The following is a 57,671-nucleotide window of genomic DNA, read 5'->3' as shown; positions in this document are numbered from 1 at the left end:
CCGGACAGTCCGGGGGCCGCGGCCCGTGCCACGTGCAAGGTCCTGACCGACATCCCGCACCTCCCTCTCTCGTCCACCCAGTATCGAACACCTGTTCGAATCGGTCAACACGTACCGTGGAATCCGTGGCCCACCGCGATCGCCGACGAACGTCAGCTTCCCACCGGGCACCCACACGCCCGGCCGACCGCTGGCCGCGCGGTCCGGTGCCGATCGGCTCGGGCACCGCGGAGCTGGTGGTCGCCCCGGACGACCCGACCGCGGTGACCCTGATGGTGAACGGTGTGCCGAGCTCGCACCTGGACCTGGCCGACCCGCTGCGCCTGGACTTCGAGTACATGCAGCAGATGGCCGCCGTGCTGGACGCGATCCCGGCCGGCCCGGACCCGTTCCGCGCCGTGCACCTGGGGGCGGCCGGCTGCGCGATGGCCCGCTGGGTGGATGCGCGGCGACCGGGCGCCCGGCAGATCGCGATCGACCTGGACCCGGTGCTGGTCGAGCGGGTGCGGGACTGGTTCGACCTGCCGCGCTCCCCCGCCCTGCGCCTGCGCGCCGGGGACGCCCGCGACCAGCTCGCCACGCTGCCGACCGCCGGTGCGGATGCGGTGCTGCGGGACGTCTTCGCCGGGGACCGCACCCCGGAGCACGTGACCACGGTCGAGTTCACCGAGCAGGTGCACCGGGTGCTGCGCCCCGGCGGGGTCTACCTGGCCAACTGCGCGGACCGGCCGCCGCTCGGGCTGGCCAAGGACGAGGTGGCGACGGTGGCCGCCGTGTTCGAGCAGGTGGCGCTGGTGGCCGAGCCGGGGGTGCTGCGCGGTCGCCGCTACGGCAACCTGCTGCTGATCGGCACCGACGACCCGGAGCTGCTCACCGGACCCGGCCTGGCCCGGACGCTGCGGTCGCTGCCGGTGCCGGCCCGGCTGTTGCTGGGCGAGGAACTACGGGAGTTCGCCCGGCGCGGTGTCCCGCTGCGGGACGCGGCCCCGGTCCGTGCGGAGGGCGACTGACCGGGCGGCCCCGGCACGCACGCACCCGGACATGCAACGAGGGCCGCATCCCGGAGGATGCGGCCCTCGTCGAACGCTCAGTCGTCAGCGACGACCGCTCGCGTCAGGAGCGAGATCAGAGCGGGCGAACCTGCTCGGCCTGCGGGCCCTTCGGGCCCTGGGTGATCTCGAACTCGACGCGCTGGCCCTCTTCGAGGGAGCGGTAGCCCGAGGAGTCGATCGCGGAGTAGTGCACGAAGACGTCGGCGCCGCCGCCGTCCTGGGCGATGAAGCCATAGCCCTTCTCAGCGTTGAACCACTTGACAGCACCCTGTGCCATGTTCTTGTCCTTCTTGTCCATCCGGTGACGGCGCGTGACCCGTGTGGTCTCGCCCCGTGCCGCAATGCCAAAACCACGTCCTGCACCGGAGGACCAGCCAAGGCTGGCGGTGCCCGATCGGGTAACCCGTCCGGACGCCGGTCAAGCGTCAGTACGTCACTGCAACGTCGCCGATCCTCTCACGGGCGCTGACCGGGCGCTACGGCCTTACCCGCCCCGAACTGGCATTTCGGGCAACGGTTTGGTCACATCGGGGTCACAGAACGGCACAGTGGTCCCAGGACTGCGCTTACAACTCGATGCCCGGGTGCCGCCGCCGCACCACCCGCGCCCCGTGCAGCATCCCGGCCATGCCGACCACCCAGGGCACCGCCACACAGGCGAAGGCCACCCGGAACGCGTCCAGATCGCGGACCCCGCCGCCGACCCGGTCCAGCAGCAGCCCGATCACCAGCATCGTGACGAAGGCGCCGATGAAGCCGCCGGTGTTGACGAACCCGGTCGCGGTGCCGAGCCGGGACACCGGGTTGCTGGACCGCGCCACGTCGAAGGAGACCAGCGAGATCGGCCCGCCCACCGCGACCACCACCACGAACAGGGCCAGCACCGGCCAGGGCACCGGCACCGCGGGCACCAGCACCGCCAGCCAGACCGCCCCGATCGCCAGCAGCGTGCCCACCGCCAGCGGCATCCGCAGCCGCGGGCGCCGGCCGACCAGCGCGCCGATCACCGGCCCGGCCACCACGCCGGCCACCACGTTGAGGGTCAGCAGTGCGCTGGCCTCGCCGGCCGAGAGCCCTTCGCCCTCGACGAAGAACGCATACCCCCACAGCAGCACCACCACGTGGTTGCTGAACTGGCCGGAGAAGTGCATCCAGAACGCCAGCCGGGTGCCCGGTTCGGCCAGCACCGCCCGTAGCGCCCCCGGGTCGCGGGGTGCCGCCGAGGCCGCCCGCAGCCGGGCCAGGAAGCCCACCCGGTCGCCGGGCGGCGCGTCCGGGTCGATCTCCACCGCCGGGGGCTCGTCCCGGATCACCGCGAGCGCCAACGCGGTCGCCAGCACGCCGAGTGCGGCCACGGACAGGAAGGTGGTGCGCCAGCCCTGGGCGTGCAGCAGCGCGACCACCGGGATCGCGGACAGCACCTGGCCGAGCTGGCCGATCGACCCGGTGAGCTGGGTGAGCACCGGGACCTGGCGCGGGGCGAACCAGGCCGGAACCAGCCGCACCACCGACACGAAGGTCAGGGCGTCACCGGCGCCGACCAGCACCCGCCCGGCGAGCACCCAGCCCGCCGCCGGTGCCAGCGCCAGCACCGCCTGGCCGATCGCCATCACCAGCGCGCCGGTGGCGATCAGCACCCGGGGTCCGTACCGGTCCAGCAGCACCCCGACCGGGACCTGCAACGCCGCGTAGACCACCAGCTGGGCCACCGCCATCGACGCGATCAGCGCCGAGGACACCCCGAACAGCTCGCGGACCTCGATCGTGGCCACGCCGAAGGAGGACCGATTGAGGATGGCCACCACGTAGGCCGCCACCGCGACGCCCCAGACCAGCAGGGCGCGGCGGGGATGCGGGACGTGGCTCACGTGGGGTCATTCTGCCGTGTGCCGGACATGACCAGGCCCCGGCCCCCGGTGATCCGGGTGCCGGGGCCTGATGGCCGGGTCAGCGGTCGGTGTCCGGGCCCTGCTCGGCCAGGAAGCGCTCGAACTCCGCGCCGAGCTCGTCGGCGGTGGGGATGTCGCTGGTGTCGGCCAGCAGGTTCGGCCGGCCGATGTTCTTGCTGAACGCGTCGTACTGCTGCTCCAGCGCGTGCACGACGGCGGCGACCTCCGGCGACTCGCTCACCTGGCGCTCGACCTCGAGCATCGCCTCCTGCGCCGACTCGGTGAGCTCGGCCAGGTCGAGGTCCAGGCCGGTGGTCCGCCGCACGTGCTCCAGCGCCAGGATGCCGGCCTGCGGGAAGGAGGACTGCGCGAGGTAGTGCGGGACGTGCACCGCGAAGCCGACCGCGTCGTGGCCGGACTCCCCCAGCCGGATCTCCAGCAGGGTGCTGGCGTCGGCGGGGACCTCGACGGTGCCGAACCAGGGCATGTGGTCGGCGACCAGCTCGGGCCGGTTGGCGTGGGCGGTGACCGACAGCGGGCGGGTGTGCGGGATGCCCATCGGGATGCCGTGGATGCCGACGGTCAGCGGGACGTCGAACCGCTCGACGATCTGCCGGACGGCGGCCACGTACCGCTCCCACTGCACATCGGGCTCCATGCCGTGCAGCAGCAGGAACGGCACCCCGGCGGAGTCGCGGACCAGGTCGACCACGAGCTCGGGCTGGTCGTAGCCGGACCAGCGGTTGGCGTCGAAGGTCGCGGTCGGGCGCCGGGAGCGGTAGTCCATCAGCTGGTCGGTGTCGAAGGTGGCCAGCCGCGCGGTGTCGTAGGTGTCGACCAGGTGCTCGGCGGCCAGCCGTCCGGCACCACCGGCGTCGACGAAGCCGCGGACCGCGTGCACCAGCACCGGGCCGCTGCCGCCCGCGCTCCGCGCCTCCACCTCGGCCGCCACGGCCGGGTCGACGGCGTAGATCTCGCTCGGATCGAGCATCGGTCCTCCTGTCGAACCTGTTCGGGTACTGCGTCGTCAACGCCGGGCGCCCGCCGATCCTTCCCGCTCGGGTGTTCGCCGCCAGCGGAGCGGACCGGCGACCGGAATGGCGGGGACGGACCGGGCCCGGACACGGCATAATGGACGGCCGCTCGACGCGATCGGGCGAGGTGAGGGCGACAGACGGAGCACGGGTGAATTCCATCGACAAGCAGCTGCGTGCCGAGCAGGACGTGGTGGACGGTCTCTACCGCCGGCTCGACGAGCTGCGCCGCCAGACCCGGGACCGGTTGGCGCAGGTGCGCCGGGCCGGGCCGTCCGGGTCGCCGCAGAACCGCTCGGAGCGGGACGCCTTTGCCACGCTCTACGAGGATCGGGTCGCCCGGCTGGAGGCGGTCGAGGACCGGCTGGCCTTCGGGCGGCTGGACCTGACCGACGGCGAGCGCCGCTACATCGGCCGGATCGGCCTGAACGACGAGGAGCACGCCCCGCTGCTCACCGACTGGCGGGCCCCGGCGGCACAGGCGTTCTACCGGGCGACCGCCGCGCACCCGGACGGGGTGGTGCTGCGCCGGCACCTGGTCACCCGCGGCCGCTCGGTCACCGGCGTCGAGGACGAGCTGCTGGACCTGTCCGCCGTCGCGGAGGGCGCGGGCCTGCCCGGCGGTGAGCAGCTGTCCGGCGAGGGCGCGCTGCTGGCCGCGCTGGCCGCGCGCCGGACCGGCCGGATGGGCGACATCGTCGCGACCATCCAGGCCGAGCAGGACGCCGTCATCCGGTCGGCGCTCCAGGGCGCGCTGGTGGTCCAGGGTGGCCCCGGCACCGGCAAGACCGCGGTGGCGCTGCACCGGGCCGCCTACCTGCTGTACAACCACCGCCGGGTGCTGGAGCGCTCCGGGGTGCTGCTGGTCGGGCCGAGCCGGACCTTCCTGCGCTACATCGACCAGGTGCTGCCGTCGCTGGGCGAGACCGGCGTGGTCTCGACCACGGTGGCGGAGCTGTTCCCCGGGGTGGTCGCCACCGGCGCCGAGGACGACGCGGTGGCCGAGCTCAAGGGCCGGGCGGTCTGGCGCGAGGTGATCGAGCGCGCGGTCAAGCAGCGCCAGCGGGTGCCGGCCGAACCGGTGCGGGTCACCATCGACGGCCAGACGGTGGTGGTCAAGCCCTCCGACGTGCGCGCCGCGATCAACCACGCCCGGCGTGGGCACCGGCCGCACAACCAAGCCCGGGTCACCTTCGTGCGGGACATGCTCGGCCGGCTGGCGGAGCAGTACGTCGGCCAGCTGGCGTTCTCGGTGGCACCCGAGGACCGGTCGGAGATCCTGGAGGAGCTGCGCACCACCCGGGAGATCCGGATCGCGCTGAACCTGGCCTGGATGCCGCTGACCCCGCAGGGCCTGGTGTCCGCGCTGTTCGCCAAGCCGCAGCGGCTGGCCGACGCCGCCGCCGGGGTGTTCAGCCGGGCCGAGCGGCGGCTGCTGGAGCGCCCGGCCGACGCCCCGTGGACCCCCGCGGACGTCCCGCTGCTGGACGAGGCGGCCGAGCTGCTCGGTGAGGACGACCAGGCCGCCAAGGCCCAGGCCCGCCGGGACGCCGAACAGCGCAACCAGGAGCTCGACTACGCCCGCCAGGTGCTGGAGCAGTCCGGCAACGCGCTGGTGTCCGCCGATGTGCTGGCCGACCGGTTCGCCGCCGGTGGCCCGGTGCTGACCACCGCGGAGCGGGCCGCCGCCGACCGGGCCTGGGCCTACGGTCACGTGGTGGTCGACGAGGCGCAGGAACTGTCGGCGATGGCGTGGCGGATGATCCTGCGCCGGGTGCCGACCCGGTCGCTGACCGTGGTGGGCGACGTGGCCCAGACCTCCACCGCCGCGGGGACCCGGGACTGGGCGGAGGTCTTCGACCGGCTGCTGCCCGGCCAGTGGCGGCAGGAGACCCTGACGATCAACTACCGCACCCCGGCCACCGTGACCACCGCCGCGGAGGGAGTGGGCCGGGCCGCCGGGCTGCCGCTGACCACCACCGAAGCCGCCCGGGACGTGCCGGACGCGCTGGTCGCCGAGCGGGTCGCCGCCACCGAGCTGGTCGCGGCGACGGCGCGCCGGGCGGTGGCCGAGGCCGAGGCGGTGCGGGACGCCTCCGGGGCGGGCCGGGTCGCGGTCATCGCCACCGCCGAACTGATCGAGCCGGTCCGGGCGGCGATCGCCGGCGCCGGGCACGCGGAGCTGCTGGGCGGCACCCGGTCGGGGGCGCCGGATCTGGACGCCGCGGTCACCCCGCTCACCGCCGAACAGTCCAAGGGGCTGGAGTTCGACGCCGTGGTGCTGGTGGAGCCGTCGGCGGTGCTGGCCGAGGGCGGCCCCGGCGACCTCTACGTGGCGATGACCCGGCCGACCACGGCCCTGCGGGTGGTGCACAGCCGGGACCTGCCGGCCGGCTGGCCGTCCACCTGACGGGACCGGTTTGGCCGCAGCGCCGGACGGGCGGACCATATGCCCGTGCTGCGCGCCCTGTTGCTGGAGAATCTGCACCCCCAGGCCCGGACGATCCTGGAGGCCGCCGGATACGAGGTCACGACCCGATCCGGTGCACTCGACGAGTCCGAGCTGGCCGAGGCCCTGCAGGGGGTGCATCTGCTCGGCATCCGGTCCAAGACCCAGGTGACCGAGGCGGTGCTGGAGTCCGCCCGGGACCTGATCGCGGTCGGCGCGTACTGCATCGGCACCAACCAGATCGACCTCCCCGCGGCGGCCTCGCGCGGGGTGGCGGTGTTCAACGCGCCGTTCTCCAACACCCGCTCGGTGGTGGAGATCGCGCTGGCCGACATCATCGCGCTGACCCGCCGGCTGACCGTGCTGGACAAGTCGATGCACGACGGGGTCTGGAACAAGTCGGCGGACGGCTCGCACGAGGTGCGCGGCCGGACGCTCGGCATCGTCGGCTACGGCAACATCGGCACCCAGCTGTCGGTGCTGGCCGAGAACCTCGGCATGTCGGTGATCTTCTACGACACCCAGGAGAAGCTGGCACTGGGCAACGCCCGGCGGGCGCAGACCCTGGACGAGCTGCTGGACGTGGCCGACGTGGTCACCCTGCACGTGGACGGACGCAGCGGGAACGCCGGGATGTTCGGCGCCAAGCAGTTCGCCCGGATGAAGCCGGGGGCGATCTTCCTCAACCTGTCCCGCGGCTTCGTGGTGGACTACGCCGCGCTGCGGGACGCGGTGCTGGCCGGCCAGGTCGCGGGTGCGGCGGTGGACGTGTTCCCGGTGGAGCCCAAGCGCAAGGGCGACCCGTTCGAGTCCGAGCTGCGCGGCCTGCCGAATGTCATCCTCACCCCGCACACCGGGGGTTCCACCGAGGAGGCGCAAGAGGCGATCGGGCAGTTCGTGTCGAACAAGCTGCGCGACTACCTGAACACCGGCACCACCACGCTGTCGGTCAACCTGCCGAACCTCACCCTGGAGCCGCGCCCGGGCGTGCAGCGGCTGGCCTACCTGCACCGCAACGTGCCCGGTGTGCTGGCCGCGGTGAACCAGACCCTGGCCGAGCACGGCGCGAACATCGAGGCCCAGCTGCTGGCCACCCGCGGCGAGGTCGGCTACGTGGTGACGGACGCCGGTTCGGTGGAGCGCGAGGTGGTCGAGGCGCTGCGGGCCCGGCCGGAGAGCATCCGGCTGCGCGTGGTGTCCTGACCGCCGATCGCGGCTAGTTTGGCAGGGTGAACCGAGCCGCTGCCGACCCTCTCCCCCTGCGCCGGGCCGGGCGCACCGGACTGCAGCTCCCGGCGGTGACGCTCGGGCTGTGGCAGAACTTCGGCGAGGCGACCCCGTTCGCCGACCAGCGCGCGCTGGTGCTGGCGGCGGTCGACGCCGGCGTGGTGCACCTGGACCTGGCGAACAACTACGGGCCGCCGCCCGGGGCCGCCGAGGAGTCGGTGGGCCGGCTGCTGGCCACCGACCTGCGCGCGCACCGCGACGAACTGCTGATCGCCACCAAGGCCGGGTACCGGCAGTGGCCGGGGCCCTACGGCGAGTTCGGGTCGCGCAAGTACCTGCTCGCCTCCCTCGACCAGTCGCTGCGCCGCCTGGGCACCGACTACGTGGACGTGTTCTACAGCCACCGTTACGACCCGGACACCCCGCTGGAGGAGACACTCGGCGCGCTGAAGACCGCCGTCGACTCGGGCCGGGCGCTGTACGCCGGCATCTCGTCCTACTCCGCCGAGCGCACCGCCGAGGCGCTGGCGGTCGCGGAGCGGATCGGGCTGACCCTGAGCCTGCACCAGCCGTCGTACTCGCTGCTGAACCGGTGGATCGAGCGGCCGGGCCCGGACGGCCGCTCGCTGCTGGACGTGGCCGGCGAGGCCGGGCTCGGGGTGGTCGCCTTCTCCCCGCTGGCCCAGGGGATGCTCACCACCAAGTACCTCGACGGCGTGCCGGCCGACTCCCGCGCGGCCCGGGGCGGCCCGCTGCGTGCCGAGTACCTATCCCCGGAGAACCTGGACCACGTGCGGGCCCTGAACGACATCGCCCAGGACCTCGGCCTGACGCTGCCGCAGCTCGCGATCGCCTGGGTGCTTCGCGATCAGCGGATCTCCTCGGTGACCCTCGGCGCCCGCACCCCGCGCCAACTCCGGGAGAATCTGGCGTCGGCACAGGTCAGCGAGCTGTCGCCGGAGGACCTGGCCCGGATCGACCAGCACGCGGTGGACGCCGGGATCAACCTCTGGGGCGCCCGCTCCAGCGATCTCTGAGGGGTCCCACAGCTAAACCTACGGTTCCGTAGGTTACTGTGAGTAGGTGACCACACTTCAGCGTTTCTGGCACCGGTCCTACGCCGACGGCGTGCCCGGTGACATCGCGGTGCCCGACGAGCCGGTCGGTGCCGCCGTGGCCCGCGCGGCCGTCGCCTTCCCCGACCGGGTCGCCGTCGACTTCCAGGGCGCGACCCTGAGCTACGCGGAGCTGGACGACGCCGTCGCCCGCGGCGCCGCCGCCCTGCACGACCTGGGGGTGCGCGCCGGTGACCGGGTCGCGATCGCCCTGCCGAACTGCACCTCGCACGTGGTGGCCTTCTGGGCCGTGCTGCGACTGGGCGCCGTCGTGGTCGAGCACAACCCGACCTACTCCCCCGCCGAGCTCGCCCACCAGCTGGCCGACTCCGGCGCCACCGCCGCCCTGGTCTGGCAGAAGGCGGTGCCCGCGGTCCTGGAGCACCGGGAGCACACCCAGCTGCGCAGCGTCGTCGCCGTGGACGTCGCCGCCGACCTGCCCGCGTTCAAGCGGATCGCGCTGCGCCTGCCGGTGCGCGCCGCCCGCGAGACCCGTGCCGCCCTGTGCGGTCCGGTGCCGGCCGACATCCCGTCCTGGCACCGGCTGATCGCCCGGGCCACCCCGCTGCCCGCCGACCACCCGTGGCCGGTCGCCGACGACGTGGCGCTGCTGCAGTACACCGGCGGCACCACCGGCACCCCGAAGGGCGCAGTGCTCACCCACCGCAACCTGGTGGCGAACACCGTGCAGGGCCAGGCCTGGACCCAGCACGAGCAGGGCGCCGAGACCGTCTACGCCGTGCTGCCGTTCTTCCATGCCTTCGGCCTCACGCTCTGCCTGACCTACGCCGCGCGGATCGCCGCCACCCTGGTCGCCTTCCCCAAGTTCGACGCCGAGTCGGTGCTGGCCACCCAGCGCCGCCGCCCGGGCACCTTCCTGCCCGCGGTGCCGCCGATCCTGGACCGGCTGTCCCTGGCGGCGGAGAAGTCCGGCGCCGACCTGACCTCGTTCCGGTTCGCGTTCTCCGGCGCGATGGCGCTGCCCGCCACCACCGCCGCGCGCTGGGAGCGAGTCACCGGCGGCCTGGCGATCGAGGGCTACGGCATGACCGAGACCAGCCCGGTCGCCCTGGGCAACCCGCTGTCCGGCGCCCGGATCCCCGGCGCGCTCGGCCTGCCGTTCCCCGGCACCGACGTCCGGATCGTCGACCAGGAGGACCCGACCCGCGAGGTGGGCCTCGGCGAGTCCGGTGAGCTGCTGATCCGCGGCCCCCAGGTGTTCCAGGGCTACTGGAACCGCCCGGAGGAGACCGCCGGCCAGCTGCTGCCCGACGGCTGGCTGCGTACCGGCGACGTGGTGCGGATGTCCGAGTCCGGCTCGCTGGTCCTGGTCGACCGGATCAAGGAGATGATCGTCACCGGCGGCTTCAAGGTCTACCCGTCGCAGGTCGAGGAGCACCTGCGCACCATGCCCGGCGTGCGGGACGTGGCAGTGATCGGGATGCCCGGCGGCGACCTGGGCGAGAAGGTGGTGGCCGCCGTGGTGATGGACCACGACTGCCCGCAGATCGACCTGCAGGCGGTGCGCGACTGGTGCCAGCAGAAGCTGGCCCGCTATGCCGTGCCCCGCGACCTGGTCATCCTGCCGGACCTGCCGCGGTCGCAGATCGGCAAGGTGCTGCGCCGGGTGGTGCGGGACAACCTGATGGGCAGCGCCGCCTGAGCGAGGGCTCCCCAGAACGCAGCCGAGCCCGGCCGATCCGCATGGATCGGCCGGGCTCGTGTCATGCCGGAGTCAGACCGGCAGGCGCTCGGCCCACCAGCGCAGCACGTGGTCGAACCGGACCTTGCGGTGCTGCGGCCGCCCGGAGCGGGTCAGCTCGTGCCCCTCGCCCGGGAACAGCAGCAGCTCGGCCGGCACGCCACGCCGCTTGAGCTCGACGAACCAGCGCTGGCCCTGCTCCACCGGGCAGCGCCAGTCCTGCTCGGAGTGGATCACCAGGGTCGGGGTGACCACCTGGTGCACGTGCGCCATCGGCGACTGCGCGGCCACGGCGGCCCGGTCCTGGTCGGTCTCACCGTCGCCCAGGTACTCCAGGCCGAAGAACCAGCCGATGTCGCTGGACCCGACGAAGCTGACCGGGTCCAGGAAGCCACGCTCGACGATGGCGGCGCGGAACCGGTCGGTCCGGGTGGTCAGCCAGGCGGTCATGTAGCCGCCGTAGGAACCGCCCATCACGCCGACCCGCTCACCGTCCAGTGCCGGGTCGGTCAGGGCGTGGTCCAGCAGCGCGAGCACGTCGTCGGCGTCCACGGTGCCGAACGCCCGGTGGATGCTGCGCCCGTGCGCCCGGCCGTAGCCCGCCGAGCCGCGCGGGTTGCCGTAGACCACCGCATAGCCTGCCTCGGCCAGGGTCTGCACCTCGTCGAACAGGCCGACGGTGTACTGGGCGTAGGGCCCGCCGTGGATCATCAGGATCGTCGGGTGCGGGCCGGCGAACCGCTCCGGGTCCGGGGTGACCACCCAGCCGTGCACCGGGTAACCGTCCGGCGCGCTGCCGGTCAGCTCCCGCGGCTGGCGCAACCGCCCGGTGGCCCGCAGCGCGGCGGACCAGTCGGTCAGTGTGCGGCCGATCCCGGTGCTCAGCTCGATCGCGTGCACCTCACCACTGGTCAGCGGCCCGGCCGCCGAGGTGAGCACGACACCCCGGGCGTAGGCCGCCGACTGGGCCACCAGGCCGGTCAGCAGGTCCCGGCCGGACCCGTCCCGGCGCAGTTCGCGCAGCCGGATCGTGCCCCGGTCCAGCTCCCCGACGATCACCCCGTCCTCGGTCGGAGCCAGGCTGCCCGGGTCCAGGTCCACCGCCTCGGCGTCGGTGATCCGCACCGGCGCACCCGCGGCGCGGGGACCGTCCGGACCGTCCGCCAGCGGCAGGTGGAACAGCCCGGTCTGCGCCGCCACGAAGTCGCGCCCCTGCGGCCCCATGTCCTGGGCCAGCAGCCACAGCCCACTGCCGTCGGTCGCCTCGGCCACCGTGGACACCGCCAGGGTGCTGCCCTGGTCGGCGTCGGTCAGCGGGTGCAGCGTGTGGTCGTGATCCGCCCGGACGTCCACGGCGGACACGTCGGTGCGCAGGTCGGTGTCGGCGGTGGCGTGCCGGGCGGCGACCACCGCGACATGGGCGGAGTCGGCGAGCCAGGCGATGCCGTCCACCTCGATGCCGGCGGTGATCTGCCGCGCGGTGGGCAGGTCGCCGGTGCCGGGCTCGGTGGGCAGCTCCAGGACGAACAGTTGCGGCTTCTTGTCCAGCGTGAAGCCGGCGCCGTCGTGGCGGTACTGGAACTCGGTGATGTGCCGGGGCGGCTCGGCGGCGGGGTCGCCCTCGGGCAGGTAGCGCCCCTCCTCCGGCACCGCGGCGACGAAGGCGAGCAGCCGGCCGTCCGGGGAGATCCGCGGCGACCCGGCACCCAGCGGCGCGTCGGTCAGCTTCACCGGCTCACCACCGGTGGCCTCGACCAGGTACAACTGCGGGCGGCCCTTGGGCTCGGACCGCTGGAACACCAGCCACCGGCCGTCCGGGCTGAACCGGGGCGATGCGTCCCGGTGACCGCGGGTCAGCGGGACCGGGTCGGCGCTGCCGTCGGTGGGGATCCGCCACAGGCGACCGACGTACTCGTCGGCCGTCAGGTCGGGGGCGGTGCGGGCCACCACGGCCCAGCGTCCGTCCGGGCTGAGCGCGGGCGCACCCGGCGTGTGCAGGAGGGAGAGGTCAGCAGGAATCACGTGACCGACCGTAGTCCCACCGGCCGACAGCCGGTGGCGCCGCTCACTCCGCGGCGGCGGTCCCCTGGTCGGCGGGCTCGTCCTGCCCGGCGGCGCGACGGGCCTCGGCCTCCTCGTTCTCGGCGCGCAACGCGGTGATCGCCGCCTCGAAGTCCTCCAGCGAGTTGTACGCCTGGTAGACGCTGGCGAAGCGCAGGTAGGCGACCTCGTCCAGCTCGCGCAGCGGACCGAGGATGGCCAGCCCGATCTCGTAGGCGTCCAGTTCCGCGGAGCCGGAGGCGCGCAGGGTCTCCTCCACCCGCTGGGCGAGGACGGCCAGGTCGTCGTCGGAGACCGGGCGGCCCTGGCAGGCCTTGCGCACGCCGTTGACGATCTTCTCCCGGCTGAACGGCTCGGTGGCGCCGGAGCGCTTCACCACCGACAGGCTGGCGGTCTCGATCGTGGTGAACCGGCGGTTGCACTGCGGGCACTGCCGGCGGCGCCGGATGGACAGCCCGTCGTCGGAAGTCCGGGAGTCGACCACCCGGGAGTCCGGGTGCCGGCAGAACGGACAGTGCATGGGTGCCTCCTCCTCGCCACGGCCCACACCGTCGACCAGCGGGCGGGACCGGGTCACTGTACCGGGCGAACCGCCGTCTCCGGCGTCCGGGTGCCGAGGGTGGAGACGGCACCTGGGTGGCGGCGGTGGCAGCGCGGCGGTGGTGGTCCGGCGGCAGCGGTCCGGCGGTAGCGGTGCGGCGGTGGCGGCGCGGCGAGCGGGCGGCGGACAGACGACGAGGGTGGCCGCGCAATCGCGGCCACCCTCGTGGGGACGCCCCCGTCCCGTCTCGCCGGGGCGACTCGCCTCGCCTCAGCGGTGTAGATCACGCGCGGCGGCCACTGTGTCCAGCGCCGATTCGCGTCCCTCGTGGCGAGCCCCCCAGCCAGCCGTCGAGGTGAGACCCACAGTAGAGGGCGGCGACAGAATTACGCAAGCACCAGGTTTCGTAATCTTCCCGTGATGATCCGGGGAACCTCAGGAGTCGGCCGGCAGCATCAGCACCTGGCCCGCCATTAGCGAGCCGCCGCTCAGGTCGTTGAGTCGCTGCAACTGCAGCACCACGTCCCGCACGTCCTCGCCGGGCTGCGCCACCCCCTGCGCGATGCTCCACAGGGTGTCGCCGGACTGCACGGCGTAGGTCTGGACCTCCACCGCCTGCTGCGGCCCGTCGGCCACCGCACGACCGCCCATCACCCCGGCCACCGCCAGCAGCAGGCCGAGCACGATCACCACCGCGCGACCACGGCGGGTCAGCTGCAGCCGCGCCGGGGCGGACGCGGCGGAACCGTCCCGGACGGCGACCGAGGGGCGCTGGGCACCGGCCATGGCGGGGCGCCGGGCACCGGCCACGAACGGGCGCTGTGCACCGGCGACCGAGGGGCGCCGGGCGCCTGCGGGGCGGGGACGGCGCACGGGTGCGACCTGTCCGGCGATCCGCGGCTGCGCTGCGATGGTGCTCATGTCACCACTTCCCTCCTGTCACCCCGGCGGGGCGACCGTCCGTCCGGTCGAGTCGAACATCTGTTCGTCGAACGCTTGTACGAAGACTGCCACGGATCCCGGGGCAATGTCGAGACACGGTCGAACATGTGTTTGATCGGGCGTGTCGCGACCCCTAGGCTCGGGGCACTGGGAACACCCGATCACGAGGCACTGACATCGCCGCCGGACAGCCCGTCACCAGGGCGGACGGCAGTGGGCCGGAGCCGGGTCGGGCCGGGCGGTCGGCACAGGCGGGACGGACGGGAGAGACGCATGGCACCGAAGGTGAGCGAGGACGAGGCCGAGATCGGCCTGGGCGACGGCCTGACCCCGCGGCAGCGGCTGGTGCTGGAGACGGTCCGGGCGTCGGTGGAGAGCCGGGGTTACCCGCCGAGCATGCGGGAGATCGGCGACGCGGTCGGCCTGACCTCACCGTCCAGCGTCAAGCACCAGCTCACCGCCCTGGAGCGCAAGGGCTATCTGCGCCGCGACCCGAACCGCCCGCGCGCGATCGAGGTGGTCCAGCCGGACGACTCACGGCCGGTGGGCGCGCTGGCCGGATCGGTGGCCGCGATGATCGGCGACGAGGACTCCGCCGCCCGGGACGGGGCACCTGCCGCCGCCTACGTGCCGGTGGTCGGCCGGATCGCCGCCGGTGGGCCGATCCTGGCCGAGCAGCTGGTCGAGGACGTCTTCCCGCTCCCCCGCCAGCTGGTCGGCGAGGGCGAGCTGTTCCTGCTCAAGGTGGTCGGCGACTCGATGGTGGACGCCGCGATCTGCGACGGCGACTGGGTGGTGGTGCGCCGCCAGCCGGTGGCCGAGAACGGGGAGATCGTCGCGGCGATGCTGGACGGCGAGGCCACGGTCAAGACGCTCAAGCGCACCGACGGTCACGTCTGGCTGCTGCCGCAGAACCCCGCCTACTCCCCGATCGACGGCGACCACGCGCAGATCCTCGGCCGGGTGGTCTCGGTGCTGCGCAGCCTGTAGTCCCGCACCCGCGAAGGGCCCCGGCGACCGACGTCGCCGGGGCCCTTCGCCGTACTCAGCTGGTCAGAAGCCGAACCGCCGGGCCACCGCGCGCAGCGACTCCGCGGAGCGGCGCAGGCCGGCCAGTTCGTCGGCGCTCATCGGCACCTCCAGCCGCTCGCCCACCCCCTCGCGGCCGACCACGGTGGGCACGGACAGGCACACGTCGCTGATCCCGTGGAAGCCCTCCAACAGCGAGGACACCGGCAGGATCCGGTGCTCGTCCTTCAGGATGGCCTCGATGATCCGCGACCCGGCCAGCGCCACCGCGTAGTTGGTGGCGCCCTTGCCCTCGATGATCCGGTACGCGGACTCCACCACCTCGCGGGCGATCGACTCTCGGACCTGCGCGGTCAGCGGCACGTGCCCGTCCAGGCCGTTCCAGTCCAGGATCGGCACCCCGCCGATGGTGGCCGAGGACCACAGCGGCAGCTCGGTGTCGCCGTGCTCGCCGGCGATGTAGGCGTGCACGTTCTGCACCGCGACCCCGGTGTGCTGGGCGATCAGGTACCGCAGCCGGGAGGAGTCCAGCACGGTCCCGGAGCCGAACAGCTGGGTCGGCGGCAGGCCGGAGGTCTTCAGCGCGGCGTAGGTGACGATGTCGACCGGGTTGGTGACCATCACGTAGATCGCGTTCGGGGCGACCTCGACCACCGACGGCAGGATCTTCTTCACCAGGGAGATGGTCGCCTCGGCCAGGTCGATCCGGGTCTGCCCCGGCTTCTGCTTGGCACCGGCGGTCACCATCACCACGTCGGCGTCCGCACAGACCGCGATGTCGTCCGAGCCGACCACCTCGGCCATCGGCATGAACTGGATCCCGTGCCCCAGATCGAGCGCCTCGGCCTCGACCTTCGCCTTGTTGATGTCGTAGAGCGCCACGGAGCGGGCGGCGCCACGCATCAGGGCGGCATAGGCCATCGTCGAGCCGACCGCCCCGGCGCCGATCACGGCCAGCTTGGTGGTACGACGGGTACCGGCACTGGCACTGGTCAGGCCGAAGTCGTCGCCGTCGTCAGTCTGCTCGCTCACGGGTCCTCCTCGCGGGATCGGCGCAGGTGGAAGCCCTGCTGGTCACGAGGCTAGACGAATCGCGAGCCGATCACCCGTTGCCCGTGCCGGTCAGCCGGCGCAGCGCCCCCTCGGCCACCGCGCGGTCGGTGGTGCGCCAGAACGGCGGCAGCGACCGGGCCAGGAACTCGCCGTAGCGGGCGGTCACCAGTCGGGGATCGAGCACCGCCACCACCCCGCGGTCGCCGGTGGACCGGATCAGCCGACCGGCGCCCTGGGCGAGCAGCAGGGCCGCATGGGTCGCCGCCACCGACATGAAGCCGTTCCCACCCGAGGCCGCCACCGCCTCCGACCGGGCCGAGCGCACCGGGTCGTCCGGGCGCGGGAACGGGATCCGGTCGATGATCACCAGGCTGTTGGACCGGCCCGGCACGTCGACGCCCTGCCAGAGCGACAGGGTGCCGAACAGGCAGGTCGGCTCGTCGTCGGCGAACTGCCGGACCAGGGTGGGCAACTGGTCGTCGCCCTGCACCAGCACCGGCACGTCCAGCCGCTCGCGCATCGCCTCGGCCGCGGCGATCGCGGCCCGGCGGGAGGAGAACAACCCCAGGGTGCGGCCCCCGGCAGCGGAGATCAGCGCGGCGATCTCCTCCAGCTGCGCATCGGTGGCGGGCTCGCGGCCCGGCGGCGGCAGGCGGCGAGCGACGTAGAGGATGCCCTGCTTGGGGTAGTCGAACGGGCTGCCGACGTCGATGCCGTGCCAGGGCAGCTTCGCCGGGGTGTCGGACGCCGCGGGCTTCGCCCCGCCGCCGGTCTCCCGCCCCGCCGGTGCCGCATCCGCCAGCACCGTGGCCGAGGCGGTGGCGGTGGCGGTGGCGGCCGCACCCTCGGTGGCACCGGCCAGGCCGACCGCCCGTGCGGTGGCGTCGAACTGCCCGCCCAGGCTGAGCGTGGCCGAGGTGAAGATCGACGACCGGCCGGCCAGCAGGTTGGTCCGGATCAGCCCGTTCACCGCCAGCGGAGCGGCGTACAGCCGGGTGGCACCGTCCCCGCGCGGACCGTCCTGGCGCGAGCACCACATCACCGTGTACCGCTGGTCCTCCGGCTCGGCCGCCATCCGCTCGGCCACCTCGAACAGCGCCAGCACCGCCGACGAGGCCAGCTTCAGGCCGGTGTCCTCCGCCTCGCCCTTCTGCGGGCGCAGTTCGGTCAGCAGGCCACGGGCGGCGTCCCGGACCATCGCCACCGCCTGCCGGGTGCCCTCGGGCAGCCCGTCCGGGAACCGGCCCTCCGGCAGCCCAATCAGCACGGTGCCCAGCGCGGTGGCGGCCTGGTCCAGCTCGGTGGTGAGCACCCCACCGTGCCGGCGCGCGCTGCGACCGGCCTGTTCCACCGTGGCGACCGACAGCTCCGCGGTGGCCTGGGCGGTCACCCGGTCGGAGAGCTCGTGCGCCTCGTCCACCACCAGCACCTGGTGTTCGGGCAGCACATTCGGCGACCCCCCGGCGGCGATGCCGAGCATGGCGTGGTTGGTCACCACGACGTCGGCGGCGCGGCCGATCGCCCGGGCCCGGTCCGGGAAGCACTCCTCCAGCAGCGGGCACTTCTGACCCAGGCACTCCAGCGCGGTCACCGACACCTGCCGCCAGGCCCGGTCGCTGACCCCGGGCACCAGGTCGTCCCGGTCGCCGGTGTCGGTGTCCTGCGCCCACTCGCGCAGCCGCACCACCTGCGCACCGAGCGACTCCTTGCCGTCCTCGTCCGGTGCCGGGTGCTCCGCGGTCGCCGGCTCGTCCGCCAGCGCGAACAGGGTGCCCTGGTCGTCCTGCGGGTAGCCGCCGGCGATCTTGTGCACGCAGACGTAGTTGTGCCAGCCCTTGAGCAGGGCGATCTTGGGCGGCCGGGGCAGCTTGGGGCCCAGGGTGCGGGCGACCAGCGGCAGGTCCCGGGTCATCACCTGGCGTTGCAGCGCCAGGGTGGCGGTGGAGACCACCACCCGTTCCTCCGCGGTGACCGCGTGCCGCACGGCCGGCACCAGGTAGCCCAGCGACTTCCCGGTGCCGGTGCCGGCCTGCACCATCAGGTGCTCGCCGGCCTCCACCGCCGCGGCGACCTCCCGGGCCATCCGGCGCTGGCCCTCCCGGGGCGCACCGCCGAGCTCGGCCACCGCCAGGTCGAGCAGGTCATCGACGTCGGGGGTGGGATCAGGCACCGGGACAGGGTAGGCGACGGGGGCGACAGCCCGGGACGCGGTCAGGCGGAGCGCACGTCCACCGCGGACAGTTCCGCGGCCAGCCCGGCGTCGACCCGGCCGCGCAGCACGGTGCCGTCGGCGGTGTGCTCCTCGGCGTCGATGTCGCCGTGCTCGTGCGCCCGGTGCACCAGGTCGCCTCGGTCGTAGGGCACCACCACGTCGACGCTCACCCCGGGGCGGGGCAACTGGTCGGCGATCAGCGCCTGCAGCTCCTCGATCCCCTCACCGGTGTGCGCGGAGACCACGATCGCGCCGTGCTCGCGGGACCGCAGCCGGGCCACGGTCTCCGGCTCGGCCAGGTCGGCCTTGTTCAGCACGATGATCTCCGGGACGTCCATCGCGCCCGGAATGGTGGCGAACACCTCCCGGACCGCGGCGATCTGGCCCTCGGGGTCCGGGTGCGAGGCGTCCACCACGTGCAGCACCAGGTCGGAGTCGGCGACTTCCTCCAGGGTGGAGCGGAACGCCTCGACCAGCTGGTGCGGCAGGTTCCGCACGAAGCCCACCGTGTCGGCCAGGGTGTACACCCGGCCGTCGGCGGCCCGGGCCCGGCGCACGGTCGGGTCCAGCGTGGCGAACAGGGCGTTCTGCACCAGCACCCCGGCGTCGGTCAGCCGGTTCAGCAGCGAGGACTTGCCGGCGTTGGTGTACCCGGCGATCGCGACCGCGGGGATCGCGTTCTTGCGCCGGGAGGCCCGCTTGGTCTGGCGGGCCGGTTCCATCGCGGCGATCTCCCGGCGCAGCTTGGCCATCCGGTTGCGGATCCGGCGCCGGTCCAGCTCGATCTTGGTCTCACCGGGACCACGCGAGCCCATGCCCGCCCCGGCGCCACCGACCTGGCCACCGGCCTGCCGGGACATCGACTCACCCCAGCCGCGCAGCCGCGGCAGCAGGTACTCCAGCTGGGCCAGCTCGACCTGGGCCTTGCCCTCCCGCGACTTGGCGTGCTGGGCGAAGATGTCCAGGATCAGCGCGGTCCGGTCGATCACCTTGACCCGGACCACGTCCTCCAGGGCGCGGCGCTGCGACGGGGCCAGCTCGCCGTCGATCACGACGGTGTCGGCACCGGCGGCGGCCACCAGCTCGGCCAGTTCGGCGGCCTTGCCGGAGCCCAGGTAGGTGCTCGGGTCCGGGGTCTGGCGGCGCTGGATCAGGCCGTCCAGCACCTCCGAGCCCGCGGTCTCGGCCAGCGCCGCCAGCTCACGCAGCGACACCTCGGCGATCTCCAGCGGACCGTGGGTCCACAGCCCGACCAGGACCACCTTCTCCAGGCGGAGCTGCCGGTACTCGACCTCGGTGACGTCCTCGAGCTCGGTGGACAGTCCGGCCACCCGGCGCAGCGAGCTGCGCTCGGCCAGGTCCAGCTGGTCGCCGTCGTGCGTGGTGTGGACGGTGCCGCCCTCGTGCAGCGCGGTCCCGGCCCGCGCGAGCACCCGGGCGACCACGTCGTCCGCGACCCGCTGCGCCTCGCGCGCCTGCTGCTGGGGGTCGGCAGCCGTCGTCTCGTCGTCCATGTGGTCGCGTGCGGTCACGGGGGTCCTCTCGTCAGGGTTCATCGTCGATGCCAACACCGATCCGGTGCCGCGGATTCCAGCGTGGCACGGGGCGGGGACGGGGCGCCATCGGATTCCCGGTGGCGCACTAGGGTCGAGGCGTGTCCGATCACTACTTCACCGCCGAACCCGCCTCCCCCGACCAGCGCCGGGACCGCACGGTGCGGCTGCGCGGCGAGGAGGTCACCGTGCAGACCGCCGGTGGCGTGTTCTCCCCCGACCACCTGGACGCCGGCACCGAGGTGCTGCTGCGCGAGGTGCCGGAGCCGCCGGTGGAGGGCGACCTGCTGGACCTCGGCTGCGGCTGGGGGCCGATCACGCTGGCGATGGCGGCGGCCAGCCCGCTGGCCCGGGTGTGGGCGGTGGACGTGAACGAACGGGCGCTCGACCTCACCCGCCGCAACGCGGAGCTCGCCGGGGCGGTCCGGGTGCACGCCGTCCGGCCGGAGGACGTCCCGGAGGACGTGCGCTTCGCGGCGATCTGGTCGAACCCGCCGATCCGGGTCGGCAAGGAGGTGCTGCACGCCATGCTGCGGCAGTGGCTGCACCGCCTGCTGCCGGGCGGCGAGGCGCACCTGGTGGTCGCCAAGCACCTGGGGTCGGATTCGCTGCTGCGCTGGCTGGACACCGAGCTGGGGGCGGAGTTCAGCGCGGAGCGAGCGGCGACGGCGAAGGGGTTCCGGGTGCTGCGGGTGGTCCGGGCGGGCTGAGCCGGGGTTCCGGGCGCTGCGGGCGGGCTGAACCGGGGTCCGGGCGGTCCGAGCGGGCTGCCAGGGACGCCGCGACGGGCGGGGGCCGCTCAGCCCAGGGACGCCAACGCCGTGCGCGCCTGGGCCAGGGTGGGGACGCCCGCCAGCCGGGCGACCGGGGTGCCGTCCGGGTCCAGGAGCACCACCAGCGGCGTCGCGGTCACCGCGAACCGGGTCGCCAGCTCGGCGTGGTCGGCGACGTCCACCTCGATGTGCGCGACACCCTCGCTGGTGTCCACCACCCGCTGCAGCACCCGGCGGGCGGCCCGGCACGGCGCGCAGAAGCCGGTGGAGAACTGCAGGAAGGTGAGCCGCTCGCCCAGCGGCGCGCCGAGGTCGCCGGCGGTCAGCGGGGCGGGTCCGGTGGTCACGTCCGGAGCAACGACGGCCGGGGGTCGCGGTGTTCCCGCGGGGTCTGCTCCCGCCGGGCCCCTCGGACCCTCCTCGGCGCGCGGCCCGTGGCCGTCAGCGGCCGGTGAGCGCGGCCAGGTCGACGTCCAGGTCGGCGACCAGCACCGCCGGCCCGGCCAGCTCCACCCGCCCACCGGGCAGCGCGGTCACCCGCACCGTCCCGCCCGGCACGTCCACCAGCCACACCGCCGGGGACTGCGGCCCGGCCCAGGTGCGCACCGCGAGCGCCGCCGCGCAGGCACCGGTGCCGCAGGACCGGGTCTCCCCCACCCCGCGCTCGTGCACCCGCATCCGCAGCCGCCCGACCGGGGCGCCGTCCGCGCCGACCGTCTCGCCCAGCGGCACCACCAGCTCGACGTTGGTGCCGTGCGGCGGGACCGGCTGCACCTGCGGGGCGCGGGTCAGGTCGGCGGCGGCGAGTTCGGCCTCGTCGGCCAGGGCCAGCACGGTGTGCGGGTTGCCCAGGTCCACGCTCAGTGCCGGTCGCGGCACCGCCAGCCCGGGCACCGTGACCTCGGCGTCGGCGCCCGCGGTGGCGGCCGGCTCGCCGCCGGGCAGGTGCCACTGCCCCATGTCGACCGCGTACCAGTCGGTGCCCGGCTCGGGGCCGTCCACCCGGCGCACCCGGCGCACACCGGCCCGGGTGCCGAGCACCAGGTCACCGGCGGCCGGGTCCCACAGGCCGAGCGAGCGGGCGTAGTCGGCGACCACCCGCACCCCGTTGCCGCACATCTCCGCGATCGAGCCGTCCGCGTTGCGGTAGTCCATGAACCATTGCGCGGCAGGCTCGGTGGCCAGCAGGGCGGTGCCCTCGGGCAGGTCGGTGGCGGCGGTCAGCCGGATCACGCCGTCGCCGCCGATCCCGGCCCGGCGGTCCGCCAGCGCGCGCACCAGGTCGGCGTCCAGCGGCGGGGTGTGGCGGCCGTCCAGCAGCACGAAGTCGTTCTGGGTGCCGTGGCCCTTGGTGACGTGCAGCGGGGCGGTCATGTGCCCAGACTACGGCGCGGTGCCGGGTCCTCCGTGGCCAGGCCGAGGCTGCCCGCGTCGGCCGCGGCGACCAGGTCGAGCGCCCGGTCCAGCAGCGCCGGGTCCTGGGCGTCGAGCCAGTGCACCCGCGGGTCGCGCCCGAACCAGCCCATCTGCTTGCGGGCCAGCCGGCGGGTGCCGGCGACGATCTGTTCGCGCGCCTGCTCCTCGGTGATCTCGCCCCGGAGTGCGGCCAGCACCTCGGCGTAGCCCACCGCGCGGGAGGCGGTCCGGCCGATCCCGCCGCTGGCGAGCAGGCCGCGCACCTCGTCCACCAGCCCGGCCCGCCACATCCGGTCCACCCGCTGCTCGATCCGCCGGTCCAGCGCGGCACGGTCGTGATCCAGGCCGATCTGCACGGCGGGACGGTGGTAGTCGTGTCCGGGCAGGTTGGCGGAGTAGGGCCGCCCGGTCAGGGCGATCACCTCCAGGGCCCGGACGATCCGCCGGGTGTTGCGCGGTCCGATCGACTCGGCGGCGGCCGGGTCGGCGGCCCGCAGCTCGGTGAACAGCGCCCGGGTGCCCTCCTGCTCCGCCCGGTGTTCCAGCGCCGCCCGCAGCGCCGGGTCGGTGCCGGGGAACTCGATCCGGTCCAGCAGGGCGCGCAGGTAGAGGCCGGAGCCGCCGACCACCACCGGGCGGTGCCCGCGAGCCTCGATCGCCGCGACATCGGCCCGGGCGGCGGTCTGGTACGCGGCGACGGTGGCGTCCTGGTCCGGGTCCAGCACGTCGAGCTGGTGGTGCGGGATGCCCCGGCGGTCGGCGACCGGCAGCTTGGCGGTGCCGATGTCCATCCCGCGGTAGAACTGCAGCGCGTCGGCGTTGACCACCTCACCGGAGAGCCGTTCGGCCAGGTCCAGTGCCAGGTCGGACTTGCCGGTGGCGGTGGGGCCGACGACGGCGACGATCACGGTCATGCCGCTGCCCCGATCCGCCAGCGGGCCACCGCGTGCTGCGCCCCGCCGGGGGTGCCGGACCACAGCAGCGCGGCGTCGGCGTCCGGCAGGCCCTCGGCACCGGCATCCGGCAGGCCCTCGGCACCGGCGCCCGGCGCGTTCCCGGCACCCGCCAGCAGGGACAGCATGCAGTGCCAGGGCCGGCCGCCGGTGATGGCGAGCCGGTCGCACTCCGCCGGCGGCAGATCGCCCAGCACCGTGGCCAGGGCACGGGGCCCGGCGGCCAGGGCGGTGAGCAGGGCGACGTCGGCGGCGATCGCCTCCGGGTCGTCCGGCAGCGGCGCGTCCGGGCCGTGCCGGGCGGACAGCGACCCGACCACCAGCACCAGCTCCGGCGGCGCCGCCGGGACGACGGGCAGGACGGGGCCGGGCTCGGAGCCGGTTTCCAGGACGGTGGCGGCGCGGTCCGGGTCGTGCCCGGCCAGCGCGAGCAGGGCCAGGGCGGCGGCGGCCCCGACACCCGGGGCGGCCCCGACCGCGGGAACGAGGCCGGGCGGTGTGGCCCCGACCGCGGGAACGACGCCGGGCGGCATGGCCCCGACCGCGGGAACGACGCCGGGCGCCGTGGCCCCCGCGGGCGGAGCGGTTGGAGCAGCCATGCCCGCCGCAGACCCGGCGGGCACCCGTGCGATCCCCGCCGCCGCCAGCCCGTCGCCGAACGGCCCGGTCAGCACCCGGGTGACCCGCCCCGGGGCGATCACCAGCACCGCCCCGCGCCCCGCCTCGCGCAGCTCCGCCAGCACCGCGGCCCGCGCCCCGGCCAGCGGATCGGCCTGCGACCCGGCCGCGCCGGGGACCAGCAGGGCGGAGTCGGGCAGCAGCAGGACGGTGGGCACCCGACGACGGTACCGACTCAGCTGACGATCTCCCGCGCCAGCTCCTCCGCGCGGGCGGTCTGGCCGGAGTCGCGCAGCACTCGGACCAGCAGGCTCGCCACCTCGCCCCAGGGCTCGCGCTGGCGGACGTGGGCGAAGCCCTCCATCGCCGATTCCAAGTTCCACACCGCGTCCTCGACCCGGCCGAGCTGGTCGTACAGCCGCCCGGCCAGCCAGAAGGCGTGCGAGGCATCCGCGACCGCACCCTGACCGCCGTAGGACTCGGCGGCCGACTGGGCGGTACGGGCGGCCAGCTCCTGCTGCTCCGGCTCCCCCGATCCGGCCAGCAGGCGGGCGGCGGCGTCCTCCAGGTCGGCGGCGGCCCGGCGGCGGGTGGCCTGCTCGCGGGCGGCCAGCTGCTCGTCGCGCTGGTCGTCGCCGCCGGGTTCGGCACGCAGTGCGGCCAGCGCCCGGTCGATCTCGGCCAGGGCATCCCCGGTCGCGCCGACCAGCGCGGCGGTCGGGGCCCAGGCGACCAGCACCTGCACCAGCAGCTCGGGCGCCAGACCCCCGGCGCGCAGCCGGGCCACCGCCGAGCGGTAGCCCTCGTCCGCCCCGTCCTGGTCGTCGAACAGCTGGGCGATCCGGGCGCACTCGGCGTAGGCGAAGCCGGCGTCCACCAGGCGGCCGTCGTCGTCCGCGGCCCCGGCGGCGGCGATCCAGGCGGCGGCGGCGCGCTGGGCCTCCCCCGCCGCGAGCAGGCGGTCGGTCCAGGTGCCGACGTCCTCGCCCGGCTGCTGGGCCAGCGGGTCGGCGGGGTCGGGGCCCGGGGCGGCGACCGTGGGCACGGTCGGACCACCGGTGGGCGCCGGGGACCCGGCGAAGCCACGGGGCAGCACGTCCAGGTCGAGCGCGTGCTCCGCCGGGGTGGCCGACCAGGCCCGGCGCACCAGATCGCTCTGGTGGCTGGTGCCATTGCGGGCGTCGAACTGGGCCGCCAACCGCTCGGCCTTGGCCCGCAGCCAGTCGTCCAGCTGGGCGACGGTGGGCCGGTCGCCGAGTTCCGGGACGGCGGTGATCCGCAGCGACCGGTCCGGGTGCTCGGCGCGCAGCACATGGGTGGCGGCACCGACCAGCCGGGCGAAGGAGAGCTCGTCGTAGGGGGTGTCCGCCTTGACCAGCAGGTGCTGTTCGGCCTCCAGGGCGCGGATCGCCCGTTCGGCCTGGTGCCCGCGGGCCAGCAGCCGGATCCGCTGGCCCCGGGCGGAGGCCATGTCGCCCTGGGTCCGCTCCAGCTCGGCCACCGCCTGCCGGTGCGCCCGCACCGCGTCCGCCGGGCGGCCCAGCTCCAGGTAGGCATCCGCCAGGTCGGTCAGCATGTCGGCGGGCTCGCTCGCGCACCGCGGGCGCTGCGGCAGGGTCTCCTCGATCAGCCGCACCCCCTCGACCAGCCGCCCGGCGCCGATCATGTACGCGGCGCGGTCGCCGGGGTCGCAGGCCTCGCACTGGGAGAAGTCATCGCGCGGGGTGACCACCCACTGTGCGAACAACTGCTCGGTCTCCGGGGCGCCACGGCGGTTCGCCCAGGAGAAGCGCTCCAGCGCGACCGCGTCCATCCCGTTGCCCGCACGCGCGTACCGGCGCTCCATGTCGTCCAGGGTGCGTTCGATCTGCTCGGCCGGGACGCCCGGGAAGTCCGCCAGCCCGGAGACCATCCACTTGAACGCCCAGAACAGCGAGTGCTGGTCGTCGGCGTCGAACATCTCCGGCCGCTGGTCCCACCAGCGCAGCAGCTGGGCGAAGGGCACGTAGCCGCGCTCCGGCTCGCCACCCCACTGGTAGGCGTCGATCAGGGTGAACAGCGCGAAGGCCCGCGCCTCGTCCGGGCCCTCCGCGTCCACCAGCTTGACCTGCTCCTCGGCGGCCTGGGTGTGCGCGAGGCCGTAGGGCATCTGCCGTACCCGGCTGATCTCCCGGTTGGCCTGGTCCAGCGTGCGGGTCATCGGCGGTCCTCTCCGGCGTCGTCGTCCTCGGTGGTGGGGCGGGTGGTCCCGGCCAGCCCGGCGCGCAGCAGGGCGGCCATCGAGCCGGTCATCAGCTCGGACTCCCGGGCCCGCAGTGGTTCCCCGGCCAGCAGCAGCGCCGAGACGTACAGCGAGCGCAGTCCGGCCTCGACGACCTCACCCGGCGGGGCGGCCAGCAGGTCGCGGACCAGCGGGGCGGAGTCGTTCAGCACCAGTTGGCGGGCGGCGGCCGGCTCGGCGAAGCCCGCCAGGATGTCGCCCCACAGGTCGTCGGCCTCCGCCTGGGCCCGGCGCAGCGCGCGCTGGTGGTCGCCGTCCCGGTCGTGCAGCAGCACCGCGGGCAGGGTGGCGGGCTCGAACCGGCGCAGCACCAGCTCGCAGTCCTGGTCGGCCAGCACGGCGTTCCCGGCGGCCAGCGCGTCCAGGGTGGCCAGCTCGCGCTCCGGCGAGACCGGGCTGAGCACCTGGGCGATGTCCCCGGCGGCCAGCGGGCGCACCGTGCCGGGGCGGCGGCGGGCCAACCGGGCCAGCAGGTCGGCGTCGTAGACGTACCCGGCGTTCACCACCGCCATCTGCTGGGCGCGCGCCACCGGGGCGATCCGCTTGTACTCCTCCAGGGTGGCGGCGTAGACCACCGTCCCGTGCTGGGCGGCGACCTCGTCCAGGGTGAGCAGCCCGTCGGTGGTCTCGTAGGGCAGGATGCGCGCGGCCAGGTCGAGCATGGTGTCGTCGGTCAGGGCCAGCGACCGCACCGCCAGGTGGTGGGTGCGCACGAACTCGGCGGCCTGCCCGGAGCCGGACTCCAGGGTGTGCAGCAGCCAGTCCCGGATCGACCCGGCCAGCGCCTCCTGCGTGGCCAGCAGCACCTCGTCGGTGTACAGCTGCTCGCGGGAGGCGGTCGGCCGCAGACCGGAGGCGTCGATCACGCAGCGGACGAAGAACGCCCACTCCGGCAGCAACCCGTCCACCCGGGTGCCGAGCAGCATCCGCTTGAGGTAGACCCGGTGCGCCCCGCCACCACCGGGCGGCACCGCACTGGGCAGCACGTACGCCACCCCGGTGACGCCGGCCAGCGGCACGTCCAGGTCGATCGCGGCCAGCGGGGTGAACCCGAGCGCCCGCTCGCAGTACCGGGTCAGCTCGGCGCTGCGCCGGCCCTGGTCCGGGTGATCCACCCGCCAGGGCAGCTCCGGTTCGGAGATCCGCCGCCACAGGTGCCCGGGCCGGGGCGCCGGGTCGTCGGGACGGACCGGTCCGGCGATCGGCGCCGCATCGTCCAGCGGCACCTCCACCGCCAGGTCGACCGGCAGCAGGGAACCGAACTCCTCGGCCAGCGCGACGACGGTGCCGGTCTCCAGCCAGTGCCCGGCGTCCCGGCGCGGGCGCAGCAGCACCGTCGACCCCACCGGTAGGTCCCCCGGCTCCAGGGTCTCCAGCTGGTACGACCCGTCCGCGTGCCCGACCCACCGCACCGCGGGCGCCTGCAGGTCCCGGGCGGAGCGGGAGGTCAGCTCGATCCGGTCGGCCACCATGAACGCGGACAGCAGGCCGATCCCGAACTGCCCCAGGAACTCCTCGCGGGCCAGCCCCAGGTCGTCGTCCCGCTTGGAGGACCGGCCGACGGTGGCCAGCAGCTCCTCCGCCTCGGTGGCGGTCAACCCGACGCCGGAGTCCACCACCGCGAGCGCCCCGTCTGGCAGCGGGCGGATTCGCACCGTCGCCGGGGCGTCCGGGTCCAGGTTCCGCCGGGCGGTGATCGCATCCACGCCGTTCTGCATCAGCTCGCGCAGGTACACCCGCTCACCGGAGTACAGGTGGCGCGCCAGCAGGTCGACGACCCCGTGCAGGTCGACCTGGAACGCCCTGGTGTCGCTCATCGGATCCTTCCGGGCACGGACCGGGGCCGCGGCGGTCGCCCGCCACGGCCCCGGTCGGGTGGATTCAGTTGGCGTCGTACTCGGCCTTGGCCACGGCGGCCTCCGCCGGGTAGGCCTCGTCGAGCTGCTCGAAGAACTGCAGGGTGGTCATGATCCCGCAGGCCAGGTGCTGGTCGATCTGCTCGTCGGTGACGCCCGGCTCGTAGTCGACGGTGTGCTCGCCGTAGACGCCCAGGACGTCGTCCTCGACCCGCACGTAGACCTTCGGCCACAGCTTGGAGGCGTTCCACTCGTTGATCGCCTCGGTCACGGCGGCGAGCTGGTCCACCCCGACCTTGCGGTTCCAGCGGCCGCGGGTCTGCAGGTACTCGCCGGACTTGCCGAGCTGGAAGAAGAAGAACAGGTGGCCGTCCCAGTAGCCGCCGATGTCGCCGTCGTCGTCGACGCCGTAGTTCATCTCGCGGCTGTCCAGCACCGCCTTCATCCGGTCCTTGGTCAGCGGCGCCAGCGCGGCCGCCGGGGTCGCGTCCGGCTTGGTGAAGAAGCCCATGGTGATCCTCGTGGTTCGTGCGGTCAGGACATCGCGCGGGACGACCCTATCGAACCGGACGATTCGACCGGCCCGGCACGACTCCACCGTGCCTACCCTGCGCCCGCGACGCGCACGCAGGGTAGGCAGCGACCGGCCACCACCCAGGGCGACCGCCCCCGCCGTAGGTGGTGGGCACCCTCACCCCCGCCCGGCTCGGCCACCCCTGGTACCCGCGGGTAGGGTTCGACCATGGGTCTCTTCCGGAACCGCCGGCGGCCGACCGACACCGGCGACGCCTCGGGCGGGGCACCGACCGCCACCGTGGCGGAGGGCCGCCCGACGCCCCTGGCCCCCGAGCGGATCGTGGCCTGGCTCAAGGACAACGACTTCCACTACTTCACCGACGACGACGGCGATATCGGCGGACTGTGGAAGGGCCGGCTGTTCTTCTTCTTTCTGCTGGGCGAGAAGCAGGAGATCCTGCAGGTACGCGGCCAGTGGCACCGCGACATCGCCCTGGAGCGGCTGCAGGAGGTGCTGGACGCCTGCGAGGAGTGGAACGCCGAGCGGATCTGGCCCAAGACCTACGCCCGGGTCCGGGACAACGGCATGGTGAATGTGGTCGCCGAGACCTCCACCGACCTGGAGCACGGCGCCACCGACGAGCAGCTGGCCCAGCTGTTGCAGTGCGGCCTGAGCAGTGCGAACAGCTTCTTCGACGCGGTCGACGAGCTGTACCCCGACCCGGCGGCGGTGGCCCCGTGAGCGCCCGGCCGTCCGGCTGGCTGTCCCGGGTGCTCGGCGCACAGCCCGCCCCGGCCCGCCCGGCACAGGACCGCCCGACCACGCTGACCCAGGAGCGGGTGATCGCGGCACTGACCGCGCACGACTACCACTTCCGGATCGACGACGACGGCGACCTGACCGGCGTGTGGAACCAGAACCGGTTCTGGTTCTTCCTGCTCGGCGACGACCGGGAGGTGCTGCAGGTCCGCGGCCGCTGGCACCGGCAGCTCCCGCTGGAGGCCCGCCGCCCGGCGTCGCTGGCGCTCAACGACTGGAACCGGGACCGGATCTGGCCCAAGCTCTACCTCCGCGAGGAGCAGGGCGAGCTGGCGCTGTACTCCGAGGTGTCCACCGACCTGGAGCACGGGGTGACCGCCGAGCAGCTCGATCAGCTGATCTCCTGCGGCCTGGGCACCGGGGTGCAGGCCTTCGAGGCACTGGACGGGCTGCTGCCGCCGGCTACTTGAGCGTCGGCAGCCCGAGCAGCACGGGACCGGCCGGAGCGCCGGTGCCGCAGGAGTCCCCGCCGTGGTCGTGCTCGTCGCCGCGTGCCCAGGCATCCCCGGCCCGGGTCCGGCGCACCGCGAAGCTGCCACCGGTGAGCGCGGAGTCCGCGACCAGGTGGTGCGGTGCGGCGTGGGTGACGTCGACGGTGATCAGGTCGCCCGGTCGCGGCCGGTCGGCCTCGCCCAGACCGGCCGGCAGCGCGACGTGCACCAGCCGGTTGTCCGCGGCCCGGCCGGACAGCCGCCGGGTCTCGCCGTCCTTGCGTCCCTCGCCCTCGGCCACCAGCACCTCGACGGTGCGGCCGACCTGGCGCTGCATCTCCTCCAGCGCGATCCGGTCCTGCAGCGCGATCAACCGCTCGTAGCGCTCCTGGACCACCGCCTTGGGCAGTTGGTCGGGCAGGTCGGCGGCCGGGGTGCCGGGCCGGATCGAGTACTGGAAGGTGAAGGCGGAGGAGAACCGGCTCTCCTCGACCACCCGCAGCGTCTCGGCGAAGTCCTCCTCGGTCTCGCCCGGGAAGCCCACGATGATGTCGGTGGTGATCGCCGCCTCCGGCATCGCGGCCCGCACCCGCTCCAGGATGCCGAGGAACTTGGCCGACCGGTAGGACCGCCGCATCGCGCGCAGGATCCGGTCCGAGCCGGACTGCAACGGCATGTGCAGGCTGGACATCACCGCCGGGGTCTCGGCCATCGCGGCGATCACGTCGTCGGTGAAGGACGCCGGGTGCGGGGAGGTGAACCGCAGCCGCTCCAGCCCCGGGGTGGCACCGGCGGCGCGCAGCAGCTTGGCGAAGGCCTGCCGGTCGCCGAACTCGACGCCGTAGGAGTTCACGTTCTGGCCGAGCAGGGTGACCTCGATCGCGCCCTGATCGACCAGCGCCTGCACCTCGGCCAGCACGTCGCCCGGCCGGCGGTCGCGCTCCTTGCCCCGAAGGTGCGGCACGATGCAGAACGTGCAGGTGTTGTTGCAGCCGACGCTGATCGACACCCAGCCCGCGTAGGCCGACTCCCGCCGGGTGGGCAGCGTGGACGGGAAGACCTGCAACGACTCGGCGATCTCCACCTCGGCGGCCTTGTTGTGCCGGGCCCGCTCCAGCAGCACCGGCAGCACGTCCAGGTTGTGGGTGCCGAAGACCACGTCCACCCACGGCGCGCGCTCCACGATCCCGGTGCGGTCCTTCTGCGCCAGGCAGCCGCCGACCGCGATCTGCATGCCCGGCCGGTTCCGCTTGGTGCCCGCCAGCCGGCCCAGGTTGCCGTACAGCCGGTCCGCGGCGTTCTCCCGCACCGCGCAGGTGTTGATCACGATCACGTCGGCGTCCTCCGCGGCCGCCGCCTCCGGGGACGCGGCGACGTAACCGGCCTGCTCCAGCAGACCGGCCATGTGTTCGGAGTCGTGCACGTTCATCTGGCAGCCGAGGGTCTTGACCAGGTACGTGCGGGTCTCCTGGCCGACGGCGGATGCGGGGGGCGTCATCGTGCTCATCGCGGACCAGGGTACGTCCGCGTGGAGTAGCACTGTTACTCGACTGTGATCCAAACGAATGGCGGAGGTCACACGCGCCACCTACCGTCACGGGATGGTTCAGACCGACACGGCACCGCTGGTGGTGCTCGACGGCGTGCAGAAGCACTTCGGCGACCTACACGTGCTCCGCGACATCAACCTGACCGTCCACCGCGGCGAGGTGGTGGTCGTGATCGGCCCCTCCGGCAGCGGCAAGTCCACCCTGTGCCGGACCATCAACCGGCTGGAGACCATCGACGCCGGCACGATCAGCGTCAACGGCAAGCCCCTGCCCGCCGAGGGCAAGGACCTGGCCCGGCTGCGCGCCGACGTCGGCATGGTCTTCCAGTCCTTCAACCTGTTCGCGCACAAGACCGTGCTGGAGAACGTCACCCTCGGGCCGATCAAGGCCAAGCGGCAGTCCAGGGCCGAGGCGAAGGTCCGGGCCCAGGAGCTGCTGGACCGGGTGGGGGTCGGCAACCAGTCCGGCAAGCTGCCCGCCCAGCTGTCCGGCGGCCAGCAGCAGCGGGTGGCGATCGCCCGCGCGCTGGCGATGAAGCCGCACGTCATGCTGTTCGACGAGCCGACCTCCGCCCTCGACCCGGAGATGATCAACGAGGTCCTGGACGTGATGACCACCCTCGCCGAGGAGGGCATGACCATGATCGTGGTCACCCACGAGATGGGCTTCGCCCGCCGGGCCGCCGATCGGGTCGTCTTCATGGACGGCGGCCAGATCGTCGAAGAGGGCACCCCCGAGGAGTTCTTCACCGCACCGCGCACCGACCGAGCCCAGGACTTCCTGTCGAAGATCCTCACGCACTGACGTCAACCGGAAGGAAGCACGCCATGCACCGCATCGCTCGTACCGGAGCGGCACTCGCCGCCGTCGGACTCACCCTGGCCGCCTGTTCCTCGGGCGGCGACTCCGGCTCCGGATCGACGGAGGGTGGCAGCAACGACGCCGGCACCCTCACCGTCGGGATCAAGTTCGACCAGCCAGGATTGGGCCTGCAGGAGGGCGGGGACTACACCGGCTTCGACGTCGACGTCGCCCGCTACATCGCCGAGCAGCTCGGCTACTCCGCCGACCAGGTCGAGTTCCGCGAGGCACCGTCCGCGCAGCGGGAGAACCTGCTGTCCAACGGCCAGGTCGACCTGATCGTGGCCACCTACTCCATCACCGACGAGCGCAAGCAGACCGTCGACTTCGCCGGGCCGTACTTCGTCGCCGGGCAGGACCTGCTGGTCGCCGCGGACTCCGACATCAGCGGGCCCGAGGACCTGGACGGGTCGCTGCTGTGCTCGGTCACCGGGTCCACCCCCGCCCAGCGGATCAAGGACGAGTACGCCGGGGAGGTGCAGCTCCAGGAGTTCGACGGCTACTCCGAGTGCGTCGAGGCGCTGGCCGCCGGGACGATCGACGCGGTGACCACCGACGACATCATCCTGGCCGGGTTCGCCGCCCAGGACGCCTACGCCGGCAAGCTCAAGGTCGTCGGCAACCCGTTCTCCGACGAGCAGTACGGCGTCGGCCTGCCGAAGGACTCCGACCTGTGCCAGGAGGTCACCGACGCGATCACCTCGATGATCGACGACGGCACCTGGCAGGAGCTGCTGGACAAGAACCTGGGCGACGCGAACTACACCCCGAACGCCGACCTCAACCCGCCGACGCCCGACGCCTGCGGCTGAGGCCCGCCGATGGGTGACTACTGGGCAGAGTTCACCGAACTGTTCAGCCAGTACGACGTCATCGCCGCGTTCCGGACCACGCTGCTGCTGTCCGGACTGGCGGCGGTGGGGTCGCTGGTGCTCGGCACCGTGATCGCGGTGATGCGGGTCTCCCCCGTGCCGAGCATGCGGGCCGCCGGGGCGTTCTACGTCAACACCATCCGCAACACCCCGTTGACGCTGATCATCGTGTTCTGCAGCCTCGGGCTGTTCTACACGATGGGCATCGCGCTGGCGGACCGGCAATCCCCGACCTTCCTGGCCGACAACAACGTCCGGTTGGCGGTGCTCGGGCTGTCGGTCTACCACGCGGCCTTCGTGGCGGAGGCGCTGCGCTCCGGGGTGAACACGGTGCCCACCGGGCAGGCCGAGGCGGCGCGGGCGATCGGGCTCGGCTTCGGCCAGACCATGCGGATCGTGATCCTGCCGCAGGCATTCCGCGGGGCGGTGGCACCGCTGGGCAACGCGCTGATCGCCCTGATCAAGAACACCACGGTCGCCTCGGCGATCGGGGTGGCCGAGGCCTCGGCGCTGATGAAGACCATGATCGAGTTCCGGCCGGACGTGATCTTCGCGGTGTTCCTGCTGTTCGCGCTCGGCTTCGTGATCATCGTGCTGCCCACCGGCGTGCTGATCACCTGGGCGTCCCGACGACTGGCGGTGCAACGATGAGTGACCTGCTGTTCGACGCCCCCGGGCCGCGCGCCCGGCGGCGGATGCTGATCGCCAACATCGTCGCCGCGCTGGTGCTGCTGGCGATCGCCGCGGTCTTCATCGTGGCGCTCGCCGACAAGGAGCAGCTGACCGCCGCCAAGTGGTCGCCCTTCCTCACCGCGGACGTCTGGCAGTACTACCTGCTGCCCGGCCTGCGCGGCACCCTGGTCGCCGCCGGGATCTCCATCGTCACCTCGATGCTGTTCGGGCTGCTGTTCGGGATCGGCCGGCTGTCCCCGATCGCCCCGGTCCGGTGGATCTGCGGCACCGTGGTCGAGTTCTTCCGGGCCGTCCCGGTGCTGCTGATGATGGTCTTCGGCTGGCTGTTCCTCGGCCAGCTGCAGATCCTGCCGGTGAACCAGCTGCCCCTGGTCGCCGTGGTCGCCGGGCTCACCCTGTACAACGGCTCGGTGGTCGCGGAACTGATCCGCTCCGGGGTGCACGGGCTGCCCCGCGGCCAGCGGGAGGCCGGGCTGGCGATCGGCCTCACCGAGGGGTCGACCCTGTGGTCGGTGCTGCTCCCCCAGGCGCTGGTCGCGATGCTCCCCGCCCTGGTCAGCCAGCTGGTGGTCATCCTCAAGGACTCGGCGCTCGGCTACCTGATCACCTACGTCGAGCTGCTGCGCCAGGGCCGCCAGATCGGCACCACGTACCAGAACCTGATCCCGGCGCTGATCGTGGTCGCGCTGATCTTCATCCTGCTGAACGTCACGCTCAGTGCCCTGGCCAACCGGTTGGCCCGGAAGCTCCGCGGGCGGACGGCGGGGCCGGTCCGGTCCGGTGCGCCCGGTGGGGCGGTCGGCGCGGCGGGGGCGGTCGGGACGACGGGGACCGTGGCGGCGCAGGCCCGGGGGTGAGCGTGCGGGGGTGAGCGTGCGGGGGTGAGCCTGCGGGGGTTGAGCCTCCGGCTGCGGGTCTCAGGTCGCGGTGGCGGAGGCCCGGACCTCGCGGACCACGGTCACCTTGATCTCGCCCGGGTAGGACAGGTCGTGCTCGATGTGCCGGGCGATCTCGACCGCCAGCCGGCCCATCGCCTCGTCCGGGACCTCGCTGGGCTCGACCACCACCCGCAGCTCCCGGCCCGCGGCCATCGCCAGGGCGCGGCGCACCCCGGCATGACCGGCGACCAGCTTCTCCAGCTCGTCCAACCGCTCGATGTGCTGGTCGATGTCCTCCCGGCGAGCACCGGGCCGCGCCGCCGACACCGCATCCGCGGCCTGCACCAGCACCGCCTCCACCGTCTCCGGCGGAACCTCGTCGTGGTGGGCGGCCACCCCGTTCACCACCACCGCGGCCTCACCGTGCCGCTCCACCAGGGCGGCCCCCACCTGGGCGTGCGTGCCCGGCTGCTGACCGGTGAGCGCCTTGCCGATGTCGTGCAGGAACGCCGCCCGGCGGGTCACCTGCACATCCGCGCCCACCTCGGTGGCGAGCTGGGCGGCGACCAACGCGGTCTCCACAAGGTGCTCCAGCACGTTCTGGCCGTAGGAAGTACGCATCCGCAACCGGCCGAGGGTGCGGATCAGCGCCGGGTCGAGGCCACTGACCCCTGCCCGCTCGGCCGCGTCGTGCCCGGCCTCCTCGTCCCGCTCCGGGGCGCCGGCCAGTGCCTCGGCATAGGCGGACTCGATCCGCTGCGGGTTGATCCGGCCATCGGTCATCAGGGCGTCCAGCGCCACCTGCGCCACCTCACGGCGCTCCGCGTCGAAGCAGCTCAGCACCACCGACCCGGGCGTCTCGTCCACCAGGACGTTCACCCCGGTCAGCGCCTCGAAGGTGCGGATGTTCCGCCCCTCCTTGCCGATGATCCGGCCCTTCATCTCTTCTGAGGGCAGCGGCAGGACGGTCACCGTGCTCTGCGCGCTGGTCGGAGCCGCGGTCCGGAACAGCGCGGTGGCGATGATCCGGCGGGCCCGCGCCTCGGCGGACCGCTTGGCCTGCGCCTCCACCCGTCGCACCGAGGCCGCCGCCGACTGGGTGGCCTCGGCGGTCACCAGGCGGATCAGCTCCGCGCGCGCCTCGGACGCGGTCAGCCCGGAGGCGGCCTCCAAGCGCTCGACCGCCTCCTGCTCGGCGGCCGCGATCCGCTGCCCCGCCTCCTGCTCAGCCGCGGTCAGCAACGCGGCGGCCTGCTCCTCGGCAGCTGTGTGGCGGGCCGCCAGCTCACGTTCGGTGCTGGCGGTCCGCTCGGCCAGTTCCCGCTCCGCGACAGCGACCCGCTCCCGAGCCTCCCGGTGCGCCACCGCGGCATCCTCGGCCTCGGCGCGCACCGCCCGCTCGCGCTGGGACGCCTCCCGCTCCCGCTCGGACAGCGCACGCTCGGCGGCGTTCAGGGCCTGCTCCCGCTCGGCCACCCGCTCCTCGCGCCGCTGCGCGTCGGCCAGGGAGGACCGGGCCTCGTCCTTGATGGTCTGCACGTCCTGCTGCGCCTGGCGGCGGACCGCACCGGCCTCCCGCCGGGCGATCAGCACCAGGATCAGCGCGACCAGGCACGCCGCCAGCAATCCGACGACGATTGCCATGTCCTGCATGGAGCCTCCAGTCGCGCAGCACGGGAGACGTCATTCTCCCTCATCGCCGGAGCAGCCCGTGCCGAGGCCCACCGTCACCGGGCACACGGCGGCGGGCGGGCACCGCACGCCCGACTCCTCGCCCTGGGCCAGGACCCGGCGGCCGCCCATCCGCGCACTGGGCCCTCTGCGGTCCGTCGCGTCGAAGGCGTCGTCCGACCGTGGTGGCCCGGGGACGCCCGTCGGCGGGTCGGGTATCGGCGCGGTCAGTCGTCCGCGGTGCCGTCCTCCTCCGCGGCGAGCTCCTCCCGGACCAGGCGGGCCACCAGCCCGGGGCCGTAGCCCTTGCGGCCCAGCGCTCCGTAGGCCCGGCGCATCCGCACCTCGCGGTCCAGGCCGCGGGTGGCGCGCAACTTCTTGCGGACCAGTGCCCGGGCGGCCTGTTCCTCGTCGTCGTCGCCGACCTGGTCCAGTGCGGTCGCGGAGTCCTCCGGCGAGACGCCCTTGCGGCGCAGCTCCATGGTCAGCGCCCGGCGGGACAGGCCACGTTCGGCGTGCCGGGACCGGACCAGCATCTCGGCGTAGGCGGCGTCGTCGATCAGGCCGACCTCGGTGAACCGGTCGAGCACCCGGTCGGCGACGTCCTCCGGGACCTCGCGCCGGGCCAGCGCCTCGGCGAGCTGGTGCCGGCTGCGCGGCGCGGCGGTCAGCTGGCGCAGCACGATCGTCCGGGCGACCGCCTCCGGGTCGGCTTCGGCATCGACCGCCGCGCTGCCCGTGGTGGGCGGTTCGGTCGCCGGTGCCAACCGGTTCCGGGTCGCGCGGCGGCGCCCGGCGCGCGCGGGGGCATCGTCCGGGGCGCGCTCCAGGCCGGGTTCGGCGTCCATCGGTGCGCGGCCCGCCGTGGGCGGTTCGGTCGCCGGTGTCGGCCGGTTCCGTGCGGTCCGGCGGGTGCCCGGCGCGGGGGCCTTGCCCTCGGGCCCCGGGTGCGACTGCGACGCGGTGGTGAGCACCGCCCTGACAGCGGCCTCCGGTCCCGGGTGGTCCGAGCCCTCGACGGTGGAGCCCGAGGGCCGGTTCAGCGCCGAGGCGGGGACGAGCAGACCGGCCAGGTCGTCGAGCGACACCGGGCGATCGGCGGCGGTGGCGGAAACGGTCCGGCGCCGCGGGGCACGCGCGGGGCGTGGCTCCGTCGGGTCGGTGACGTTCTGCCGCGATCGTCGCGCCGAGGCGTCGCCCTCGGCAGCGGATGCACGGCTGTTCGCGCGCGGTCCGGAGCGGGGCGCACCATCGGCGCCCGGGGTCGTCGCCCGGTCTCGGTCGGCGGCCGCTCTCCGTGCCCGCGGACCGCCGGCCTTGCCCGCACCAGCCCTGCGGATCCCCGCGCCCGCCCACGCATCACCTGCACCGTCGCTGTCCGCCCAGGCACCGTCTGCGCCGTCGTCCTCCGCCCAGGCACCGCTCGCATCGTCGCTCCCGACCCACGCATCACCGGCACCGTCGCTCTCCGCCCAGGCACTCTCGGCGCCGTCGTCCGCGTCGGAGCCCTCGCCCCGCCCCGCACCGGCCGGGCCGCCATCAGCGGGTCCGGCCCCCCAGGGGTCGTCCATGACGGGCACCGGCGCCCAGGGATCGTCCCCCTGGGCGCCGGTGTCCGAGCCACGTGCGATCGACATCAGAAGTCGACCTTGACCTCCTCGGCCTGGTCCGCCGCAGCAGCCACACCGATGCCGAGCTTGTCCTTGATCTTGGCCTCGATCTCGGCGGCGAGCTCGGGGTTGTCGCGCAGGAAGCCGCGCGCGTTCTCCTTGCCCTGGCCGAGCTGGTCGCTCTCGTAGGTGAACCAGGACCCGGACTTGCGGACGATGCCGTGCTCGACGCCCAGGTCGATCAGGCTGCCCTCGCGGGAGATGCCGACGCCGTAGAGGATGTCGAACTCGGCCTGCTTGAACGGCGGGGCCATCTTGTTCTTGACGACCTTGACCCGGGTGCGGTTACCGACCGCGTCCGAGCCCTCCTTGAGGGTCTCGATCCGGCGGATGTCCATCCGGACCGAGGCGTAGAACTTCAGCGCCTTGCCACCGGTGGTGGTCTCCGGGGAGCCGAAGAAGACACCGATCTTCTCGCGCAGCTGGTTGATGAAGATCGCGGTGGTGCCGGAGGCGTTCAGCGCACCGGTGACCTTGCGGAGGGCCTGGGACATCAGCCGGGCCTGCAGACCCACGTGGCTGTCACCCATCTCGCCCTCGATCTCGGCCTTGGGCACCAGGGCCGCGACCGAGTCGATCACGATGATGTCGATCGCGCCGGAGCGGATCAGCATGTCCATGATCTCGAGCGCCTGCTCACCGGTGTCCGGCTGGGAGACCAGCAGCGCATCGGTGTCGACGCCGAGCTTCTTGGCGTAGTCGGGGTCCAGCGCGTGCTCGGCGTCGATGAACGCCGCGATGCCGCCCAGGCGCTGGGCGTTGGCCACCGCGTGCAGCGCGACGGTGGTCTTACCGGAGGACTCGGGGCCGTAGACCTCGATGATCCGGCCCTTCGGCAGACCGCCGATGCCGAGCGCCACGTCCAGCGCGATGGAGCCGGTCGGGATGACCTCGACCGGGGCGCGGCCTTCCTCGCCGAGGCGCATGATCGAACCCTTGCCGAACTGGCGGTCGATCTGGCTGAGGGCGGCCTCGAGGGCCTTCTCGCGGTCCTGGGGAGCGGGCATGTGTCCACCTCGTCGATTCGGGCAGCGTCTCTCGCTGCGGCCTGCGGGGGCTGGTCTCTGGGTCCTGCGACGACGGTATGCCCGACCACCGACATGTCCGGCGGGAGCGTCCACAGGTCGCAGATCGACCCCCGGTTGGGGACGATCCGACGACCCGCGCGGCCAGCCGCCTGCGTCATCAGCGATGACTGTAGCCGAACATCTGTTCGATTGGACTCTCACCCGGGAACCTGGCGTGTCGTCCCAGGTCACGGGGCGGAAATCGGCTCCGTGGCCCCGCGTGTCGGCAACGTGAGCCGCTCGCCGGGCTCCAGCACGCTGCCGCTCAGCCCTTCCCGCGCCAGCGCCGCACCGAAGGCCGGCCCACCGCGCTCCATCCACCCCGGCGGCAGCCGTCGGGACGCCGGCGCGTGCAGCGTCCCCCAGTGGATCGGCACCGCGTGCCGCGCCCCGACCAGCGCGCAGACCCGAGCGGCCTGCACCGGGTCCAGGTGCCCGCCGGACAGCCGGGGCCCCCAGCCACCCACCGGCACCAGCGCCAGGTCGATCGGCCCGCCGGCCAGGTCGGGCAGGTCGCGCATCGCCGGGAACGGGCCGGTGTCCCCGGCGAACCACACCCGCACCCCCGGGGCCGCCACCAGGAACCCGTTCGCCGCGTTCGGGCGGTGCGGCATGGGCCGGTGCCCGTGCTCCGCGGCGACCGGGCGCACCCGCACCGGTGTGCCGGGCACCTGCCACCACTCCTCCGGCCCCAGTCCGTGCGCGCCGGGCATCCCGTGGGCGGCCAGCCAGTGCGCGTTCGCCGGCGCCGACAGCACCGGGACGTCGCCGAGCAGCCGGAGCGAGCCGAGCTCGGCGTGGTCGTGGTGCAGGTGCGAGATCAGCACCGCATCGGTGCCCGCCCAGTCGTCGGGACGGGGCGGGGCGGCGCGGCGCCGGAGCAGCCCGGCGTGCGGGCGCAGCAGCGGGTCGGTGAGCAGGCGCGCGCCGGCCAGGTCGAGCACCACGGTGGCGTGGCCGAGCCAGCGCACGGTCAGGCCGGTCATCGAGTGGCCTCCGCGTCCTCGTCCACCCCGTCCCGCAGCCCCAGTTCGCGGGCCCACTGCACCAGCTGGCGGTGCACCGCGTCGGCACCGACCAGGATGCCGGCCTCCGGGTCGATCAGCTCCGGGTCCAGCGCCAACTCGCGCGGGTGCACCAGCACGGCGGAGTTCTGCGGCCCGCCGATCCCGCCGTGCGACCCGACCTGGCCCTCGAAGGCGTGCACCCACCCGTCCGCGGTGAGCTCGGACAGCAGCACCAGGTCGCCGACGTTCCCGAGCCGGCCCAGCCGCGCCAGGTCCGGTGCGGCATGCGGCCCGAATGGCGCCAGCGGATCGGTGCCCTCCACCACCCGGTCGCCCTCCAGCCAGGCGATGCCCGCCGGTCCCACCGCCGCCAGCCCCCGGGCCGCGGTGTCGACCAGGACCACGGCGATGCCGGGGGCGGCCGCCAGCCCGCCGACCAGGCCGGGCCAGCGGGCGTCGATCTCCTCCAGGGTGAGCCGGTGGTCGACCCGCGGGAACCAGACCATCCCGAGGTTGCCGGACCCGGTGACCGCGACGTCGGGCGGTGCGCTGCCGGTCCGCACCCCGGCGGGGCGGCTGCTGTCGGCCCGCCGGTCGCCGGAGCGTCCCTTGCCCTGCGGCCCGAGCACCACGGAGCGGTCCTCCCCGCGCGGCCGCACCGAGGCGAGGAAGGCGTTCAGCGGCCCCCACTCCTCGTCACCGGCGGCCTGCACCGTGTCCAGCCCGGGCTCCGCCATCAGCCGGTGCACCAGGTCGGGCAGCGTGCGCCCGGTCACCTGCTCGAAGGTCGGGCCGAGGGTCTGGCCATGGTCGGAGAGCACCACGATCCGGTAGTCCCGCGGGGCGACCTCGCACACCCGCTCCAGCGTGCCCAGCACCCGGTCCAGGCCCTCCAGCGAGCGCAGCGACTCCGGGCGGGTGGGGCCGGCGTGGTGGGCGACCTCGTCGTAGTCCACCAGGGACAGGTAGAGCACCGGCACGCCGCGCACCAGCTGTTCGGCGGTCAGCGCGGTGGCCAGGTCGCGCAGCAGCACGTTGGTCACCCCGCGCAGCAGCACGTACCAGCCGCGCCGGGGCACCCGGGGCCGCACGTCGCGCAGCCGTTGGCGGCGGCCCTGGTACAGCTCCTTGATCACCTCGCCCAGGGTCAGCGTGACGGCGCGGGCCAGCACGAACGGGCTGGCGAAGAACCGCAGGTACGGGGCACCGGGGCCGATTCCCCGCCGGGCCTGGCTCATCACCAGGAACTGCCGGGCCGCATCGCCGGAGAACATGGTGGCCACCGCTGCTCCCCCGCCGGCCAGCAGCCCGCGCCCGTCGCTGAGCCGGTGCTCGACCATCGCGGCGTCGTCCGGGTGGTTGGTGACCACCAGGCGGCCCACGTCGCGGTCCCACCAGCGGAAGGAGCAGATCCGGTCGGCGGCACCGTGCAGGATGCCCGCCTGACTGGCCGGGGTGGTGGACGGGATCCGGGCCCACCAGCGGTCCGGGCGGTGCGTGCCGGCGGTCACCCAGCGGGTCATGGTGGGCACCAGGCCGGCGTCCACCGCCTGCTCCAGCACCGGGGCGGCCACCCCGTCGAGCTGCACCACCAGCAGCCCCGCGGGCCGGGGCGCGCCGTCCTCGACCGTGCCGCCCTCGCCCGCCCGCCGGGCCCGTGACCGGGCGCGCCGCAGCACGTCGCCGACCACGTAGTCCGAGTCGGAGGCGCCCCAGATCCAGCGGCCGATCGCCATCACCACGGCGGCGACCACCAGGACGGCCACCGCGGACCAGCCGTTGCGGACCTGCACGCCGGGCACCGCCCACAGCGCCAGCCAGGCGACCAGCACCTGCGCGCTCAGCCCGGCCAGCAGTGCCCCCATCGCGCCACCGATCCGGGCCAGTACCCGCAGCGAGGGCCGCAGCACCAGGTCACCGACCGCGACGGCGGCGGCGACCACCAGCACCGATCCGGGGTTGCTCGCGCTCACGCCGTCCACCAGGGCGATCCCGGCGCCGAGGCCGATGGCGGAGATCACCAGACCGAGCAGCACGTCGCCGAGGTCGCTCAGCGTGATCGTCCACCAGCGGCGGGTCATGGCGTCCAGCCTGCCACGACGCGGGGTCCGCGGCTCCGCGACGGTCACCAGGCGCCAGGTCGTGCGCCGGATCGGCTCCGCGTCACCGCCGGGGCGGGGCCTGCCGGTGCTTGTCGGTCCCCCAGCGCTGCGCGTCCGGCACGTCGAGCTCGTCGCAGAGCGCGTGCCAGATGTCCCGTGGTTCGACGCCCTGGTCCATCGCCTGCTCGGCGGTCACGCCACCGAGCCGGGGCAGCACGAGCTCGCGCACCAGCGACCGCCCGTGCGCACTCCCGAACACCTCGTCCACCAACTGCCAGAACTCGCGATACCGCACCCGCACACCCTGCCACGGCGGGCCGACACCGGCGGTCGCTCCGGCCACCGGTCCGGCCACCCGCACGCCCGCGACGCGGATGTCGGACCCCCGCGCCACAATGGCCCGGTGACCGACGACCAGCGCCCCGCACCCGATGACGTGCTGCGACGCTTCTCCCCGGCCACCCAGGACTGGTTCCACGGCGCGTTCGAGGGGCCGACCGCCGCGCAGGCCGGGGCGTGGGACGCGGTGTCCACCGGGCGGCACGCGCTGGTGGTCGCCCCGACCGGTTCGGGCAAGACGCTGGCCGCATTCCTCTGGGCGCTGGACGGCATCCTGAGTGGCCGTGCGGCCGGCCGCCCCGAGGTCGCCGACCCCGCCACCTGGCCGCTCGGCTCCGCGGACGACGCCACCCCGCCGCCGGGTGACGACGACCCGATGCAGCGCTGCCACGTCCTGTACGTCTCCCCCTTGAAAGCGCTGGCCACCGACGTGGAGCGGAACCTGCGCTCGCCGCTGGTCGGCATCCTGCAGGCCGCCACCCGCCGCGGCCTGGAGCTGCCCGACGTGCGGGTCGGCGTCCGCACCGGTGATACGCCCCCGGCCGAGCGCCGTGCGTTCGCCACCAAGCCGCCGGACATCCTGATCACCACACCGGAGTCGCTGTTCCTGGTGCTGACCTCGGCCGCGCGGTCGGGGCTGTCCGGCGTACGGACCGTGATCATCGACGAGATCCACGCCGTGGCCGGCACCAAGCGCGGGGCACACCTGGCGGCGTCGCTGGAGCGGCTGGACGCCATGCTCGACCGGCCGGGCGGCCCGGGTCCGGCGCAGCGGGTCGGACTGTCCGCGACCGTCACCCCGGTGGACCGGGTGGCCGGTTTCCTCTCCGGCGCCCGGACCCCGGCGGACGGTGGCCGGGAGGTGGTCGTGGTGCAGCCGCCGTCCAGCAAGGTGATCGAGGTCGACGTCGTGGTGCCGGTGCCGGACCTGGCCGATCTGGCCTCCGCCCCGGACCTCGGTAGCGCGGGACCGGGTGCGGACCGGCTGGAGCCTCTGCCCGACGGCGAGCGGGACCTGACCGGGCAGGCCGCCGGCCCGGGTGGCGCGGTGAGCCGGCCCTCGATCTGGCCGCATGTCGAGGAGCGGGTGGTCGACCTGGTCGCCGCGCACCGCTCGACGCTGGTCTTCACCAACTCCCGGCGCGGCGCCGAGCGGCTGACCGCCCGGATGAACGAGATCTGGGCCGCCCGGCAGGGCGAGGACGTGCCCGATCACGGCGGGTTGCAGCCGGCACAGGCCCCGGGTCAGTCCGGTACGACGGCCGGCATCGACACCCGGGAGGCGGAGACGATCCTGGCCCGGGCGCATCACGGGTCGATGAGCCGGGCCGAGCGCACCCGCACCGAGTCGGAGCTCAAGGCGGGCCGGCTGCCCGCGGTGGTGGCGACCAGTTCGCTGGAGCTCGGGATCGACATGGGCGCGGTGGACCTGGTGGTGCAGGTCGGCGCGCCACCGTCGGCGGCCAGTGGCCTGCAGCGGATCGGGCGTGCCGGGCACCAGGTCGGCGCCGTCTCGCACGGGGTGGTCTTCCCGGCGTTCCGCGGCGACCTGGTGCCGGCGGCGGTCACCTCCGAGCGGATGCGCGCCGGGCTGATCGAGCCGGTGTCGATCCCGGCGAACCCGCTGGACGTGCTGGCCCAGCAGATCGTCGCGATGGTCGCCACCGAGGACTGGCCGGTGGCCGACCTGGCCGTGGTGCTGCGCCGGGCCGCGCCGTTCGCCACCCTGGGCGAGGGGACGCTGCGCGCGGTGCTGGACATGCTGGCCGGGCGGTACCCCTCCGAGGAGTTCGCCGAGCTGCGGCCGCGGATCGTCTGGGACCGGGCGGCGGATCTGCTCACCGCCCGGCCGCGGGCGCTGCGGCTGGCGGTGACCAGCGGCGGGACCATCCCGGACCGCGGGCTGTACGGCGTGTTCCTGGCCTCCGGCGCGCAGACCGCCGACGTCCCGGTGGATGCCGAGCGCACCGGCGGGCAGCTACGCGGTGGCAAGCGGGTCGGCGAGCTCGACGAGGAGATGGTCTACGAATCGCGGGTCGGCGACACCTTCACCCTCGGGTCGAGCACCTGGCGGATCGAGGACATCACCCCCGACCGGGTCCTGGTCACCCCGGCGCCCGGGCTGCCGGGCCGGCTGCCGTTCTGGAAGGGCGACTCCCAGGGCCGGCCCGCCACCCTGGGCCGGGCGATGGGTGCCTGGTCGCGGGAGGTCGCCGCGCTGCCCGCCGAGCAGGCACGGGAGCGGGTCGCCGCGGCAGGGCTGGACACCTGGGCCGGGGACAACCTGCTGGCCTACCTGCGCGAACAGCAGGAGTCGACCGGAGCGCTGCCCAGCGACGCCACGATCGTGGTGGAGCGGTTCCGGGACGAGCTCGGCGACTGGCGGGTGGTGGTGCACTCGCCCTACGGCGCCCGGGTGCACGCGCCGTGGGCGCTGGTGGTCGGCGCGCGGTTGCGGGAACGCTTCGGGGTGGACGCCGCCGCGATGCACGCCGACGACGGGATCGTGCTGCGGCTGCCGGACATGATCGCCTCGGGCGACTTCCTGGACGACCTCCTGGGCACCGGACCGGCCGACCCGGGCGCCGACGAGTCGCCGGTCACCACCGAGGACCTGCTGATCGAGCCGGATGAGGTCGCCACCGCGGTGCGCACCGAACTGGGCGGCTCGGCGATGTTCGGCGCCCGGTTCCGCGAGGCCGCCGCCCGGGCGCTGCTGCTGCCCCGTCGCCGACCGGACCGCCGCCAGCCGCTGTGGCAGCAGCGCCAGCGCTCGGCCCAGTTGCTCGCGGTCGCCTCGCGCTACCCGGATTTCCCGATCCTGCTGGAGGCGGTCCGCGAGTGCCTGCAGGACGACTTCGACGTGGACGCGCTGGTCGAGATCATGCGGGACGTGCAGGCCGGGCGGATCCGGGTGGTGGAGGTCACCACCAGCCGGCCGTCCCCCTTCGCCCAGTCCCTGCTGTTCGGGTACACCGCGCAGTTCCTGTACGACGGTGACGCCCCGCTGGCCGAACGCCGCGCCGCCGCCCTGACCCTGGACCCGGCGCTGCTGGAGGAACTGCTCGGCGGTGGCGGCGACGCGGCGATCGCCGACCTGCTGGACCCGGAGGCGGTGGAGCGCACCGAGGCCGAGGTCTCCGGCGTGCACCCCGACCGGCAGGCCCGCGACCTGGAAGGGCTGGCCGACGTGGTGCGCCGGCACGGCCCGCTGCCGCTGTCCGGCGTGCTGGCCCGCACCCGGGAGGACGTCCGCGACCAGGTGCCGGACTGGCTGACCGAGCTGGAGCACCGGCGACGGCTGATCCGGGTCCGGATGTCCGGCGTCGCGGAGGCCGATCAGTGGGCGGCGATCGAGGACGCCGGGCGACTGCGCGACGCGCTCGGGGTGGCGCTGCCGGTCGGGGTGCCGGAGGCGTTCACCGAGGTGCTGCCCGACCCGCTCGGCGACCTGCTGCGCCGGCACGCCCGCACGCACGGCCCGTTCACCGCCGCCCAGGCCGGGGCCCGGTTCGGGCTGGGCACCGCCGTGGTCCAGGCCGGGCTGCGCGGACTGGAACGCACCGGGGCCGTGGTGCAGGGCCGGCTCCGCCCCGACGCCCTGGGCGGCACCGGTGACGAGTACTGCGACGCCGACGTGCTGCGGACGCTGCGGCGCCGGTCGTTGGCCGCGCTGCGCTCGGAGGTGGAGCCGGTCCCGCAGCAGGCACTGGCCCGGTTCCTGCCGGCCTGGCAGCACGCGACCGGCCTGGCAGCCGGACCGGCCGGCGCCGGACTGCGCGGGGTCGACGGCGTGGCCCGTGCGGTGGAGCAGTTGGCCGGCGCCGTGCTTCCCGCCTCCGCGCTGGAACAACTGGTGCTGCCGGCCCGGGTCCGGGACTACCGGCCGGCGATGCTGGACGAGCTGACCGCCTCCGGCGAGGTGCTGTGGGCCGGTCACGGCACCCTGCCCGGCAAGGACGGGCTGGTCAGCCTGCACCTGGCCGCGACCGCCGACCTCACCCTGCCGCTGCCGCCCGAGGAACTGCCCGGCACGGTGGACACCGACCTGCACCGGGCGGTGCTCGCGGCGCTCTCCGGGGGTGGCGCGTACTTCCTCGGCGCGTTGGCCGATCGGGTGGTGGACCTGCTGGACGACGGGGCCCCGCCACCGAGCAGCAGCGCGCTCACCGACGCGGTCTGGGACCTGGTCTGGGCCGGGCTGGCGACCAACGACGGCCTGGCCCCGCTGCGCGCCCGGCTCGGTGCGGGCCGGACCGCCCACCGCACCCCCGCCGCCCCACCGCGCGCCCGGTCGATGGCCGGTGGCCGCTACGGCGGGGCGCTCGGCCTGCGCGGGGGGATGCGCCCGCCCCGGCCCGCGGTCACCGGCCCGGATGCCGGGGGCCGGTGGTCGCTGCTGCCCCGCCCGGAGACCGATCCGACCCGCCGGGCGCACGCGCTCGCCGCGCAGCTGCTGGACCGGCACGGGGTGCTGACCCGGGCAGTGGCACCGGCGGAGGGCGTGACCCGGCAGTTCGCCGGGGTGTACCGGGTGCTGTCGGCGCTCGAACAGTCCGGGCAGGTGCGGCGCGGGTACTTCACCGAACACCTGGGCGGCTCGCAGTTCGCGTTGCCCGGTGCGGTGGACGAGCTGCGCGGCGAGGCCCGCCGGATCGAGCAGTTGGCCGAGTCCGGCGACCCCGCAGACGCCGACCGCTCGGTGGTGCTGCTGGCCGCCACCGACCCGGCGAACCCCTACGGTGCCGCCCTGGCCTGGCCGCCGTCCCCCGGCTGGGCGCAGGACGCCACCGGTCACCGGCCCGGCCGCAAGTCGGGTGCCGTGGTGGTGCTGGTGGACGGCGCCCTGGTGCTCTACCTGGAGAAGGGCGGGCGCACCGTGCTCACCTTCACCGACCGGCCCGACGACCTGCGCCTGGCCACCGCGCGGCTGGCCGACGCGGTGCGGGAGGAACGACTCGGCCGGATCACCCTGGTCCGCGCCGACGGCGTGGACCTGCTGGTCGCCGCCGGATCGGAGCCGACCCCGCTGACCCGGGCACTGGCGGACGCCGGCTTCGTGCCCACCCCGCGCGGGCTGCGGCTGCGCGGGGCGCGGTGACCGCCGATGCCTGAGGGCGACATCCTGCGCCGCACCGCCACCCGGCTGGACGAGGCGCTGGCGGGCCGGGAGCTGGTCCGGGCCGACCTGCGCTGGCCGACCGCCGCCACCGTCGACCTGATCGGCCGCACCGTGCTCGGCACCGTGCCCTACGGCAAGCACCTGCTCACCCGGTTCGACGACGGCCGGACCCTGCACACCCACCTGCGGATGGACGGGTCCTGGCGGATCGCCCGCACCGGGTCACCGGGGGCGAAGGCCGGGTCACCGGCGGTGCGCGCCGTGCTGGCCAACCAGGACTGGACCGCGGTCGGTGAACTGCTCGGGATGCTCGACGTGCTGCCGACCAGCCGCGAACACACCCTGATCGGCCACCTCGGCCCGGACGTCCTGGCCGACGACTTCGAGTCCGCCGGACTGCCGGAGATCCTGCGGCGCTGGGAGCAACAGGGCAGTACGCCGGTGTGCGAGGTGCTGCTCGACCAGACCGTGCTCGCCGGGATCGGCACCATCTACATGGCGGAGTCCCAGTTCCTGGAGCACCTGTGGCCGTGGACCCCCGCCGACCGGGTGCCGGACCCGGCGCGGCTGATCCGGATCGCCCGGGCCCTGATGCAGCGCTCGGTGCTCACCCCGCTGCCGACCAGCACCGGCGACGTCACCCGCGGCCGGGGCAGCTGGGTGCACGGCCGGCGCGGGGAGCCCTGCCGCCGCTGTGGCACCCCGATCCGGCGCGGCACCGCCCGCCGGCCACCGCAGGAGCGCCCGGTGTTCTGGTGCCCACGCTGCCAGGCGGGACCGGACGGGCACTGAGGACCGAACCGCCGCAGGTCTCCGCCCCCGGACGCACCACGGGCCCGGAACGCCGTGGCGTTCCGGGCCCGTGGTGGACTTCCGGTGGGAACTCAGCCGATCGGGGCGAGCTCGGGGCGTCGCCGCCCCCAGGTGCCCTCCGGGCCGTCCCAGGTGGTGAGGTCGGCTGGCACGGTGTCGGGGATCAGCAGACCCTCGGCGACGGCGATCCGGTCGCTGACCTCACGCAGGACGAGCGACATCGGGGTGTCCAGCGCATCACAGATGCTGGCGAGCAGCTCCGAGGACGCTTCCTTCTGGCCACGCTCGACCTCGCTGAGGTAACCCAGCGACACGCGCGCGGCGGAGGACACCTCACGCAGGGTGCGACCCTGCCGCTGGCGGGCATCCCGCAGTACGTCACCGATCTCACGACGCAACACGATCATCTGGTGTCCCCCTCTCTCTCCTCGTTCATCCTGCCGCACCGCCGGGGCCGGGCGACCCGGTCGGGTCGGACGGTTCCGGAGTGCGGCTCCCTGGTGGCCCCGCTGGGGCAGGCTCCCACCGTACAGGGCACCACCGACTGCGGCAGTGTCACGACGGGTGGATGGCCGGGTGTTTATCACGATGGGCACAACGCGCCGGGGGTGCTCCGTGTTCCCCGCGGGCCGATGCTCCCGGTCCTGCCACCGCACGTTCACCCGGTGCGCACATCGGCCGGCACCGATCCCCCGCCGCCCGGCCCGGCCCACACCGATCCCCCCGCCGCCCGGCCCGGCCGCAGCCCGGCCCGCGGCGCGCGCAATCACTCCCGGGCGACGGCCAGCCCGAGGGCCAGCACCGCGTCCCGGCTGACGGCGCGGACCTCGGCCCGCTCCCCCTCGATCGCCAGCTCCTGCACCCGCTCGCCGGCCTCGGTGGACACCGCGACGAACACGGTGCCGGGTACCTGCCCGTCCTGCGGGTCGGGGCCGGCCACCCCGGTGGTGGCCAGTCCGACGTCGGCGCCCAGCCGGCGGCGGACACCGCGGGCCATCTGGGCGGCGACGTCGGGGTGCACCGGGCCGTGGGCGGCCAGCAGGCCGGCGTCGACGTCCAGCAGCTGGTGCTTGAGCTCGGTGGCGTAGGCGACCACGGCGCCGCGGAGCACCCGGGAGGCGCCGGGGACGTCGACCAGGGTCGCGGCCACCAGGCCGCCGGTCAGCGACTCGGCGACGGCGAGGGTGCGCTGCCGTCCGGCGAGGGCGTCGAGCAGGTCGGCGGCCAGCGCGGTGGACGGGTGGTCGTCGGTCATCGTTCCCCCTGGGTCGGTCCGGTCAGTCCGTGGCCGGGTCCGGCGGGGTGGTGCCGGTGGCCGCGGCGTGCCGGGTCAGCGATTGCGGGCCGGTCGCCCCGCGCCGGTGGTCGCCGGCCACCCGGATCGCGGTGCGGACGTAGTCGGCGCCGCTGATCACGGTCACCAGCACGGCGGCGATCATCAGGACCCAGGCGACCACGGTGACCGCGCCGGGTAGGTGGTTCAGCGGCAGCAGGAACAGGGTCAGTGCGGCGATCTGCAGCACGGTCTTGATCTTGCCGCCGCGCGAGGCGGGCAGCACCAGGTACTTGAGCAGGAAGAACCGCATCACGGTGATGCCGAGCTCGCGGGCCAGGATCACGGCGGGCACCCACCAGGGCAGCTCGCCCAGGACGGCCAGCAGCACCAGGGCGGCGCCGACCAGCAGTTTGTCCGCGATCGGGTCGAGCAGTTTGCCCAGGTCGGTGACCAGGTCCATCCGCCGGGCCAGGTGCCCGTCGACCTGGTCGGTGACCGCGGCCAGCAGGAACAGCCCGGTGGCGACCAGCCGCCAGGTGATCGACTCGCCGCCGTCGATGAGCAGCGCCCAGGCGAAGAACGGCACCACGACGATGCGCAGCACCGTCAACACGTTCGCGACATTGAGCACGGGAGGTCGGTGGTCCACCACCGGACCAGGGTACGTGCCGCGCGCGGGGTCCCGGTTCAGCGCAGGTCGTCCGCGTCGTCGTAGTAGTCCACGGCCTCCGGCGGCTCACCGGGCAGCTGCCCGGCGGGTGCGGCGTAGCGGTCGTCGGCGGGGGCGGGGGCGTCCTCGCCGCGGAGCATCGCCAGGGTGCCCGGCAGGTCGTCGGGCTGGACCAGCACCTCGCGCGCCTTGGAGCCCTCGGAGGGGCCGACGATCTCCCGCGACTCCAGCAGGTCCATCAGCCGGCCGGCCTTGGCGAAGCCGACCCGCAGCTTGCGCTGGAGCATGGAGGTCGACCCGAACTGGCTGGTCACCACCAGTTCGGCGGCCTGCAGCAGCAGGTCCAGGTCGTCGCCGATGTCCTCGTCCACCTGCTTCTTGGCGGCGACGACGGCGACGTCCTCGCGGTAGACCGGCTTGAGCTGCTTCTTGACGTGCTCGACGACGGCGTGGATCTCCGACTCGGCCACCCAGGCGCCCTGGGTCCGCATCGGCTTGGCGGCGCCCATCGGCAGGAACAGCGCGTCACCCTGGCCGATCAGCTTCTCCGCACCGGGCTGGTCCAGGACCACCCGGGAGTCGGTCAGCGAGGACGTGGCGAAGGCGAGCCGGGACGGCACGTTGGCCTTGATCAGACCGGTGACCACGTCCACCGAGGGCCGCTGGGTGGCCAGCACCAGGTGGATGCCGGCCGCACGGGCGAGCTGGGTGATCCGCTGGATCGAGGCCTCGACGTCCCGGGGGGCGACCATCATCAGGTCGGCGAGCTCGTCGACGATCACCAGCAGGTACGGGTAGGTCGCGATCTTGCGCTCCGACCCGGGCAGCGGCTTGACCTTCCCGGCCCGGACCGCGGCGTTGAAGTCGTCGATGTGCTTGTAGCCGAACATCGCGAGGTCGTCGTAGCGCGCCTCCATCTCCCGGACCACCCACTCCAGGGCCTCGGCGGCCTTCTTGGGGTTGGTGATGATCGGGGTGATCAGGTGCGGGATGCCCTCGTAGATCGTCAGCTCGACCCGCTTGGGGTCGACCAGCACCATCCGGACCTGGTCCGGGGTGGACCGCATCAGGATGGACACGATCATCGAGTTCACGAAGCTCGACTTACCGGCACCGGTGGCACCGGCGACCAGCATGTGCGGCATCTTGGCCAGGTTCGCGGTGACGTACCCGCCCTCGACGTCCTTGCCGACACCGATCACCATCGGGTGGTCGCTGCGCCGGGCCACGCTGGAGCGCAGCACGTCGCCGAGCGAGACCGTCTCGCGGTCGGTGTTCGGGATCTCGATGCCGATCGCGGACTTGCCGGGGATCGGCGACAGGATGCGCACGTCGGCGCTGGCCACCGCATAGGCGATGTTCTTGCTGAGCGCGGTGACCCGCTCGACCTTGACGCCCTTGCCGAGTTCGACCTCGTACCGGGTGACCGTCGGGCCACGGGTGAAGCCGGTGACCTTGGCGTCGATGCCGAACTGGTCCAGCACCCCGGTGAGCGCCTCGACCACCCGGTCGTTGGCGGCGGAGCGGACCTTGTGCGGGGCGCCCTTCGCCAGCATGTCCTCGGTGGGCAGGATGTAGACCACGTCGCCCTCGAGCATCGGCTGCTCGCCGGCCGGGACGCCGGTGGTGGGCGGGGCGGTCAGCTCCTTGGATGCCGACGGGACGGTGGCGGCGACCGTGGTGACGGCCTGGGTCGGCGCGGTGGGCGACGGCTCGTGCAGCTCGGGGTCGACGACCTCGGTGTCGTCCTCCTCCGCGGCGGCCACGGCGGCGGCCCGGGCGAAGGCCTCGTCCGCCTCGTACTCGTCCAGGATGCGGGTGTCGTCATCGTCCGGGTCGTGCTTGCGCCGGCGGCCGAACAGCCGGCGCTTCTCCTTGACCGGCTCCTCCTCGAACGCGGTGTGCCCGGCATTGATCACCAGCGGGGCGTCCTCGTCCTCGGGCTCCGGCTCCTCGCGGTGGTTCCCGGTCAGCTTGTCGTAGACCCCGCGCAGCTTGGGCACGATCTGGTTCACCGGGGTCGCGGTCACCACCAGCACGCCGAAGAACGCCAGCAGGATCAGCACCGGCACCGCGGCCCAGGCGGTGATCAGGGCGACCAGCGGCGCGCCGACCAGGTAACCGATGATGCCGCCCGCGTCCCGGACCGCCTCGAAGCCACCCGACGGCGCCGGCAGATCGGCGGAGATGTGCACCAGACCGCAGGCGGCCAGGGTGATCGCGGTCAGGCCGATGGTGATCCGGCCGTTGGCCTGGTTCTGTTCCGGGTGCCGCATCAGCCGCACCGCGATGCCGACCAGCACCACCGGCAGTGCGACGGCGACCCGGCCGAAGGTACCGGCCGCGACCACGTGCACCGCGTCGGCGGCCATCCCGTCCAGGCCCCACCACTCGCGGACGGCGACCACCACGGCGAGGGCCAGCAGGAACAGGGCCGCCCCGTCGCGGCGCAGCGCCGGGTCGAGTTCACGGGCGCCGGTGCCGACCCGGCGGGCTCCGCCGCCGACCAGGTGCGCGATGCCCATCCAGGTGCCGCGGATCATCCGCACCGGCAGTGCGGGGCGGTGTTCGGCGGGGCCGGCGGCCGAGGCACCGTTCCCCCGGCCACGGTTGGTGGAGTTCTTGGCGGCGGCACCCTTGGCGCCACCGGTCGAACGGGTGGCGGGAGTGGACGCACGCGGGGACATACCGCCCACGGTAGCCGCCGGGCCGCCCGCGACCGGGCATCTGGGGGATCGCGGGGGCGTGTCGAGACATGCCAGAGTGTGCCGATGACGACGGTGACCAGGGCACAGGCGCTCCGGTTCCGCGCCCGGGCCCAACAGCTCGGCCGTGAGCCCCGGCCGCAGCGCGCACTGACCGATGCGGCGGTGCTCGACCTGGGGGTGCAGGTGACCGGTCAGGCCGCGCACACCTGGTCGCTGGCCAACCGCGGCGTGCCCTCCCCCGCCGATCCGGCCGACTGGGAGCGCGAGCTGGCGCTGGCCTGGACGGTGCGCGGCGCCCCGCACGCCTATCGCCGCACCGAGCTGCCCGCGGTGGAGGCCGCGCTGCGCCCGTTCTCCGAGGCGGACGCCGGCAAGCGGATCTTCGACGCGAACCGGCCGCTGAAGCAGGCGGGCATCCCGGCCACCGACGCCCTGACCCGGGTGGCCGGCCTGATGCGCGACCTGGTGGTCGAGCCGCTGAGCAAGGGCGAGCTGTCCCGGGCGCTCAGCGACGCATTGCCCGAGCCCTACCTGCGCTGGTGCCGCAGCTGCGGGGCCACCCACACCTACGAGCAGCCGTTCCGGATCGCCGCGCTGCACGCCGGGCTGGAGCTGGTCCCGGACACCTCCCCGCCGGTGCTGCGCCGGGTGCCGGACTGGCCGTTGTCCACCCCGGTGCTGTCGCCGCCGCCGGTCGCCGGGCCGGAGGACCCGCACGCCCGGCTGGATCTGGTCCGGGCGTGTGTGCACCTGCTCGGCCCGACCACCCCGGAGCACGTGGCCGGGTACCTGGACGCGCCGGTGCGGGACGTGCGGGGCCGGTGGCCGGCGGATGCGGCCGAGGTGATCGTGGTGGACGAGAACCACGAGGCCTCACCCGCCTGGGTGCTGGCCGCCGACCTGGACGCGCTGGCGGCGGCCGAACCGGGGCCGGAGCCGGTGGTGAGGTTGCTCGGGCCGTTCGACCTGCTGCTGCAGGCGCGCGACCGGGAGCTGCTGGTGCCCGACCCGGACCGGCGCAAGGAGCTGTGGCCGGTGCTGGGCCGGCCGGGGGCGGTGGTGGTGGACGGGATCCCGGTCGGCACCTGGCGGCCCCAGGCCACCGCCACCACGCTCCGGGTGCTGACCGTGCCCTGGGGGCCCTGGGGCCGGTCGGTCACCGCGCGGGTGCGGGCCCAGGCCAAGGAACTGGCGGCGCACCGGGGCCGGACGTACCGGGAGGCGCCGCGTTCCTCGACCTGAGCGGCGCAGGACGTGATGCGACAGACACCGTTCTGTGCAGAACGTGTGCGCAGCCCGTGCGATAGTTGAAACATGAACGATGCACTGGTGATCGACTGGGCGCAGATGCCCACGTACAACACGATCATGTCCGTGGCCGCCGGAGCGGGTCTCCTGCTGGTCGTCGGACTCGCGCGGGCCATCCTGCGCCGCCCCACCGAGATCGCCGTCGAGGGCTGGGCCCTCGCCTTCGGCGTGCTCGGCACCCTGCTGACCACCACCGGTCTGCACATGACGCTGACCTGGCCGCTGGCCGCCGGCGGGTTCCCCTTCGACAACATCATCTTCGGTGAGCCGGCGCTGGCCTTCGGCGTGCTGCTGCTGGCCGCGGCGTTCTGGCTGTGGAAGCGCGGCCGGGAAGTGCTGGCCGGCCCCGAGCCGCTGACCGTGATCCGCCGCACCGCCGGCCCGGTGTCGGTGCTGGTGCTCGGCCTGGGCCTGGCCGCCTTCGGCATCGCCGCCGCCGGAGTGGGCTACCAGCTGTTCGCCGCCCCGCCGCAGGAGCCGATCAGCGGTGAGTTCGCCGACTACCCGATGGTCGAGGCCGTGTTCATGTCCGGCCTGTACGTGCTGGTCGGCATCGGCTCGGTGCTGTTCCCGGTCGCGCTGGCCAAGCCGCGCCGCTGGCTGCACCTGGTGATCGGCTGGGTCTGGGGCCTGGCCGGCCTGGCGTTCCTGCTGTTCGGGGCGCTGAACTACTTCACCCACATCGGGCTGATCGTCAACACCATGGGCTGACCCACCGCCCACGACGAAGCCCCCGCCGGATCCGATCCGGCGGGGGCTTCGTGGTGTCTCAGGCCTCGACGACCACCGGCAGGATCATCGGCCGGCGGCGCAGCCGGTTGGAGACCCAGCGGCCCACCACCCGGCGGATGATCTGCTGCAGCTGGTGGGTGTCCACCGCGCCGCCGCGCAGCGCCTCCTCCAGCGCGGAGGTCACCTCCGGCAGGATGGTCTGGAACACCGCGTCGTCCTCGGCGAACCCGCGGGCCTGGATCTGCGGCGGGGCCAGCACGGTGCCGTCCGACGCCGACACCACCGCGAAGATCGAGATGAAGCCCTCATCGCCCAGGATCCGGCGGTCCTTGAGCTCGGCCTCGGTGATCGAGCCGACGCTGGACCCGTCCACGTACACGTAGCCGCAGGGCACCGCGCCGACCACCGACGCCTTGCCGTCGACCAGGTCCACCACCACGCCGTCCTCGGCCAGCACCACCCGGTCGGCGGGCACCCCGGACTTCACTGCCAGGGCTCCGTTGGCCACCAGGTGCCGGACCTCGCCGTGCACCGGCATGACGTTCTTCGGCCGCAGGATGTTGTAGCAGTACAGCAGCTCACCGGCGGAGGCGTGCCCGGACACGTGCACCTTCGCGTTGCCGGAGTGCACCACGCGGGCGCCCAGCCGGGTCAGGCCGTTGATCACCCGGAACACGGCGTTCTCGTTGCCCGGGATCAGCGAGCTGGCCAGGATGACCGTGTCGCCGGGGCCGACCGAGATCTTGTGGTCGTTGTTCGCGATCCGGCTGAGCGCGGCCATCGGCTCACCCTGGGACCCGGTGCACATCAGCACCAGCTCGTCGTCGCGCACGTCGTCGATCCGCTTGGCGTCCACCAGGATGCCCGGCGGGACCTTGAGGTAGCCCAGCTCCGCGGCGATCGTCATGTTCCGCACCATCGAGCGGCCGACCAGCGCCACCTTGCGCCCGTGGGCGTGGGCGGCGTCCAGCACCTGCTGCACCCGGTGCACGTGCGAGGCGAAGGACGCCACCACGATCCGGCGGGTGGAGTCGGCGAACACCGCGTCCAGCACCGGGCCGATCTCCCGCTCCGGGCTGACGAAGCCGGGCACCTCGGCGTTGGTGGAGTCGACCATGAACAGGTCGACGCCCTTCTCCCCCAGCCGGGCGAACGCGCGCAGGTCGGTGATCCGGCCGTCCAGCGGGAGCTGGTCCATCTTGAAGTCGCCGGTGTGCAGCACGGTGCCGGCGCCGGTGGTGACCGCCACGGCTAGCGCGTCCGGGATCGAGTGGTTCACCGCCACGAACTCGCAGGAGAACGCGCCGACCTGCTCGGTCTGCCCCTCCTTGACCGCCAGGGTCAGCGGGGTGATCCGGTGCTCCTTGAGCTTCGCCTCGACGAACGCCAGGGTCAGCTGCGAGCCGATCAGCGGGATGTCCGAGCGCAGCCGCAGCAGGTAGGGCACCGCGCCGATGTGGTCCTCGTGACCGTGGGTGAGCACGATCCCGTCGACCAGGTGCATCCGGTCCTTGATGTACTCGAAGTCCGGCAGGATCAGGTCGACGCCGGGCTGGTGGTCCTCGGGGAAGAGGACGCCGCAGTCGATGATGAGCAGCCGGCCGTCGTACTCCAGCACGGCCATGTTGCGGCCGACCTCACCGAGACCACCGAGGGCGACGATCCGCAGAGCCCCCTTCGGGAGTGCGGGCGGGGGGGTCAGATCGGGGTGCGGGTGGGACATGCTTCTCCTGGTCAGTGCTGCGGGCTGAGTGCCGGTGCGTCCACGTCGATGCCCGCGGCGCGCAACCCGGTGCGCACCGCCTCGGCCTCAGCGTCGGAGGCGGCGACCAACGGCAACCGCAGGTGTCGGGACGGGATCAGGCCGAGGGCCTGGACGGCAGCCTTGGCGGCCACCGCCTGGAACCCCTGGCCGTTGAGCGCGTCGATCGCCGGTGCGATCGACAGGAAGATCTGCAGGGCGCGGGCGTGGTCCCCCGCGTCGAACGCCGCGACGATCGCGGCGAACTGCGGGCCGACCACGTGGCCGGCCACGCTGACGATGCCCGCCGCGCCGTGCGCGAGGAAGGGCAGCAGCAGGCTGTCGTCGCCGGAGTACCAGGCCAGCCCGGTGCGGGCGGCGGCGGTCGCAGCGGAGTAGACGTCGCCGGTGGCGTCCTTCACGGCGACCACCCGGTCGTGCGCGGCCAGAGCGTCCAGGGTGGACTGCGCCAGCCGGACGCCGGTGCGCCCGGGCACGTCGTAGAGCATCACCGGCAGGGCGGTGGCGTCGGCCACGGCGGTGACGTGCCGGACGATGCCCTCCTGGCTGGGCCGGGAGTAGTACGGCGAGACGACCAGCAGCCCGTCCGCACCGGCCTGGGCAGCCTGGTCGGCCATCCGCACCGCGTGCAGCGTGTCGTTGGACCCGGCGCCCGCCACGATGCTGGCCCGGTCGCCGACCGCGTCGGCCACGACCCGGATCAGCTCGGCCTTCTCCGGCGCGTGCGTGGTGGGCGACTCACCGGTGGTGCCGTTCAGCACCAGGCCGTCGTGCCCGTGGTCGACCAGGTGGGTCGCCAGGGCGGCGGCCGCGTCCAGGTCGAGCTTCCCGTCCTCGGTCATCGGGGTGACCATCGCGGTGAGCACCGCGCCGAACGGACGGGAAGGCGTGTGGGACATGGTGCTCACGGTACCGCGCCCCTCCTCCCCCCGTGGCCCGCGTCCGTCCCCCACCCGCGGCCAGCTCGTGCGAGGTGAGGTACGCCCCCAGGTACTCCGGCGGGATCTCGTCCAGCAACGCGCGCCGGTAGTCGACCACGAAGATCTT

47 protein-coding genes (1 of these 47 running past the window's edge) are annotated in these 57,671 nt (G+C 74.1%); 17 read left to right on the top strand and 30 right to left on the bottom strand.

Going from position 1 to position 57,671, the window contains the following annotated elements; translation table 11 throughout:
• Positions 1-53: the beginning of an SAV_6107 family HEPN domain-containing protein gene (locus HGA03_RS14280; protein WP_168630962.1), read on the bottom strand. 403 nt of this gene lie to the left of the window's left edge; the window shows 53 of its 456 coding nt (coding positions 1-53); the start codon lies at positions 51-53; the stop codon falls past the left edge of the window.
• A 153-nt stretch (positions 54-206) separates the two neighbouring features.
• Here HGA03_RS14280 and HGA03_RS14275 point away from each other — a divergent pair, with 153 nt between their 5' ends.
• Positions 207-1,010: a spermidine synthase gene (locus HGA03_RS14275; protein WP_168630961.1), complete on the top strand. Its 804-nt coding sequence runs from the start codon at positions 207-209 to the stop codon at positions 1,008-1,010.
• Positions 1,011-1,125: 115 nt separating this feature from the next.
• On the opposite strand, the gene HGA03_RS14270 is transcribed toward HGA03_RS14275, so the two are convergent.
• The 3 genes from HGA03_RS14270 to HGA03_RS14260 all read right to left on the bottom strand — a co-directional run bounded on the left by HGA03_RS14270 (position 1,126) and on the right by HGA03_RS14260 (position 3,932).
• Complete coding sequence (locus tag HGA03_RS14270) at positions 1,126-1,329, bottom strand: cold-shock protein (RefSeq protein WP_154731012.1); 204 nt, start codon at positions 1,327-1,329, stop codon at positions 1,126-1,128.
• 289 nt (positions 1,330-1,618) lie between these two features.
• Complete coding sequence (locus tag HGA03_RS14265; protein ID WP_168630960.1) at positions 1,619-2,920, bottom strand: MFS transporter; 1,302 nt, start codon at positions 2,918-2,920, stop codon at positions 1,619-1,621.
• Positions 2,921-2,999: 79 nt separating this feature from the next.
• A complete protein-coding gene (locus tag HGA03_RS14260; protein ID WP_168630959.1) occupies positions 3,000-3,932 on the bottom strand; it encodes a proteasome assembly chaperone family protein in 933 nt (310 codons plus the stop codon).
• Between the two features lie 194 nt (positions 3,933-4,126).
• Between HGA03_RS14260 and HGA03_RS14255 the strand changes: the two genes are divergently transcribed.
• The 4 genes from HGA03_RS14255 to HGA03_RS14240 are packed head-to-tail and all read left to right on the top strand — an operon-like array spanning position 4,127 to position 10,429.
• Positions 4,127-6,385, top strand: a complete 2,259-nt coding sequence (locus HGA03_RS14255) for an AAA family ATPase (protein WP_239073543.1) — start codon at positions 4,127-4,129, stop codon at positions 6,383-6,385.
• A 45-nt stretch (positions 6,386-6,430) separates the two neighbouring features.
• Positions 6,431-7,627, top strand: coding sequence for a phosphoglycerate dehydrogenase (gene serA / locus HGA03_RS14250; RefSeq protein ID WP_373307675.1), 1,197 nt, complete (start codon positions 6,431-6,433; stop codon positions 7,625-7,627).
• A gap of 26 nt (positions 7,628-7,653) precedes the next feature.
• A complete protein-coding gene (locus tag HGA03_RS14245; RefSeq protein ID WP_168630957.1) occupies positions 7,654-8,688 on the top strand; it encodes an aldo/keto reductase in 1,035 nt (344 codons plus the stop codon).
• 46 nt (positions 8,689-8,734) lie between these two features.
• Positions 8,735-10,429: an AMP-binding protein gene (locus HGA03_RS14240; RefSeq protein ID WP_168630956.1), complete on the top strand. Its 1,695-nt coding sequence runs from the start codon at positions 8,735-8,737 to the stop codon at positions 10,427-10,429.
• Between the two features lie 72 nt (positions 10,430-10,501).
• Here the strand turns inward: HGA03_RS14240 and HGA03_RS14235 are convergent, their stop codons facing one another.
• The 3 genes from HGA03_RS14235 to HGA03_RS14225 all read right to left on the bottom strand — a co-directional run bounded on the left by HGA03_RS14235 (position 10,502) and on the right by HGA03_RS14225 (position 13,991).
• Complete coding sequence (locus tag HGA03_RS14235; protein WP_168630955.1) at positions 10,502-12,490, bottom strand: S9 family peptidase; 1,989 nt, start codon at positions 12,488-12,490, stop codon at positions 10,502-10,504.
• A gap of 43 nt (positions 12,491-12,533) precedes the next feature.
• Positions 12,534-13,049, bottom strand: coding sequence for a transcriptional regulator NrdR (gene nrdR, locus HGA03_RS14230; protein ID WP_168630954.1), 516 nt, complete (start codon positions 13,047-13,049; stop codon positions 12,534-12,536).
• Positions 13,050-13,505: 456 nt separating this feature from the next.
• Positions 13,506-13,991 carry a LysM peptidoglycan-binding domain-containing protein gene (locus tag HGA03_RS14225; RefSeq protein ID WP_239073544.1) on the bottom strand — a complete coding sequence of 162 codons (486 nt, stop codon included), beginning with the start codon at positions 13,989-13,991 and terminating at the stop codon, positions 13,506-13,508.
• A 294-nt stretch (positions 13,992-14,285) separates the two neighbouring features.
• Here HGA03_RS14225 and lexA point away from each other — a divergent pair, with 294 nt between their 5' ends.
• Positions 14,286-15,002, top strand: coding sequence for a transcriptional repressor LexA (gene lexA, locus HGA03_RS14220; protein ID WP_168630953.1), 717 nt, complete (start codon positions 14,286-14,288; stop codon positions 15,000-15,002).
• 63 nt (positions 15,003-15,065) lie between these two features.
• Here lexA and HGA03_RS14215 read toward each other — a convergent pair whose 3' ends face one another.
• The 3 genes from HGA03_RS14215 to hflX form a co-directional block, all read right to left on the bottom strand.
• Positions 15,066-16,073, bottom strand: coding sequence for an L-lactate dehydrogenase (locus tag HGA03_RS14215; RefSeq protein ID WP_168630952.1), 1,008 nt, complete (start codon positions 16,071-16,073; stop codon positions 15,066-15,068).
• 70 nt (positions 16,074-16,143) lie between these two features.
• A complete protein-coding gene (locus HGA03_RS14210) occupies positions 16,144-18,264 on the bottom strand; it encodes an ATP-dependent DNA helicase (RefSeq protein WP_239073545.1) in 2,121 nt (706 codons plus the stop codon).
• Between the two features lie 41 nt (positions 18,265-18,305).
• Positions 18,306-19,820: a GTPase HflX gene (hflX, locus tag HGA03_RS14205; protein ID WP_168631019.1), complete on the bottom strand. Its 1,515-nt coding sequence runs from the start codon at positions 19,818-19,820 to the stop codon at positions 18,306-18,308.
• 140 nt (positions 19,821-19,960) lie between these two features.
• Between hflX and HGA03_RS14200 the strand changes: the two genes are divergently transcribed.
• A complete protein-coding gene (locus tag HGA03_RS14200) occupies positions 19,961-20,569 on the top strand; it encodes a class I SAM-dependent methyltransferase (protein ID WP_168630951.1) in 609 nt (202 codons plus the stop codon).
• 89 nt (positions 20,570-20,658) lie between these two features.
• Here the strand turns inward: HGA03_RS14200 and HGA03_RS14195 are convergent, their stop codons facing one another.
• The 7 genes from HGA03_RS14195 to HGA03_RS14165 all read right to left on the bottom strand — a co-directional run bounded on the left by HGA03_RS14195 (position 20,659) and on the right by HGA03_RS14165 (position 28,267).
• Positions 20,659-20,979: a TlpA family protein disulfide reductase gene (locus HGA03_RS14195; RefSeq protein WP_168630950.1), complete on the bottom strand. Its 321-nt coding sequence runs from the start codon at positions 20,977-20,979 to the stop codon at positions 20,659-20,661.
• Between the two features lie 94 nt (positions 20,980-21,073).
• A complete protein-coding gene (dapF, locus tag HGA03_RS14190; protein WP_168630949.1) occupies positions 21,074-22,006 on the bottom strand; it encodes a diaminopimelate epimerase in 933 nt (310 codons plus the stop codon).
• On the bottom strand, positions 22,003-22,962 hold the full coding sequence (gene miaA, locus HGA03_RS14185; protein WP_168630948.1) for a tRNA (adenosine(37)-N6)-dimethylallyltransferase MiaA: 960 nt from the start codon (positions 22,960-22,962) through the stop codon (positions 22,003-22,005). Before miaA ends, dapF begins: the two co-directional genes overlap by 4 nt.
• Positions 22,959-23,837 (bottom strand): hypothetical protein, encoded by an 879-nt coding sequence (locus HGA03_RS14180; RefSeq protein ID WP_168630947.1) that lies wholly within the window; start codon positions 23,835-23,837, stop codon positions 22,959-22,961. Before HGA03_RS14180 ends, miaA begins: the two co-directional genes overlap by 4 nt.
• A gap of 17 nt (positions 23,838-23,854) precedes the next feature.
• Positions 23,855-25,819: a hypothetical protein gene (locus HGA03_RS14175; protein ID WP_168630946.1), complete on the bottom strand. Its 1,965-nt coding sequence runs from the start codon at positions 25,817-25,819 to the stop codon at positions 23,855-23,857.
• Positions 25,816-27,717, bottom strand: a complete 1,902-nt coding sequence (locus HGA03_RS14170) for an HSP90 family protein (RefSeq protein WP_168630945.1) — start codon at positions 27,715-27,717, stop codon at positions 25,816-25,818. The genes HGA03_RS14175 and HGA03_RS14170 overlap by 4 nt, the downstream gene beginning before the upstream one ends.
• Before the next feature lie 64 nt (positions 27,718-27,781).
• Positions 27,782-28,267, bottom strand: a complete 486-nt coding sequence (locus HGA03_RS14165) for a type III secretion system chaperone family protein (protein WP_168630944.1) — start codon at positions 28,265-28,267, stop codon at positions 27,782-27,784.
• A gap of 231 nt (positions 28,268-28,498) precedes the next feature.
• Between HGA03_RS14165 and HGA03_RS14160 the strand changes: the two genes are divergently transcribed.
• Both HGA03_RS14160 and HGA03_RS14155 read left to right on the top strand, forming a co-directional pair.
• Positions 28,499-29,014, top strand: a complete 516-nt coding sequence (locus HGA03_RS14160; protein ID WP_168630943.1) for a type III secretion system chaperone family protein — start codon at positions 28,499-28,501, stop codon at positions 29,012-29,014.
• Positions 29,011-29,502, top strand: coding sequence for a YbjN domain-containing protein (locus HGA03_RS14155; protein WP_168630942.1), 492 nt, complete (start codon positions 29,011-29,013; stop codon positions 29,500-29,502). Before HGA03_RS14160 ends, HGA03_RS14155 begins: the two co-directional genes overlap by 4 nt.
• Here HGA03_RS14155 and miaB read toward each other — a convergent pair.
• Entirely contained in the window at positions 29,495-31,030 is a 1,536-nt protein-coding gene (gene miaB / locus HGA03_RS14150) for a tRNA (N6-isopentenyl adenosine(37)-C2)-methylthiotransferase MiaB (RefSeq protein WP_168630941.1), read from the bottom strand. The two genes, HGA03_RS14155 and miaB, sit on opposite strands and share 8 nt — an antisense overlap.
• A 94-nt stretch (positions 31,031-31,124) precedes the next feature.
• Between miaB and HGA03_RS14145 the strand changes: the two genes are divergently transcribed.
• The 4 genes from HGA03_RS14145 to HGA03_RS14130 are packed head-to-tail and all read left to right on the top strand — an operon-like array spanning position 31,125 to position 34,356.
• On the top strand, positions 31,125-31,877 hold the full coding sequence (locus tag HGA03_RS14145; protein ID WP_275407587.1) for an amino acid ABC transporter ATP-binding protein: 753 nt from the start codon (positions 31,125-31,127) through the stop codon (positions 31,875-31,877).
• A gap of 23 nt (positions 31,878-31,900) precedes the next feature.
• Positions 31,901-32,746, top strand: a complete 846-nt coding sequence (locus tag HGA03_RS14140; protein ID WP_168630940.1) for a glutamate ABC transporter substrate-binding protein — start codon at positions 31,901-31,903, stop codon at positions 32,744-32,746.
• A gap of 9 nt (positions 32,747-32,755) precedes the next feature.
• Entirely contained in the window at positions 32,756-33,457 is a 702-nt protein-coding gene (locus HGA03_RS14135) for an amino acid ABC transporter permease (protein ID WP_168630939.1), read from the top strand.
• On the top strand, positions 33,454-34,356 hold the full coding sequence (locus tag HGA03_RS14130; protein ID WP_168630938.1) for an amino acid ABC transporter permease: 903 nt from the start codon (positions 33,454-33,456) through the stop codon (positions 34,354-34,356). Before HGA03_RS14135 ends, HGA03_RS14130 begins: the two co-directional genes overlap by 4 nt.
• 60 nt (positions 34,357-34,416) lie before the next feature.
• Here the strand turns inward: HGA03_RS14130 and rny are convergent, their stop codons facing one another.
• The 6 genes from rny to HGA03_RS19090 form a co-directional block, all read right to left on the bottom strand.
• Positions 34,417-36,021 (bottom strand): ribonuclease Y, encoded by a 1,605-nt coding sequence (gene rny, locus HGA03_RS14125; protein WP_239073546.1) that lies wholly within the window; start codon positions 36,019-36,021, stop codon positions 34,417-34,419.
• 254 nt (positions 36,022-36,275) lie between these two features.
• Positions 36,276-37,136: a regulatory protein RecX gene (locus HGA03_RS14120; RefSeq protein ID WP_239073547.1), complete on the bottom strand. Its 861-nt coding sequence runs from the start codon at positions 37,134-37,136 to the stop codon at positions 36,276-36,278.
• 548 nt (positions 37,137-37,684) lie between these two features.
• Positions 37,685-38,725, bottom strand: a complete 1,041-nt coding sequence (recA, locus tag HGA03_RS14115; RefSeq protein ID WP_168630936.1) for a recombinase RecA — start codon at positions 38,723-38,725, stop codon at positions 37,685-37,687.
• A gap of 248 nt (positions 38,726-38,973) precedes the next feature.
• Entirely contained in the window at positions 38,974-39,771 is a 798-nt protein-coding gene (locus HGA03_RS14110; RefSeq protein ID WP_168630935.1) for an MBL fold metallo-hydrolase, read from the bottom strand.
• On the bottom strand, positions 39,768-41,873 hold the full coding sequence (locus HGA03_RS14105; RefSeq protein WP_168630934.1) for an alkaline phosphatase family protein: 2,106 nt from the start codon (positions 41,871-41,873) through the stop codon (positions 39,768-39,770). The genes HGA03_RS14110 and HGA03_RS14105 overlap by 4 nt, the downstream gene beginning before the upstream one ends.
• Before the next feature lie 82 nt (positions 41,874-41,955).
• A complete protein-coding gene (locus HGA03_RS19090; RefSeq protein WP_168630933.1) occupies positions 41,956-42,189 on the bottom strand; it encodes a DUF3046 domain-containing protein in 234 nt (77 codons plus the stop codon).
• A 108-nt stretch (positions 42,190-42,297) separates the two neighbouring features.
• Between HGA03_RS19090 and HGA03_RS14095 the strand changes: the two genes are divergently transcribed.
• Positions 42,298-47,334, top strand: a complete 5,037-nt coding sequence (locus HGA03_RS14095; RefSeq protein WP_168630932.1) for an ATP-dependent helicase — start codon at positions 42,298-42,300, stop codon at positions 47,332-47,334.
• Positions 47,335-47,340: 6 nt separating this feature from the next.
• Positions 47,341-48,147 carry an Fpg/Nei family DNA glycosylase gene (locus HGA03_RS14090; RefSeq protein ID WP_168630931.1) on the top strand — a complete coding sequence of 269 codons (807 nt, stop codon included), beginning with the start codon at positions 47,341-47,343 and terminating at the stop codon, positions 48,145-48,147.
• A 92-nt stretch (positions 48,148-48,239) separates the two neighbouring features.
• On the opposite strand, the gene HGA03_RS14085 is transcribed toward HGA03_RS14090, so the two are convergent.
• From HGA03_RS14085 to HGA03_RS14070, 4 genes are all read right to left on the bottom strand, one after another.
• On the bottom strand, positions 48,240-48,575 hold the full coding sequence (locus HGA03_RS14085) for a helix-turn-helix domain-containing protein (RefSeq protein WP_168630930.1): 336 nt from the start codon (positions 48,573-48,575) through the stop codon (positions 48,240-48,242).
• Positions 48,576-48,934: 359 nt separating this feature from the next.
• Positions 48,935-49,423, bottom strand: a complete 489-nt coding sequence (locus HGA03_RS14080) for a CinA family protein (RefSeq protein WP_168630929.1) — start codon at positions 49,421-49,423, stop codon at positions 48,935-48,937.
• Between the two features lie 22 nt (positions 49,424-49,445).
• On the bottom strand, positions 49,446-50,096 hold the full coding sequence (pgsA, locus tag HGA03_RS14075) for a CDP-diacylglycerol--glycerol-3-phosphate 3-phosphatidyltransferase (RefSeq protein ID WP_168630928.1): 651 nt from the start codon (positions 50,094-50,096) through the stop codon (positions 49,446-49,448).
• Positions 50,097-50,131: 35 nt separating this feature from the next.
• Positions 50,132-52,801, bottom strand: a complete 2,670-nt coding sequence (locus HGA03_RS14070) for an FtsK/SpoIIIE family DNA translocase (RefSeq protein WP_168630927.1) — start codon at positions 52,799-52,801, stop codon at positions 50,132-50,134.
• Between the two features lie 84 nt (positions 52,802-52,885).
• Here HGA03_RS14070 and HGA03_RS14065 point away from each other — a divergent pair, with 84 nt between their 5' ends.
• Both HGA03_RS14065 and HGA03_RS14060 read left to right on the top strand, forming a co-directional pair.
• Positions 52,886-54,064, top strand: coding sequence for a DNA glycosylase AlkZ-like family protein (locus HGA03_RS14065; protein WP_168630926.1), 1,179 nt, complete (start codon positions 52,886-52,888; stop codon positions 54,062-54,064).
• Between the two features lie 72 nt (positions 54,065-54,136).
• Positions 54,137-54,841 (top strand): DUF981 family protein, encoded by a 705-nt coding sequence (locus tag HGA03_RS14060; protein WP_168630925.1) that lies wholly within the window; start codon positions 54,137-54,139, stop codon positions 54,839-54,841.
• 58 nt (positions 54,842-54,899) lie between these two features.
• Here the strand turns inward: HGA03_RS14060 and HGA03_RS14055 are convergent, their stop codons facing one another.
• Positions 54,900-56,585 carry a ribonuclease J gene (locus tag HGA03_RS14055; protein ID WP_168630924.1) on the bottom strand — a complete coding sequence of 562 codons (1,686 nt, stop codon included), beginning with the start codon at positions 56,583-56,585 and terminating at the stop codon, positions 54,900-54,902.
• An 11-nt stretch (positions 56,586-56,596) separates the two neighbouring features.
• A complete protein-coding gene (dapA, locus tag HGA03_RS14050) occupies positions 56,597-57,523 on the bottom strand; it encodes a 4-hydroxy-tetrahydrodipicolinate synthase (protein ID WP_168630923.1) in 927 nt (308 codons plus the stop codon).
• Positions 57,524-57,671 lie beyond the last annotated feature (148 nt).

Origin of the sequence: Cellulomonas denverensis, assembly GCF_012396125.1 — a bacterium.
Classification (GTDB): Bacteria; Actinomycetota; Actinomycetes; order Actinomycetales; family Cellulomonadaceae; genus Cellulomonas; species Cellulomonas denverensis.
Note: the sequence above shows the minus strand (reverse complement) of the source record. Positions and strands in the feature narration are given on the sequence as shown.

Excerpts from the sequence above, each read along its gene's own strand:
- HGA03_RS14270 (WP_154731012.1), bottom strand. The coding sequence starts at position 1,329 with ATGGCACAGGGTGCTGTCAAGTGGTTCAACGCTGAGAAGGGCTATGGC.
- HGA03_RS14260 (WP_168630959.1), bottom strand. The coding sequence starts at position 3,932 with ATGCTCGATCCGAGCGAGATCTACGCCGTCGACCCGGCCGTGGCGGCC.
- nrdR (WP_168630954.1), bottom strand. The coding sequence starts at position 13,049 with ATGCACTGTCCGTTCTGCCGGCACCCGGACTCCCGGGTGGTCGACTCC.
- HGA03_RS14225 (WP_239073544.1), bottom strand. The coding sequence starts at position 13,991 with ATGAGCACCATCGCAGCGCAGCCGCGGATCGCCGGACAGGTCGCACCC.
- lexA (WP_168630953.1), top strand. The coding sequence starts at position 14,286 with ATGGCACCGAAGGTGAGCGAGGACGAGGCCGAGATCGGCCTGGGCGAC.
- hflX (WP_168631019.1), bottom strand. The coding sequence starts at position 19,820 with ATGGACGACGAGACGACGGCTGCCGACCCCCAGCAGCAGGCGCGCGAG.
- dapF (WP_168630949.1), bottom strand. The coding sequence starts at position 22,006 with ATGACCGCCCCGCTGCACGTCACCAAGGGCCACGGCACCCAGAACGAC.
- miaA (WP_168630948.1), bottom strand. The coding sequence starts at position 22,962 with ATGACCGTGATCGTCGCCGTCGTCGGCCCCACCGCCACCGGCAAGTCC.
- HGA03_RS14175 (WP_168630946.1), bottom strand. The coding sequence starts at position 25,819 with ATGACCCGCACGCTGGACCAGGCCAACCGGGAGATCAGCCGGGTACGG.
- HGA03_RS14170 (WP_168630945.1), bottom strand. The coding sequence starts at position 27,717 with ATGAGCGACACCAGGGCGTTCCAGGTCGACCTGCACGGGGTCGTCGAC.
- HGA03_RS14165 (WP_168630944.1), bottom strand. The coding sequence starts at position 28,267 with ATGGGCTTCTTCACCAAGCCGGACGCGACCCCGGCGGCCGCGCTGGCG.
- HGA03_RS14160 (WP_168630943.1), top strand. The coding sequence starts at position 28,499 with ATGGGTCTCTTCCGGAACCGCCGGCGGCCGACCGACACCGGCGACGCC.
- miaB (WP_168630941.1), bottom strand. The coding sequence starts at position 31,030 with ATGAGCACGATGACGCCCCCCGCATCCGCCGTCGGCCAGGAGACCCGC.
- HGA03_RS14145 (WP_275407587.1), top strand. The coding sequence starts at position 31,125 with ATGGTTCAGACCGACACGGCACCGCTGGTGGTGCTCGACGGCGTGCAG.
- HGA03_RS14140 (WP_168630940.1), top strand. The coding sequence starts at position 31,901 with ATGCACCGCATCGCTCGTACCGGAGCGGCACTCGCCGCCGTCGGACTC.
- HGA03_RS14135 (WP_168630939.1), top strand. The coding sequence starts at position 32,756 with ATGGGTGACTACTGGGCAGAGTTCACCGAACTGTTCAGCCAGTACGAC.
- HGA03_RS14130 (WP_168630938.1), top strand. The coding sequence starts at position 33,454 with ATGAGTGACCTGCTGTTCGACGCCCCCGGGCCGCGCGCCCGGCGGCGG.
- rny (WP_239073546.1), bottom strand. The coding sequence starts at position 36,021 with ATGGCAATCGTCGTCGGATTGCTGGCGGCGTGCCTGGTCGCGCTGATC.
- recA (WP_168630936.1), bottom strand. The coding sequence starts at position 38,725 with ATGCCCGCTCCCCAGGACCGCGAGAAGGCCCTCGAGGCCGCCCTCAGC.
- HGA03_RS14110 (WP_168630935.1), bottom strand. The coding sequence starts at position 39,771 with ATGACCGGCCTGACCGTGCGCTGGCTCGGCCACGCCACCGTGGTGCTC.
- HGA03_RS14105 (WP_168630934.1), bottom strand. The coding sequence starts at position 41,873 with ATGACCCGCCGCTGGTGGACGATCACGCTGAGCGACCTCGGCGACGTG.
- HGA03_RS14090 (WP_168630931.1), top strand. The coding sequence starts at position 47,341 with ATGCCTGAGGGCGACATCCTGCGCCGCACCGCCACCCGGCTGGACGAG.
- HGA03_RS14085 (WP_168630930.1), bottom strand. The coding sequence starts at position 48,575 with ATGATCGTGTTGCGTCGTGAGATCGGTGACGTACTGCGGGATGCCCGC.
- HGA03_RS14080 (WP_168630929.1), bottom strand. The coding sequence starts at position 49,423 with ATGACCGACGACCACCCGTCCACCGCGCTGGCCGCCGACCTGCTCGAC.
- HGA03_RS14070 (WP_168630927.1), bottom strand. The coding sequence starts at position 52,801 with ATGTCCCCGCGTGCGTCCACTCCCGCCACCCGTTCGACCGGTGGCGCC.
- HGA03_RS14065 (WP_168630926.1), top strand. The coding sequence starts at position 52,886 with ATGACGACGGTGACCAGGGCACAGGCGCTCCGGTTCCGCGCCCGGGCC.
- HGA03_RS14060 (WP_168630925.1), top strand. The coding sequence starts at position 54,137 with ATGAACGATGCACTGGTGATCGACTGGGCGCAGATGCCCACGTACAAC.
- HGA03_RS14055 (WP_168630924.1), bottom strand. The coding sequence starts at position 56,585 with ATGTCCCACCCGCACCCCGATCTGACCCCCCCGCCCGCACTCCCGAAG.
- dapA (WP_168630923.1), bottom strand. The coding sequence starts at position 57,523 with ATGTCCCACACGCCTTCCCGTCCGTTCGGCGCGGTGCTCACCGCGATG.